General features: G+C 66.9%; 56 protein-coding genes and 1 tRNA gene (2 of these 57 running past the window's edge). 28 read left to right on the plus strand and 29 right to left on the minus strand.

What is annotated here, in order from left to right:
- Nucleotides 1-457: the end of an SGNH/GDSL hydrolase family protein gene (locus G4223_RS16170; RefSeq protein WP_163681886.1), read on the plus strand. The gene continues 902 nt to the left of window position 1, outside the view; 457 of the gene's 1,359 nt are visible here — the last part of the coding sequence; its start codon lies off the left edge, out of view; it ends in the stop codon at nucleotides 455-457.
- A 13-nt stretch (nucleotides 458-470) separates the two neighbouring features.
- Here G4223_RS16170 and G4223_RS16175 read toward each other — a convergent pair whose 3' ends face one another.
- Complete coding sequence (locus tag G4223_RS16175) at nucleotides 471-812, minus strand: hypothetical protein (protein WP_163681887.1); 342 nt, start codon at nucleotides 810-812, stop codon at nucleotides 471-473.
- Nucleotides 813-1,095: 283 nt separating this feature from the next.
- On the opposite strand from G4223_RS16175, the gene G4223_RS16180 reads away from it, so the two are divergent.
- Complete coding sequence (locus tag G4223_RS16180) at nucleotides 1,096-2,106, plus strand: TerC family protein (RefSeq protein WP_163681888.1); 1,011 nt, start codon at nucleotides 1,096-1,098, stop codon at nucleotides 2,104-2,106.
- Nucleotides 2,107-2,172: 66 nt separating this feature from the next.
- Here the strand turns inward: G4223_RS16180 and G4223_RS16185 are convergent.
- Nucleotides 2,173-2,247: transfer RNA gene (locus G4223_RS16185), tRNA-Gly, on the minus strand.
- Between the two features lie 204 nt (nucleotides 2,248-2,451).
- Between G4223_RS16185 and trxA the strand changes: the two genes are divergently transcribed.
- From trxA to G4223_RS16205, 4 genes are read left to right on the plus strand one after another with little or no spacing between them, the layout of a single operon-like run.
- Complete coding sequence (trxA, locus tag G4223_RS16190) at nucleotides 2,452-3,387, plus strand: thioredoxin (RefSeq protein WP_163681889.1); 936 nt, start codon at nucleotides 2,452-2,454, stop codon at nucleotides 3,385-3,387.
- On the plus strand, nucleotides 3,387-4,034 hold the full coding sequence (locus tag G4223_RS16195) for an LON peptidase substrate-binding domain-containing protein (RefSeq protein ID WP_163681890.1): 648 nt from the start codon (nucleotides 3,387-3,389) through the stop codon (nucleotides 4,032-4,034). The genes trxA and G4223_RS16195 overlap by 1 nt, the downstream gene beginning before the upstream one ends.
- Before the next feature lie 11 nt (nucleotides 4,035-4,045).
- Nucleotides 4,046-4,243 (plus strand): Trm112 family protein, encoded by a 198-nt coding sequence (locus tag G4223_RS16200; protein ID WP_163681892.1) that lies wholly within the window; start codon nucleotides 4,046-4,048, stop codon nucleotides 4,241-4,243.
- Nucleotides 4,240-4,674 (plus strand): gamma-butyrobetaine hydroxylase-like domain-containing protein, encoded by a 435-nt coding sequence (locus G4223_RS16205; RefSeq protein WP_163681894.1) that lies wholly within the window; start codon nucleotides 4,240-4,242, stop codon nucleotides 4,672-4,674. The genes G4223_RS16200 and G4223_RS16205 overlap by 4 nt, the downstream gene beginning before the upstream one ends.
- Here G4223_RS16205 and G4223_RS16210 read toward each other — a convergent pair whose 3' ends face one another.
- Nucleotides 4,675-5,934 (minus strand): UbiH/UbiF/VisC/COQ6 family ubiquinone biosynthesis hydroxylase, encoded by a 1,260-nt coding sequence (locus G4223_RS16210; RefSeq protein WP_163681897.1) that lies wholly within the window; start codon nucleotides 5,932-5,934, stop codon nucleotides 4,675-4,677.
- Between the two features lie 312 nt (nucleotides 5,935-6,246).
- Between G4223_RS16210 and G4223_RS16215 the strand changes: the two genes are divergently transcribed.
- The 6 genes from G4223_RS16215 to xth all read left to right on the plus strand — a co-directional run bounded on the left by G4223_RS16215 (nucleotide 6,247) and on the right by xth (nucleotide 13,859).
- Complete coding sequence (locus tag G4223_RS16215; protein ID WP_163681898.1) at nucleotides 6,247-6,585, plus strand: P-II family nitrogen regulator; 339 nt, start codon at nucleotides 6,247-6,249, stop codon at nucleotides 6,583-6,585.
- Between the two features lie 334 nt (nucleotides 6,586-6,919).
- Nucleotides 6,920-8,260: an ammonium transporter gene (locus tag G4223_RS16220; protein ID WP_163681900.1), complete on the plus strand. Its 1,341-nt coding sequence runs from the start codon at nucleotides 6,920-6,922 to the stop codon at nucleotides 8,258-8,260.
- Nucleotides 8,261-8,419: 159 nt separating this feature from the next.
- Nucleotides 8,420-9,583, plus strand: coding sequence for an aminotransferase class I/II-fold pyridoxal phosphate-dependent enzyme (locus tag G4223_RS16225; protein ID WP_338086899.1), 1,164 nt, complete (start codon nucleotides 8,420-8,422; stop codon nucleotides 9,581-9,583).
- 13 nt (nucleotides 9,584-9,596) lie between these two features.
- Nucleotides 9,597-12,035 carry a DNA translocase FtsK gene (locus G4223_RS16230; protein WP_163681902.1) on the plus strand — a complete coding sequence of 813 codons (2,439 nt, stop codon included), beginning with the start codon at nucleotides 9,597-9,599 and terminating at the stop codon, nucleotides 12,033-12,035.
- Nucleotides 12,036-12,150: 115 nt separating this feature from the next.
- Complete coding sequence (locus G4223_RS16235; RefSeq protein ID WP_163681904.1) at nucleotides 12,151-12,819, plus strand: LolA family protein; 669 nt, start codon at nucleotides 12,151-12,153, stop codon at nucleotides 12,817-12,819.
- A 251-nt stretch (nucleotides 12,820-13,070) separates the two neighbouring features.
- Entirely contained in the window at nucleotides 13,071-13,859 is a 789-nt protein-coding gene (gene xth, locus G4223_RS16240; protein ID WP_163681906.1) for an exodeoxyribonuclease III, read from the plus strand.
- A gap of 176 nt (nucleotides 13,860-14,035) precedes the next feature.
- On the opposite strand, the gene G4223_RS16245 is transcribed toward xth, so the two are convergent.
- From G4223_RS16245 to G4223_RS16270, 6 genes are all read right to left on the minus strand, one after another.
- Nucleotides 14,036-14,686 (minus strand): hypothetical protein, encoded by a 651-nt coding sequence (locus G4223_RS16245; protein ID WP_163681908.1) that lies wholly within the window; start codon nucleotides 14,684-14,686, stop codon nucleotides 14,036-14,038.
- Nucleotides 14,687-14,783: 97 nt separating this feature from the next.
- The gene (locus tag G4223_RS16250; RefSeq protein ID WP_163681910.1) at nucleotides 14,784-16,310 is read right to left on the minus strand and encodes a YifB family Mg chelatase-like AAA ATPase; all 1,527 of its coding nucleotides are present in this window, start codon (nucleotides 16,308-16,310) and stop codon (nucleotides 14,784-14,786) included.
- A complete protein-coding gene (locus tag G4223_RS16255; protein ID WP_163681912.1) occupies nucleotides 16,307-17,146 on the minus strand; it encodes a hypothetical protein in 840 nt (279 codons plus the stop codon). The genes G4223_RS16250 and G4223_RS16255 overlap by 4 nt, the downstream gene beginning before the upstream one ends.
- Nucleotides 17,147-17,225: 79 nt before the next feature.
- Nucleotides 17,226-17,549: a hypothetical protein gene (locus G4223_RS16260; protein WP_163681913.1), complete on the minus strand. Its 324-nt coding sequence runs from the start codon at nucleotides 17,547-17,549 to the stop codon at nucleotides 17,226-17,228.
- A gap of 66 nt (nucleotides 17,550-17,615) precedes the next feature.
- Nucleotides 17,616-18,056, minus strand: a complete 441-nt coding sequence (locus tag G4223_RS16265) for a hypothetical protein (protein WP_163681915.1) — start codon at nucleotides 18,054-18,056, stop codon at nucleotides 17,616-17,618.
- Nucleotides 18,057-18,149: 93 nt separating this feature from the next.
- Nucleotides 18,150-19,031 carry a hypothetical protein gene (locus G4223_RS16270; RefSeq protein ID WP_163681917.1) on the minus strand — a complete coding sequence of 294 codons (882 nt, stop codon included), beginning with the start codon at nucleotides 19,029-19,031 and terminating at the stop codon, nucleotides 18,150-18,152.
- A gap of 173 nt (nucleotides 19,032-19,204) precedes the next feature.
- On the opposite strand from G4223_RS16270, the gene G4223_RS16275 reads away from it, so the two are divergent.
- On the plus strand, nucleotides 19,205-19,573 hold the full coding sequence (locus G4223_RS16275) for a hypothetical protein (protein ID WP_163681918.1): 369 nt from the start codon (nucleotides 19,205-19,207) through the stop codon (nucleotides 19,571-19,573).
- Nucleotides 19,574-19,912: 339 nt separating this feature from the next.
- Here the strand turns inward: G4223_RS16275 and gshB are convergent, their stop codons facing one another.
- The 4 genes from gshB to rsmI all read right to left on the minus strand — a co-directional run bounded on the left by gshB (nucleotide 19,913) and on the right by rsmI (nucleotide 22,901).
- Nucleotides 19,913-20,878 (minus strand): glutathione synthase, encoded by a 966-nt coding sequence (gene gshB, locus G4223_RS16280; protein WP_163681920.1) that lies wholly within the window; start codon nucleotides 20,876-20,878, stop codon nucleotides 19,913-19,915.
- 41 nt (nucleotides 20,879-20,919) lie between these two features.
- Nucleotides 20,920-21,531, minus strand: coding sequence for a BON domain-containing protein (locus G4223_RS16285; RefSeq protein WP_241004165.1), 612 nt, complete (start codon nucleotides 21,529-21,531; stop codon nucleotides 20,920-20,922).
- 63 nt (nucleotides 21,532-21,594) lie between these two features.
- Complete coding sequence (locus G4223_RS16290; protein ID WP_163681922.1) at nucleotides 21,595-21,960, minus strand: YraN family protein; 366 nt, start codon at nucleotides 21,958-21,960, stop codon at nucleotides 21,595-21,597.
- Nucleotides 21,957-22,901 carry a 16S rRNA (cytidine(1402)-2'-O)-methyltransferase gene (gene rsmI / locus G4223_RS16295; RefSeq protein WP_163681924.1) on the minus strand — a complete coding sequence of 315 codons (945 nt, stop codon included), beginning with the start codon at nucleotides 22,899-22,901 and terminating at the stop codon, nucleotides 21,957-21,959. The genes G4223_RS16290 and rsmI overlap by 4 nt, the downstream gene beginning before the upstream one ends.
- Before the next feature lie 53 nt (nucleotides 22,902-22,954).
- Between rsmI and G4223_RS16300 the strand changes: the two genes are divergently transcribed.
- Nucleotides 22,955-24,202: a penicillin-binding protein activator gene (locus G4223_RS16300; RefSeq protein WP_163681926.1), complete on the plus strand. Its 1,248-nt coding sequence runs from the start codon at nucleotides 22,955-22,957 to the stop codon at nucleotides 24,200-24,202.
- 136 nt (nucleotides 24,203-24,338) lie between these two features.
- Here the strand turns inward: G4223_RS16300 and hemW are convergent, their stop codons facing one another.
- Genes hemW through rph form a run of 3 tightly spaced genes read right to left on the minus strand, consistent with a single transcriptional unit; the run spans nucleotide 24,339 to nucleotide 26,793 of the window.
- Nucleotides 24,339-25,493 (minus strand): radical SAM family heme chaperone HemW, encoded by a 1,155-nt coding sequence (gene hemW / locus G4223_RS16305; RefSeq protein WP_338086901.1) that lies wholly within the window; start codon nucleotides 25,491-25,493, stop codon nucleotides 24,339-24,341.
- On the minus strand, nucleotides 25,478-26,077 hold the full coding sequence (rdgB, locus tag G4223_RS16310) for an RdgB/HAM1 family non-canonical purine NTP pyrophosphatase (protein WP_163681928.1): 600 nt from the start codon (nucleotides 26,075-26,077) through the stop codon (nucleotides 25,478-25,480). The genes hemW and rdgB overlap by 16 nt, the downstream gene beginning before the upstream one ends.
- Nucleotides 26,074-26,793: a ribonuclease PH gene (rph, locus tag G4223_RS16315; RefSeq protein WP_163681930.1), complete on the minus strand. Its 720-nt coding sequence runs from the start codon at nucleotides 26,791-26,793 to the stop codon at nucleotides 26,074-26,076. The genes rdgB and rph overlap by 4 nt, the downstream gene beginning before the upstream one ends.
- Nucleotides 26,794-26,959: 166 nt before the next feature.
- Here rph and hrcA point away from each other — a divergent pair, with 166 nt between their 5' ends.
- The gene (gene hrcA, locus G4223_RS16320) at nucleotides 26,960-28,015 is read left to right on the plus strand and encodes a heat-inducible transcriptional repressor HrcA (protein WP_163681932.1); all 1,056 of its coding nucleotides are present in this window, start codon (nucleotides 26,960-26,962) and stop codon (nucleotides 28,013-28,015) included.
- Nucleotides 28,016-28,040: 25 nt separating this feature from the next.
- A complete protein-coding gene (gene grpE, locus G4223_RS16325; RefSeq protein WP_163681934.1) occupies nucleotides 28,041-28,628 on the plus strand; it encodes a nucleotide exchange factor GrpE in 588 nt (195 codons plus the stop codon).
- A gap of 46 nt (nucleotides 28,629-28,674) precedes the next feature.
- Here the strand turns inward: grpE and nth are convergent, their stop codons facing one another.
- Nucleotides 28,675-29,307, minus strand: coding sequence for an endonuclease III (nth, locus tag G4223_RS16330; protein WP_163681936.1), 633 nt, complete (start codon nucleotides 29,305-29,307; stop codon nucleotides 28,675-28,677).
- Nucleotides 29,308-29,430: 123 nt separating this feature from the next.
- Between nth and G4223_RS16335 the strand changes: the two genes are divergently transcribed.
- A complete protein-coding gene (locus G4223_RS16335; RefSeq protein ID WP_163681938.1) occupies nucleotides 29,431-30,564 on the plus strand; it encodes a hypothetical protein in 1,134 nt (377 codons plus the stop codon).
- Here the strand turns inward: G4223_RS16335 and G4223_RS16340 are convergent.
- The gene (locus G4223_RS16340; protein WP_163681940.1) at nucleotides 30,545-31,438 is read right to left on the minus strand and encodes a DUF1848 domain-containing protein; all 894 of its coding nucleotides are present in this window, start codon (nucleotides 31,436-31,438) and stop codon (nucleotides 30,545-30,547) included. The genes G4223_RS16335 and G4223_RS16340 overlap by 20 nt on opposite strands.
- A gap of 12 nt (nucleotides 31,439-31,450) precedes the next feature.
- Nucleotides 31,451-32,575, minus strand: a complete 1,125-nt coding sequence (locus tag G4223_RS16345; protein ID WP_163681942.1) for a DUF721 domain-containing protein — start codon at nucleotides 32,573-32,575, stop codon at nucleotides 31,451-31,453.
- A 218-nt stretch (nucleotides 32,576-32,793) separates the two neighbouring features.
- Here G4223_RS16345 and dnaK point away from each other — a divergent pair, with 218 nt between their 5' ends.
- The 5 genes from dnaK (at nucleotide 32,794) to dapB (ending at nucleotide 37,360) form a co-directional block, all read left to right on the plus strand.
- Entirely contained in the window at nucleotides 32,794-34,704 is a 1,911-nt protein-coding gene (gene dnaK, locus G4223_RS16350; RefSeq protein ID WP_163681944.1) for a molecular chaperone DnaK, read from the plus strand.
- 97 nt (nucleotides 34,705-34,801) lie between these two features.
- A complete protein-coding gene (gene dnaJ, locus G4223_RS16355; protein ID WP_163681946.1) occupies nucleotides 34,802-35,953 on the plus strand; it encodes a molecular chaperone DnaJ in 1,152 nt (383 codons plus the stop codon).
- 63 nt (nucleotides 35,954-36,016) lie between these two features.
- Nucleotides 36,017-36,262: a type II toxin-antitoxin system CcdA family antitoxin gene (locus G4223_RS16360; protein ID WP_163681948.1), complete on the plus strand. Its 246-nt coding sequence runs from the start codon at nucleotides 36,017-36,019 to the stop codon at nucleotides 36,260-36,262.
- Nucleotides 36,262-36,564 carry a CcdB family protein gene (locus G4223_RS16365; protein WP_163681950.1) on the plus strand — a complete coding sequence of 101 codons (303 nt, stop codon included), beginning with the start codon at nucleotides 36,262-36,264 and terminating at the stop codon, nucleotides 36,562-36,564. Before G4223_RS16360 ends, G4223_RS16365 begins: the two co-directional genes overlap by 1 nt.
- Nucleotides 36,565-36,580: 16 nt before the next feature.
- Nucleotides 36,581-37,360, plus strand: a complete 780-nt coding sequence (gene dapB / locus G4223_RS16370; protein WP_163681952.1) for a 4-hydroxy-tetrahydrodipicolinate reductase — start codon at nucleotides 36,581-36,583, stop codon at nucleotides 37,358-37,360.
- Between the two features lie 46 nt (nucleotides 37,361-37,406).
- Here dapB and cobM read toward each other — a convergent pair whose 3' ends face one another.
- From cobM to G4223_RS16400, 6 genes are all read right to left on the minus strand, one after another.
- Nucleotides 37,407-38,165, minus strand: a complete 759-nt coding sequence (cobM, locus tag G4223_RS16375; protein WP_163681954.1) for a precorrin-4 C(11)-methyltransferase — start codon at nucleotides 38,163-38,165, stop codon at nucleotides 37,407-37,409.
- Nucleotides 38,166-38,188: 23 nt separating this feature from the next.
- The gene (gene cobJ / locus G4223_RS16380; RefSeq protein WP_163681956.1) at nucleotides 38,189-39,976 is read right to left on the minus strand and encodes a precorrin-3B C(17)-methyltransferase; all 1,788 of its coding nucleotides are present in this window, start codon (nucleotides 39,974-39,976) and stop codon (nucleotides 38,189-38,191) included.
- On the minus strand, nucleotides 39,973-40,653 hold the full coding sequence (gene cobI / locus G4223_RS16385) for a precorrin-2 C(20)-methyltransferase (protein ID WP_163681958.1): 681 nt from the start codon (nucleotides 40,651-40,653) through the stop codon (nucleotides 39,973-39,975). The genes cobJ and cobI overlap by 4 nt, the downstream gene beginning before the upstream one ends.
- Nucleotides 40,650-41,840, minus strand: coding sequence for a precorrin-6y C5,15-methyltransferase (decarboxylating) subunit CbiE (gene cbiE, locus G4223_RS16390; RefSeq protein WP_163681960.1), 1,191 nt, complete (start codon nucleotides 41,838-41,840; stop codon nucleotides 40,650-40,652). The genes cobI and cbiE overlap by 4 nt, the downstream gene beginning before the upstream one ends.
- Before the next feature lie 106 nt (nucleotides 41,841-41,946).
- On the minus strand, nucleotides 41,947-43,473 hold the full coding sequence (locus G4223_RS20480) for a precorrin-8X methylmutase (RefSeq protein ID WP_338086902.1): 1,527 nt from the start codon (nucleotides 43,471-43,473) through the stop codon (nucleotides 41,947-41,949).
- Nucleotides 43,474-43,479: 6 nt separating this feature from the next.
- The gene (locus tag G4223_RS16400; protein ID WP_163681962.1) at nucleotides 43,480-44,481 is read right to left on the minus strand and encodes a sirohydrochlorin chelatase; all 1,002 of its coding nucleotides are present in this window, start codon (nucleotides 44,479-44,481) and stop codon (nucleotides 43,480-43,482) included.
- Nucleotides 44,482-44,607: 126 nt separating this feature from the next.
- Here G4223_RS16400 and cbiB point away from each other — a divergent pair, with 126 nt between their 5' ends.
- The gene (gene cbiB, locus G4223_RS16405) at nucleotides 44,608-45,603 is read left to right on the plus strand and encodes an adenosylcobinamide-phosphate synthase CbiB (protein WP_163681964.1); all 996 of its coding nucleotides are present in this window, start codon (nucleotides 44,608-44,610) and stop codon (nucleotides 45,601-45,603) included.
- A 90-nt stretch (nucleotides 45,604-45,693) separates the two neighbouring features.
- Nucleotides 45,694-47,406 carry a sensor histidine kinase gene (locus tag G4223_RS16410; RefSeq protein ID WP_163681966.1) on the plus strand — a complete coding sequence of 571 codons (1,713 nt, stop codon included), beginning with the start codon at nucleotides 45,694-45,696 and terminating at the stop codon, nucleotides 47,404-47,406.
- Here the strand turns inward: G4223_RS16410 and G4223_RS16415 are convergent.
- From G4223_RS16415 to cobO, 3 genes are read right to left on the minus strand one after another with little or no spacing between them, the layout of a single operon-like run.
- Nucleotides 47,384-48,844: a cobyric acid synthase gene (locus G4223_RS16415; protein ID WP_163682052.1), complete on the minus strand. Its 1,461-nt coding sequence runs from the start codon at nucleotides 48,842-48,844 to the stop codon at nucleotides 47,384-47,386. The genes G4223_RS16410 and G4223_RS16415 overlap by 23 nt on opposite strands.
- A 19-nt stretch (nucleotides 48,845-48,863) precedes the next feature.
- Nucleotides 48,864-49,562 carry a lipid-binding SYLF domain-containing protein gene (locus G4223_RS16420; RefSeq protein WP_163681968.1) on the minus strand — a complete coding sequence of 233 codons (699 nt, stop codon included), beginning with the start codon at nucleotides 49,560-49,562 and terminating at the stop codon, nucleotides 48,864-48,866.
- A gap of 3 nt (nucleotides 49,563-49,565) precedes the next feature.
- Nucleotides 49,566-50,168, minus strand: coding sequence for a cob(I)yrinic acid a,c-diamide adenosyltransferase (cobO, locus tag G4223_RS16425; RefSeq protein WP_163681970.1), 603 nt, complete (start codon nucleotides 50,166-50,168; stop codon nucleotides 49,566-49,568).
- A gap of 33 nt (nucleotides 50,169-50,201) precedes the next feature.
- On the opposite strand from cobO, the gene G4223_RS16430 reads away from it, so the two are divergent.
- A complete protein-coding gene (locus tag G4223_RS16430; RefSeq protein WP_163681971.1) occupies nucleotides 50,202-51,308 on the plus strand; it encodes a hypothetical protein in 1,107 nt (368 codons plus the stop codon).
- Nucleotides 51,309-51,442: 134 nt separating this feature from the next.
- Here G4223_RS16430 and gluQRS read toward each other — a convergent pair whose 3' ends face one another.
- Nucleotides 51,443-52,285 carry a tRNA glutamyl-Q(34) synthetase GluQRS gene (gluQRS, locus tag G4223_RS16435; RefSeq protein WP_163681973.1) on the minus strand — a complete coding sequence of 281 codons (843 nt, stop codon included), beginning with the start codon at nucleotides 52,283-52,285 and terminating at the stop codon, nucleotides 51,443-51,445.
- Nucleotides 52,286-52,335: 50 nt separating this feature from the next.
- On the opposite strand from gluQRS, the gene G4223_RS16440 reads away from it, so the two are divergent.
- From G4223_RS16440 to G4223_RS16450, 3 genes are all read left to right on the plus strand, one after another.
- Entirely contained in the window at nucleotides 52,336-53,004 is a 669-nt protein-coding gene (locus G4223_RS16440) for an alpha/beta hydrolase (RefSeq protein ID WP_163681975.1), read from the plus strand.
- A gap of 97 nt (nucleotides 53,005-53,101) precedes the next feature.
- Nucleotides 53,102-53,653 (plus strand): HNH endonuclease, encoded by a 552-nt coding sequence (locus tag G4223_RS16445; RefSeq protein WP_338086903.1) that lies wholly within the window; start codon nucleotides 53,102-53,104, stop codon nucleotides 53,651-53,653.
- A gap of 112 nt (nucleotides 53,654-53,765) precedes the next feature.
- Nucleotides 53,766-54,210, plus strand: the start of a protein-coding gene (locus G4223_RS16450; protein ID WP_163681977.1) for an AmpG family muropeptide MFS transporter. The gene runs 848 nt beyond the window's last position; only the first 445 of its 1,293 coding nucleotides appear in the window; it begins with the start codon at nucleotides 53,766-53,768; its stop codon lies beyond the right edge, outside the window.

Consider the following 54,210-nt stretch of genomic DNA (forward strand, 5'->3'; position numbering starts at 1 on the left):
CGAGCAGCGTGAAACCGTGCTGCGCATGGCCGAACGGGTGAATTCCCAGGAAGGCTCGATGCAAAGCCTGTACAAGGCCAGGATGGAAATCGCCGCCCCACATTGGCAGCTTTTCGCCGCCCTGGTCCGTGCCGCCAAGGCTGAAGCGGGGCGGGGCGGAGCCAAGCTGTTGCTGTCCACCGATGTGGACGAGGGCCGCTGGACGCGGGAAATGTTCTGGCACAACGTCGAGCCCAGCTCCGAGGCCAAGCAGCGCTATTTCGCCCTTAACGACGATCTGCGCCGTCTGGCCGCCGAAACCGATGTCGGCTTCGTCGAGCCGCTGTTGCCGGCGCCGCGAGCCCGCAACGACGCCCATCCCACGGTTGCCGGCAACGCCGCCATCGCCGAAAACATCCTGACGGCGTTGAAGACCCAAGGGTTGCTGCCAGTGGAATTGGTGCCAGTGGGGAAATAATCCCTCCGGCGGTTCAGGCCCGCAGGTTTTCCGGTGATTCGAACCCCAGTTCGCGGGCTTCGGCGTCGAACGCTTCGCGATAAAGCGGATAGGCGGCGGTCTTGGTCATGGTTTCGCCGGTCATGGAATTGGTATAGGGGCCGCGCACCAAAAGCGGATGGGCCGCCTTGTTGGGGCAACGGTCGCCTTCGGCGATCAACGCCTTGATCTGGGCCGACAATCCGGCGGCGTGACAGGCGTCCAGATCGGCCTCGCGTTGCATTTCCTCGATTTCCGCCCGCAATTCCGCATTTTCGTCACGCAGGCGTTCAAGCTCGGCGCGCAGTTCGGTCAGTTCGAATTCAGTGGCGGTCATGCAATCGGCTCCTGCGAAAAGCTGGTCCCACAAAAATACGGGCGAAAAACGAACGGCCGGGCATGACGCCCGGCCTCGTGTCGTTCATTCGCCCGTACCACGGGAAACAGGAAAGAAGGTCTTGGTCCTTTATTCCTGAGACCCACCATACGCCGCCCGACCCTGGCCGTCAAACATCCCGCGAACTGATAATTTTTTCTGATCAAAAGCATCCGATGGCTGGATTTCCAGCCTTTCACCGGCGGGCCTATTGTCAGAGTATCCATTTTCGACCGGGTGCCTCATGGATTGGATCGTCGATTTCCTGATGACGCCGTTTCTGGGAAAGGCTGTTTGGGCTTGGCTGGTGTTCCTGGGGCTGGTGGGCTTCCTGATGGTGCTGGACCTGGGCGTCCTGCACCGCCCCGACCCGGTCACCGGCCGCCGCCGCGAGATCGAGGTGGGCGAAAGCCTGGTGCTCAGTGCCGGATACATGACGGTCGGCGTCGCTTTCGGCGGCTGGGTCTGGCACGTCATGGGGCGCGAGGCCGGCATCACCTATCTGACCGGCTTCGTGGTGGAAAAAAGCCTGGCGCTCGACAACATCTTCGTCATCTCGCTGATCTTCACCGCCTTGGCGGTGCCGCGCATGCACCAGCACCGGGTACTGTTCTGGGGCATCCTGGGGGTGATCGTGCTGAGGGGGCTGATGATCGGTTTCGGCACCGCGCTGGTGGACCGCTTCCATTGGATCTTGTGGCTGTTCGGTGCCTTCCTGGCGATCACCGGGATCAAGATGTTGCTGACGCGGGGCGGCGACGATGCCCCCGACGTGGCCGCCAATCCGGTTTTGTGTTTCCTGCGCCGGCACATGCGGGTGACCGAGCATTTGCATGGCGACCGCTTCATGGTGCGCCAGCCCGACGCGCAGGGACGCCTGCGCTGGTGGGCGACGCCCTTGCTGCTCAGTCTGGTGGTGGTGGAACTTGCCGACATCGTTTTCGCGGTGGACAGCGTGCCGGCGGTCCTGGCCATCACCACCGACCCTTACATCGTCTACACCTCGAACATCTTCGCCATTCTGGGGCTGCGGGCGCTGTATTTCGCCCTGGCCGCCATGATGCACCGTTTCGTCTATCTCAAGGTGGCGCTGGCGCTGATCCTGGTGTTCATCGGCGGCAAGATCTTCTGGGCGCAATGGGTCGGCAAGCCCGACCCGGCCATCGGCCTTGGCGTCACCATAGCCTTGATCGCTGGCGGTATCGGCGCCTCCTTGTGGCGTACCCGCAAGCTGGCGGCGAATGGGGAAAACTGAGAATGGGGCTGGAAAACGAAAAAGCCGCCAAACGGCGGCTTTTCTTTCGGCTCTCCGAAGAGAGATTGGAGCGGGCGAAGGGATTCGAACCCTCGACCCCAACCTTGGCAAGGTTGTGCTCTACCCCTGAGCTACGCCCGCTTCCTGGCGTGTTCTCCGTGGCTTGGCGCCGTGGAGGACCGGATAAATACGGGAAAGGATGGGGGGGCGCAAGCCCTTTTTTTCACTTTCGCGCATTTTGTCCCGGCGGATCGGCGCGGCTTGTGGCGGATGGGCTTTGGCCCTTGCCAGCCGCATTATCCCGGTCCATCTATTGCGGGTCGAACTTCATCGGGAACGGATGACATGGACCTGATCTTTGGTTCCGGGGCCAAGCCCGCCGCTGCTGGCACCCCTGCCGGCGACCTTGTCAAGGACGGCTCGGCCGCCACTTTCGCCGCCGACGTGATCGAAGCGTCGCTCAAGGGCCCGGTGATCGTCGATTTCTGGGCTACCTGGTGCGGCCCGTGCAAACAGCTTGGCCCGATGCTGGAAAAGCTGGTGCGTGAAATGCGCGGCGCGGTGCGCATGGTGAAGATCGACGTGGACAAGGAACAGGCCCTGGCCGCGCAATTGCGCATCCAGTCGGTGCCCACCGTCTACGCCTTCAAGGATGGCCGCCCGGTCGACGGCTTCACCGGCGCCCAGCCGGAAAGCCAGTTGCGGGCCTTCCTGCAACGCCTGACCAGCGGCGGTGGTGCCGGTGCCCAGCCCAGCCTGGACGACATCATCGTCGAGGCCAAGCAATTGCTGGCCGACGGCGATGCCGAGACCGCCGCCGCCGCTTTCCAGCAGGTGCTGGCCGAGGACCCGGCCAACGCCGCGGCCATGGCCGGGCTGTTGCGCTCGCTGTTGGTCCTGGGCGACGCCGAGACCGTGCGCCAGATGTTGCCGCACCTGTCCCCCGAGATGCTGAAGAACGCCGAGATCGCCGCGGTCAAGACGGCGCTCGACCTGCAAGAGGCCGCAGCCGCCAGCGCCGGCCAAAGCGCCGATTTGCGGCGCCGCTTGGCCGCCGACGCCGACGACCATCAGGCGCGACTGGATCTGGCCTTGGCCTATTACGGTGCCGGAGAGGCGGAAGCGGCGGTGGACGAATTGCTGGAGCTGTTCCGGCGTGACCGCGCCTGGAACGACGAAGCGGCCCGCAAACAGCTTCTCAAGCTGTTCGAGGCCCTTGGTCCCACCCATCCGCTGACGGTGTCGAGCCGGCGGCGGCTGTCGGCCTTGCTGTTTTCGTGATGACCGGCGCCGAGCTGCCGCGCGTCGTTCCGGTGTTCGCCATCTCGGGCGCCCTGTTGCTGCCCGGCGCGCGGCTGCCGCTGACGGTGTTCGAGCCGCGCTATCTGGCGCTGATGGATGATTGCCTGGGGGCCGGACGGCTGTTCGCCCTGGTCCAGCCATCGGCGCCGGACGTCGTCACCGGCGGTGCGGTGGACGGCCTTCATGCCGTCGGCACCCTGGCCCGCGTCACCGCCTTTGGCGAGACCGGCGACGGCCGTTACGTGGTCACCGCCTTGGGGATAACCCGTTTCCGTCTGGCCGGCGAGGTCGAGGGGCGTTCGGGCTATCGCCGGGTGGTGGCCGAGTATGGACCTTACGTGGCCGATCTGGCGCCGTCCGCGCCGACATCGGGCGTCGATCGCCACCGTTTGAGGGCGGCGGTGGGGGGCTATCTCGGCCGTCAGGGCGTGGCGCTTGATCTGGCCAAGCTGGATGGCGCCAGCGATGCCGAGATGGTTTCCGCCCTGGCCATGGCCGCGCCGCTCAGTCCCGCGGAAAAGCAGGTGTTGCTCGAAGCCTTGGATGTGGCCGAGCGCGCCGACATGATGATCGCCATGTTCGAAATGGCGCTGTTGACCGAAACCAGCTCCGGCTTGCTGCATTAGGAGGGATTCCCATGACCGACCGTGTTCCCGGCATCGATACCAAGCTGTTGGAAATCCTGCGCGCGCCGGGCACCCACGCGCCGCTTCGTTATGACTCGGATCATAACGAACTGGTGGACGACCAGGCTGGCCTGGCCTATCCCATCCGTGACGGCATTCCGATCATGCTGCCCGACGAGGCGCGGCAGGTGGGTGGGGACAAGGCGTGAGCCAGTCCGAAGGCCGCCCGGTTCCGGTCGAGATCAAGGTCCGCAAGGCGGAAAAGCGTCTTGACGTCAGCTTCGACGACGGCGCCGCCTTTTCGCTCAGCGCCGAATTGCTGCGGGTGGAAAGTCCTTCGGCCGAGGTCCAGGGTCATGGCCCCGGCCAGAAGACCCTGGTGGCCGGACGCCAGCACGTGGCCATCATCGGTGCCGAGCCGGTGGGGAATTACGCCATCAAGCTGGTGTTCGACGACCTGCACGACAGCGGCATCTACACCTGGGACTACCTGTATTGGCTGGGCCTGAACCAGGACCGGGTGTGGGCGGATTATCTGGCGGCCCTGACGGCGGCGGGCAAGCACCGCGACCCGGCCCTCAATCCCCCCGATCCGCCCAAGCACTTGTGCGGGGGCGACCATGGCGGCGGGTGTGGCTGATTAAAGTCTTTCGCCCCGCATCAGCCGGGGCAGGTCGCCGACCACCCCCATGGCGTGCTTCATGAAGAAACGCTTGGTGTCGGGCATGGCCTGGACCGCGGCCAACCCAAGGTCGCGGGCCAGTTTCAGCGGGCCGAAATCGTTGCTGAACAGCCGTACCAGGACGTCGGTCAGCCCCAACATCAACATGTTGTCGAACCGCCGCCAGCGTTGATAGCGCTCCAGCACCTGGGGACTTCCGACATCCAGGCCCAGACGGCGGGCGTCGACCATCACCTCGACCAGGGCGGCGACGTCGCGGACGCCCATGTTCATGCCTTGACCGGCCACCGGATGCATGCCGTGCGCGGCGTCGCCGACCAGGGCCAGACGGCGGTCGATGGCGCGGTCGGCGATCTGAAGGGTCAGCGGGTAATGGAAGCGCGGCCCATCCAGCGCGATGTCGCCCAGGATGTCGCCGAAGCGGGTGCGCAATTCGTCAAGGAAGCCGGGATCGTCCTGGTTCACGATGGCGTCGGCAAGATGCAGCCGTTCCGTCCACACGATCGAGGAACGGTGGGGATGTTCCGCGCTGCCGCGCATGGGCAGGATGGCGAACGGCCCGCTGGGCAGGAAGTGTTCGTGCGCCACGCCGTCATGGGGCTTTTCGTGCGCCACCGTGCAGACGATGCCCGATTGATGGTAGTCGAAGCGCCGGATGCCGATGCCGGCGCCCTTGCGGGTGGGCGACGGCCGTCCGTCGGCGGCGATCACCAGATCGGTCCGCAACTCCCGGCCGTCGGCCAGGGTGACGGTGGCGCCGACGGCGCCACGGTCCACCGCCTGTGCCCGCGCCGGCGCCAGGACATGGGCCTTGGGCAATTGCGCCAACCGTTGGTAAAGACCGCGCCGGATGGTGGTGTTCTCGACGATCCAGCCGAAGGGCTGGTCGCCCAGGGCGGTGTGGTCGTAATGCAGGAACAGCGGCGATGCGCCGTCGGTGACGCGGATTTCCAGGATCGGCTGGGCCTCGTCGGCCATGAAGGTCCAGGCGCCGGCCCCCTCGAACACCCGTTGCGCCGACAGCGCCACGGCGATGGAACGGCCATCGGTTCCCGGCTGGGCCAACCTGGCCGGATCGCTTGCCTCGACCAGGGCGACCTCGAGACCGGCGCCGGCCAGACAACAGGCGGTCAGCGCGCCGGCCGGGCCGCCGCCGATGATGACGGCGTCGAAACGGGAGGGAAAGGGCGATGTCGGGATGTCTTCGGTGTCGGCCATGTTCAAGATGTGCCATTCTGAGGCCGCCGACGCAAGGGCTCCGACCAAAAGCCCAGCACGCCACGGAAACAGGCAATGCGTGCACGACTCCGCTTATGTTTTAAGCAATGCCGTCGCCGGATCGGGTGGTTGAAGCGCAGGAAACGGCGACCAAGGGCGGAAAGGGCGTTTCGGCACGGCTCTTGAAAGAGAAGCCATACGCGGAGGATCGCAAGGGAGTTTGCGACCAGATCAACCGGCGGATGTCCGATCGTGCCTGACCTCGGGTCAGACGCGCGCCGAGGCACCGCCCATAATTCATGGGGACCACAGATGAAGCTGATCATGGCCATCATCAAGCCCTTCAAGCTGGACGAGGTGCGCGAGGCGCTGACTCCGCTGGGCGTCCAAGGCCTGACCGTGAGCGAGGTCAAGGGTTTCGGCCGGCAAAAGGGACAGACCGAGATTTATCGCGGTGCCGAATACGTCGTGAACTTCCTGCCCAAGGTGAAGATCGAGGTGGTGGTCAACGACGACATCGCCGACCGTGTCATCGAGGCGATCCAAACCTCCGCCCGGACCGGCAAGATCGGCGACGGCAAGCTGTTCATGCTCGACGTCGCCCAGGTCTATCGCATCCGTACGGGCGAAACCAACGCCGACGCGCTGTAGACCGAAAGAGGTTCGGCGATCCGCCGTTTTCGAAGGGGGCTCCACACTTCACATTTCCCCCTCCATGTTTTTGCGTCTGGGCCCGGGATTTCCCGGGCCTTTTTTTGTCTGTCGCCGGCATCCATGCCTTGAATCGCGGCAGTCGTCATAGGGGCTGCTTATTTTTGCATCATTGCTTCGGCGGTATCTCAGGCGGAGTGCGTGCTTTGCCGCCACGGTCCGGTTGGCACGCTTCTTGTTTAGGAAGGGGTGTGCCGGCCCAGGTGTCCTTATCCTCCCAAAAGGCCCTGGGTCCGGCCTCAGGTCAAATGTCCGAGCCGTTCGGGGGTTACCCATGATCCATCATCGTCTCAAGAGCTTCGCCGCCGCCGCGCTTCCGGCCGCCGCGACCATGCTGGCCGCTTCGGCCGCCTGGGCTCAGGAAGCCGCCGAGGCGGCGCCCGCCGCGCCGGCGATCGACACCGGCAACACCGCCTGGATGCTGGTCTCCACCGCCCTGGTGCTGATGATGACCATCCCCGGTCTGGCCCTGTTCTATGGCGGCATGGTGCGCAAGAAGAACGTGCTGGGCGTGATGATGCAAAGCTTCGCCATCGCCGCGCTGGCTTCGGTCCTGTGGATGGTGATCGGCTATTCCCTGGCCTTCACCGGCACCAGCCCCTATATCGGCGGCCTTGACCGCCTGTTCCTGGACGGCATCGGCAAGGAAACCCTGTCCGGGACCATCCCGGAATCGGTCTTCGCCATGTTCCAGATGACCTTCTTCATCATTACCCCGGCCCTGATCACCGGCGCCTTCGCCGATCGCATGAAGTTCTCGGCCATGCTGGTGTTCATGACGTTGTGGATGCTGTTGGTCTATGCCCCGATCTGCCATTGGGTGTGGTCGCTCGATGCCAACGGTGCCGCGCTCGGCTTCCTGGGGGCCATGGGCGCGCTCGACTTCGCCGGCGGTACGGTGGTGCACATCAACGCCGGTGTCGCCGGTCTGGTGGCGTGTCTGGTGATCGGTCCACGCAAGGGCTTCGGCACCGACAACATGGCGCCGCACAACCTGACCCTGTCGGTGGTCGGCGCCTCGCTGTTGTGGGTGGGCTGGTTCGGCTTCAACGCCGGTTCGGCGGTGGCCGCCGACGGCCGTGCCGGCATGGCCATGCTGGTGACCCAGATCGCCGCCGCCGCCGCCGCCCTGTCGTGGATGTTCGCCGAATGGATCCTGCGCAAGAAGCCGTCGATCCTGGGCATCGTCTCGGGCGCCGTCGCCGGTCTGGTGGCCATCACCCCGGCCGCCGGCTTCGTCGATCCCAAGGGCGCGTTGATCATCGGCCTGGTGTCCGGCGTGGTCTGCTTCTGGGGCGCCACCACCCTCAAGCACGCGCTCAAGTATGACGACTCGCTCGACGCCTTCGGCGTGCACGGCATCGGCGGCGTGATCGGCGCCATCCTGACCGGCGTGTTCGCGGTCGAAGGCATCGGCGGTACCGCCGGTCTTCTGGAAGGCAATGCCGGCCAGGTGCTGACCCAATTCTATGCGGTGGCGATCACCGTCGCCTACACCGCCATCGTCAGCTTCATCCTGCTCAAGCTGGTGGATCTGGTGATGGGCTTGCGGGTGTCGGCCGAAGAGGAGCGCGAAGGCCTGGACCTCGCGCTGCATGGAGAGACCGTTCACTGATTGAAATCCCTCCGGCACGGGGGATAAGCGGGAAGGGGGCACGGCCGCGAGGTCGTGTCCCCTTTCTTTTTGTACGGCCCAGCGGGCGCACATCTTCCTTGGGCCTGTCCCCGCAAATCGGGTAGAACATCTGGCGATCAAAGCTTGCCGGGGACCAAGGTGAACGACCGTCTCAACCTTTTGACCGATTATCCTTTCCAGCGCCTGACCGACCTTTTGGGCGGACCGGCGACGCCGGAAAGCGTCGTCATGTCCATTGGCGAGCCCCAGCACGCGCCGCCGGCCCTGGTGGCGCGCATCCTGGCCGACAAGGCCGGGCTGTGGGGCAAGTATCCGCCGGCCAACGGGTCCCCGGATTTCCGTCAGGCGGTGGCGCAATGGCTGACCCGGCGTTTCAAGCTGCCCGAGGGCATGGTCGATGCCGAGCGCATGGTGCTGCCGGTGGCCGGCACCCGTGAAGCGCTCTATCTGATCGCCCAGACGGTGGTGAATCCGGTCGAGGGCGGGGAAAAGCCGCTGGTGCTGCTGCCCAACCCGTTCTATCAGGTCTATGTGGGCGCGGCGATCATGGCCGGTGCCGAGCCGGTGTTCGTTCCCGGGGCCGCGGGTCCCGCCTCGCAGCCCGATTTCTCGACCCTGCCCGAGGAAATCCTGGCCCGCACCCAGTTGGCCTATCTGTGCAGTCCGGCCAATCCGCAAGGATCGGTGGCCGATCTCGAACTGCTCAAGCGCACGGTGTCGCTGGCCCGCAAATACGGTTTCGTGCTGGCCATGGACGAATGTTATTCGGAAATCTGGGACAAGGTGGAACCGGCCGGCGCGCTTGAAGCCTGTGCCGCCCTGGGCGGATCGGTGGACAACGTTCTGGTGTTCCATTCGCTGTCCAAACGTTCCAGCGCGCCGGGCCTGCGTTCGGGCTTCGTCGCCGGCGATCCCAAGGTCATGGCCGCGTTCGGCCGGGTGCGTTCCTATGGCGGCGCCGCGACGCCCCTGCCCATTGTCGCCGTCGCCGCCGCCTTGTGGCGTGACGAAACCCATGTCGAGGAAAACCGCGCCCTTTACCGGACCAAGATGGATATGGCCGAACGCCTGTTGGGCGGTCGTCCCGGTTTCGCCCGTCCCCAAGGCGGCTTTTTCCTGTGGCTGGACGTGGGCGACGGCGAGAACGCGGCGGTGGAATTGTGGCGACAGGCCAAGATCCGCGTCCTGCCCGGCAAATATCTGGCTCGCGACGGCGTGGGCGACCGTTATGTCCGTATCGCCCTGGTCCACGACCTGGAACAGACCGAACAGGCGCTGACCCGCATCAAGGAAATCCTTTAAGGAAAGGGGAGACATGGCCCTCGCCCGCAAAGCCGCACCCCGCCCCCGTTTCCTGCCGCAAGGCGCCGCCGACGCCATGCGGCGGTTCCTGGTGCGTCTGGGCGGCATCGTGCTGGCGGCGGCGGTGCTGGTGGCGGCGGTGGCCCTGGCGACCGTCGATCCCGGCGACCCTTCGTTCAACGCCGCCGTTTCCGGGCCGGTCAACAATGCGCTGGGGACGTTCGGCGCTACCCTGGCCGATCTTTTGTGCCAGTTCTTCGGCCTGAGCGCCATTCTCGGGTTGCTGGCGACGGCGATCTGGGGCGGATCGTTGGCGGTGCGGGCGTATCCGCCCCGGCTGTGGGGATTGCGGGTGGCGCTGTTGCCGCTGTCGGTGCTGGCGCTGTCGGTGGCCTTTTCCGCGCTGCCGCTTCACACCGCCAGCCTGAGCGCCGGTGCCGGTGGCGCCTTGGGTTCGGTGACGGCCAAGGCCCTGGCCGGTCTGCTGCCGCCCGACCTTGGTTGGATCGTGTGGTTGGGCGCGGCGGTGCTCGGGCTTGGGGGGTGGGTGTTCTCGCTGGGTCTGTCGCCCTCGGACTGGGCTGGGCTGAGCCGTGCCGGGCGCCGCTCCATCGAGGTGGCGGTGGCCACCGGTCAGGCGGCGGGGGCGTTGCGCCAGCGCATGGGCGATACCCCGGTATTCCGCCGCGCCGCGGTGATGGGGGCCGGCGAGGTACGGATCAGCACCCCGTCTCGTCGCCCGCCGGAAGCTTCCGCCGAAATGGACGAGGACGACGACGAACCCTCGCCCTTTTCTCCCGATCCCATCCCGGATGACGACGACGAAGCGGCCCAAACGCCGCCGCCCGGCGCGTTGGTGCAGCCCAAGCGGCCGCCGCCGGCTGCCGGCAAGCGCGAAAAGGCGGCACGCCAAGGCACCTTGGACCTGGGCGAACCGCAAGGGATCGGCTACGAGCTGCCGCCCCTGACCCTTTTGGCGCCGCCACCCGACCAGAACCGCACCCAATTCAGCCAGGACGCCCTGACCCAGAACGCCCGCATGCTGGAAAACGTGCTCGAGGATTTCGGCGTCAACGGCAAGGTGGTGAAGGTCCGCCCCGGCCCGGTGGTGACCCTTTACGAACTGGAACCGGCGCCGGGCACCAAGACCAGCCGGGTCATCGGTCTGGCCGACGACATCGCGCGCTCCATGAGCGCCCTGTCCGTGCGCATCGCCACCATTCCCGGCCGTTCGGTCATCGGCATCGAATTGCCCAACAGCCGGCGCGAGGTGGTCTACCTGCGCGAGCTTCTGGCCTCGGAAGCCTTCGAGAAGGCGCCGGCCAAGCTGACCTTGGTGCTGGGCAAGGATATCGGCGGCGCCCCGGTGATGGTCGATCTGGCGCGCATGCCGCACCTTCTGATCGCCGGCACCACCGGCTCGGGCAAGTCGGTGGCGGTCAACACCATGATCCTGTCGTTGCTGTATCGTCTGACGCCCGACGAATGCCGGCTGATCATGATCGACCCCAAGATGCTGGAACTGTCGGTCTATGACGGCATTCCCCATCTGTTGGCCCCGGTGGTCACCGAGCCGGGCAAGGCGGTGGTGGCCCTGAAATGGGCGGTGCGCGAGATGGAAGACCGCTACCGCGCCATGAGCCAGCTTGGGGTGCGCAATATCGCCGGCTACAACCAGCGTCTGCTCGAAGCGCGCGATCGCGGCGAACAGCTGACCCGCACGGTTCAGACCGGTTTCGATCCCGACACCGGTAAACCGGTCTATGAGGATCAGCTGCTGGAGCTGACGCCGCTGCCGTTCATCGTGGTCATCGTCGACGAGATGGCCGACCTGATGCTGGTGGCCGGCAAGGACATCGAGGCGGCGGTGCAGCGTCTGGCCCAGATGGCCCGCGCCGCCGGCATCCATCTGATCATGGCGACCCAGCGTCCGTCGGTGGACGTCATCACCGGCACCATCAAGGCCAATTTCCCCACCCGTATCTCGTTCCAGGTCACCAGCAAGATCGACAGCCGAACCATCCTGGGCGAACAGGGCGCCGAACAATTGCTGGGTCAGGGCGACATGCTGTACATGGCGGCCGGCGGCCGCATCACCCGCGTTCATGGCCCCTTCGTGTCCGACCAGGAAGTGGAGAAGGTGGTCGAACACCTGCGTTACCAGGGCGAACCCAATTACGTCGAGGCGGTGACCGAGGAAGAGGAGATGATGGATTCCATGGCCGGCGGTGCCGGTGGTGGTTCATCCGGCGACGACCTTTACGACCAGGCGGTGGCCCTGGTGGCGCGCGAGGGCAAGGCCTCGACCAGCTTCATCCAGCGCCAGCTCCAGATCGGCTACAACCGCGCGGCCCGGCTGATGGAGCGCATGGAGAACGAAGGTGTGGTCGGCAAGGCCAACCATGTGGGCAAGCGCGAGGTTCTGGTACGCCGCACCAACGAGGATTATTGACCGATACCGATTTTCGCCACGATTGACGGGTACTCCCCGCAAACCGGTTCCGTGAGTCGGAAATTCGCGGAACCGGTGTAATTTCCTGTTTCTACCGAACCCCAAGAGGTCGTTCATGCCGTCCCTGTCCCGCCGCCGCCTGCTTGCCGCCGTTTCCGGCGCCGTCCTGGCCGGCGCCCTGCCGCTTGCGGCGCTGGCCGCGCCCAAACGCGCCGCCGCGATCTTGTCCGAGCGCGACAAGGCCGACGTGGCGCGGGCCGAGGATTACCTGAACGCCATCACCACGCTGAAGGCGCGATTCCTGCAAACCGCCGAGAACGGCGCCCAGGCCGAAGGCACCGCCTATCTGTCGCGGCCGGGCAGGATGCGGCTTCAGTACGATCCGCCCAATCCCATGCTGGTGGTGGCCGACGGCACCTTTCTGATCGTCCATGACCAGGAACTGGGGGAACCCAGCTATATCCCCCTGGGCTCGACCCCGGCCGGGGTGCTGGTGCGCGAGAACGTGCGCCTGACCGGCGGCGACGTCAGCGTGACGCGGGTGGTGCGGCTGCCCGGCGTGCTCAACGTCAGTCTGGTGGAGGCCGAGGAACCCGAGGCCGGCGAACTGACCCTGGTGTTCTCGGAAAGTCCGTTCGCGTTGCGGCAATGGCGGGTCAAGGACGCCCAGGGGGCGGTCACCTCGGTCTCGCTGTTCGAGGCGCAAACCGGGATCAAGCTCGATCCCAAGCTGTTCGAGTTCAAGAACCCCAATTTCGACAAGCCGCACCTGCGCGAGGGGTGATTCATACTTTTGTGTAGTGGCGGCGGGATGCACGCCACCCCATGTAGGAATCAGAACGGCCGGATCGCGTGGTTCCCGCCATGCTCCCGGCCGGTGGGGTGGTCTCCCCTGCCGACCCCACGCTCTGCACCAGAGCACGGGCGCCCGGTTTTCCCCCCTGACCGGGCGCCCATTTTCGTCGTGCTCTCCGTCCTGCGTGTGCTAAGACGGCGCCGTCCTGCGTCAAGGGCCTGCATCAAGGGGTGGTCGCCGTGCGTCTTGTCACCTGGAACATCAATTCCGTCCGTCTGCGTTTCGGCCTGTTGGCCCAGGTGGTGGAACGGCTGCGGCCCGACGTGATCTGCCTTCAGGAAACCAAGGTCGTCGATGAGCTGTTTCCCGCCGACGATTGCCGCGCCTTGGGCTTTCCCCATCTCGCCTTTCACGGCATGAAGGGCTACAACGGCGTCGCCATCCTGTCCAAGCGGCCGTTGACGGCGGTAGCCAGGCCGTTGCGATGCGACAAGGCCGATTGCCGCCATCTGGTCGCCGAGGTGGACGGGATCGAGGTGCAATGCCTGTACATCCCCGCCGGCGGCGACGTGCCCGATCCGGCGGTCAACGACAAGTTCGCCCACAAGCTGGATTTCGTGCGCGAACTGACCACGCTTTACGCCACCCAATACACGGCCGACCGTCCGGTGATCCTGGCCGGCGATTTCAACATCGCCCCCCTGGAAACCGACGTGTGGTCGCACAAGCAATTGCTGGGGGTGGTCAGCCATACCCCGGTCGAGGTCGAGCTGTTGACCAGGATGCAGGCGTCGGTGCCGTTCATCGATGCCGTGCGGCACATCATTCCGCCAGAGGAACGTTTGTTCAGCTGGTGGAGCTATCGCTCGCCCGACTGGACCAGGAACGACCGCGGCCGCCGGCTGGACCATGTGTGGGTGACGCCGACGCTGCAAGATCGCCTGAAGGGGGCCGAGGTGCTGCGCGACGCCCGCGCCTGGACCCAGCCGTCCGACCACGTGCCGGTTCTGGTGGATATCGCCGATTGATGCCAAGTCCCGGTGTCGGGCTTGTCGAGATTTGATATCAGGCCGGTTCCGCGAATTTCCGATTCGCGGAACCGGTTTGCGCCCATTGCGGGCGCGGCCAAGTGGCCGGAGGGCCACGCCCGGCGAGGGACAAAAAGAAATTTCCGACCAAAGGTCGGGAATTTCTGAAACGAGTATCAGGCCGCCGACAGGCCGCGATGGGTTTCCAGCAACAGGTTACGCACCTGCTCGATCCGTTCCGGCGGCAAGGGCGGCTGTCCGGCCACCGGCCGCGACAACAGGCCGTTCCACAGCCGGGTGCCCTCTTGGGTGCACAGGGTGTGGACCAGGATGCGTAAGGCCCGATGCAACAGCCGCAGCGTGCGCGGGTCGGAGTAGAAATGGTCCCAGGTCAGGTTGTTGCCGTAAACCACCAGCAACGCCTGGATGATGGCCCGGCAATCCTGGTCGATGGGGGCATGGTCGTCGGCCAGGGCGCGTTCGACGAACACGAAATAATTGACCAGATAGGGGCGGGGAAACACCGCGGTGTCGCCGGCCAACAGGCTTTCGAAGGGCCGCACCATCAAGCGCTGGAACGGGTTGGAGCGCGCCCCCACATTGCCCTTGGGCCGGCTGTGAACGATTTGGCATCGTTCCTGCTGCACCTTGAAGGCGCCATCCAGCGACATGGTGCCGCGCCCGATCAGCGCCAGGATGCGTTCGGCGTCGGCCAGCCGCAACATGCCGTTCTTGTCGGCGTGCTCGCGCAGCAGCGCCGTCGCCACGTCAAGGACGACGTTGGAAATGGCATGGCAGGCACGGCCGGATGAACAGGCGCTGGTCATGGAACGGAACTGTGCGCAATTCACTGTCCCGTGTGCAACGGGCGTTCACCCGAGAAGGCCGCACATAACCGTAAGATATAATCTATCAAGCCATAAATTATAGCGAACGGCCGGGCATGATCCGGCGATAACCCAAGGCTTCGGCCACATGAAGGCGGTTGATCGTGTCGCTGTGGTCAAGGTCGGCCAGGGTGCGCGCCACCCGCAACACCCGGTGATAGCCGCGCCCCGACAGCCGCATGCGTTCGGCGGCCTCGCTCAGCAGGGTCTGGCCCTGGGCGTCGGGGGTGGCGATCTCGTCCAGCAACTGGCCGTCGGCCTCGGCGTTGCAGCGGATGTTCCGCTCCGGGCACAGGCGGGCGAAGCGTTCCAACTGACGGGTGCGGGCGGCGGCGACGCGGGCCGCCACCTCGGCCGAGCCCTCGGCCGGCGGCGGCAACGACAAATCGGCGGGAGACACCGCCGGCACGTCCACATGCAGGTCGATGCGGTCGAACATCGGGCCGCTGATCTTGGACTGGTAGTCGGCGCCGCATTTCGGCGCCTTGGTGCAGGCCAGCGCCGGGTCGCCCAGATAGCCGCAGCGGCACGGGTTCATCGCCGCCACCAATTGCACGCGGGCGGGATAGGTGACGTGGGCGTTGGCTCGCGCCACGCTGGCTCGGCCGGTTTCCAGCGGCTGACGCAACGCCTCCAGGGCGCCGCGCTGGAATTCCGGCAGTTCGTCCAGGAACAGCACGCCAAGATGGGCCAGCGAGATCTCGCCCGGCCGGGCGCGCTGCCCGCCGCCCACCAAGGACGGTGTGGAAGCGGAATGATGGGGGTCGCGGAACGGCCGGCGGCTGAGCAGACGGCCCTCGGCCAGTTGCCCGGCCACCGAATGGATCATGCTGACTTCCAACGCCTCGGCCGGCGACAGCGACGGCAACAGGCCGGGCAGGCGGGCCGCCAGCATGGATTTGCCCGATCCCGGCGGGCCGATCATCAGCAGGTTGTGACCGCCGGCCGCCGCCACTTCCAGCGCCCGCTTGGCGCTTTCCTGGCCTTTGATGTCCTTGAGGTCCAGGGACGACGGCTCGGCCTCGGCCAGCCGGGGCTCGGGCCGGGCCAAAACCTGGGTGCCCTTGAAATGGTTGATCAACGCCAACAGATGGGGCGCCGCCAGGATTTCCAGGTCGCCGGCCCATGCCGCCTCGGACCCCTGAGCGCCCGGACAGATCAGACCCCTGTCGGCGGCGTTGGCGGCGATGGCGGCAGGCAACACCCCGGCCACCGGCGCGATCGAGCCGTCCAGCCCCAATTCGCCCAAGGACAGGTATCCCGCCACCTCGTCGGCCGGCAACACCCCCATGGCGGCCAACAGCCCCAGTGCGATGGGCAGGTCGAAATGGCTGCCTTCCTTCAACAGGTCGGCGGGGGCCAGATTGACGGTGATGCGTTTGGGCGGCAGCGCCAGCCCCAGGGAATTGAAGGCGGCGCGCACCCGCTCGCGGCTTTCCGCCACCGCCTTGTCGGGCAGGCCGACGATGGTGAAGCCGACGAAGCCGCTGGAAATCTGCACTTGAACGTCGATGTCCAGGCAGTCGATGCCGGCAAAGGCGATGGTGGGGGCGTGGGCGGTCATTCTGGTGCCTTCGAGGTGAAATAAGCGCGGAGTTCTTCCGCGACCATTGGGTCCTCCGTGAGGATGCGGGCAAAATTTCGGTTGGTCTGGTTGGCTCTCTTTTCGAGATGTTCATGCATATGATATGCAGAACTGTTCCTTATTTTATTCTTATCTAAGAATGCAAACTTTATCTCTGAATTGATTCGCGGAGAAACCGGGGTTGCGGCGGCTTCACCAAGATGAATTGACATGGCATCATCTTTTAAGCGCTGACGCACCTCTGAAGAAAGAACATGGCGACCAGATTCGTATTGAGAGCGGGTTCCCCTGAACGGTTGTGAAAGTGACTGTTCCAATATGTAGCTTACCCAATATGCGTCTTCGTCATCCTGTTGCGTTTCATAGCGACCTGACGTGGCGATGTGCAGATAGGCGGCGCCTTTGATAACGCCAAGTTCGGCACTTCTCTTGACTAAACGCCGGCCCTCATCGCCGCGAATTTCAGCACCATAAATACTCATGGCAAGAGGTTCGCCGGCGGCGACAGCTTTGCGCAGCAATTCGTTCGCCTGATCACTTCTATTTATTTGTGTGTTGAGCGGAAGGGCCAGTGCCAAAGCGGTTTGTGCCGGGGCCCAATCTTTTCCTGCCGGGTCTTGGCATTCTTCAACAATTTGGTGGTTGCGATTGGGCAGAATCTGACCCAGGTGATGGGCTCGCATGCATCTGTAGTTCGGACCGTCCAGCCACGATTGAGGCACGGTTCCCAGACTGGTCCCCTGACTTTCATTCGCCGTTTGGCACCCGGCAATCGCAAGACTGAACAGCAAAAGCGCATGTCGAGCATTCAGCATCTAAATTTTCCGTGGACCTGAGGTGGGCACGCACTCGATGCCGGCGAAGGCGATGGTGGGGGCGTGGGCGGTCATGGCCTCAGGGGTGGTCGGAGGATGGGCGGGGCAGGGACAGGGGGGCCGCGCTCTGCGGCGGGGCGCCGGCCAGTTCTTCCGCCCGCAGACGGGCCAGTTGCTGCCGCAGCTCGGCCTTGCGGACTTCTCCTTTCAGCCATTCCTCTTCCGACAGCAGGTGGGCGGCCTTGGCGATGACATAGAGGTTGAAGGCCCCCAACGCCGCTCCGGCGACCGTGAGCAAGGCGGCTTGGCCGTTGCGGCTGAGCGCCACCACGGAAACCAGCAGCCACAAGGCGGTGACGATACCGTTGCCCCACAGGGCGGTCAGGCGAATCCAGCGCGGCATGGTACGCTCCGTCATATTTTTCGAGAGGATAGCCGGGGCGACCACAACCAACAAGACGCGACGGTATCACTCCAGGTCGGCGCAGCGTTGCAGGGCCGACAAATCCTCGGCCGACCACGGCGGCGGCAACTCATCCTGCGGGCACAGGCGATAGGGAATTTCCTGGTCGGCGATGGCGACCACGAATTCATGGTCGTTGGCGATGCGGTACAACCGGGTGTCGCGGCTGACATAGCCGCTGTCGCGGCAGGTCTGGCCGACCTGCGTCTCCAGCATTCTGGCGCCCTTGGCCGGTTTGACGACAGCGACGTCCTCGGCCTTGCACTGGGCGCCGAACGCCTTGCCGGTGAACAGGGTCAGCGTCGCCTTCGAAGCACGGTCGCAGGACACGTCGGCGCGGACGTAAAAGCCGCGGCGCAACGGCACGATGTCCTTGGCCGTCGCCGGCATCGGCGCGGCCAGCGTCACCACAAGGGCCAGGACAGCCCCGGTCGTGCGCAGTTTCATCTCCGTCTTCCCCCAATGGACGGTGAACAGAGCGGATGCTCGACCAAAAGAACAGGTTTCGACAAGCCCTGGCGGCGGAAAGTTGGAGAGAATCTATCTCGTCAGCCAGGGCGACTTGGCCATATGGGCGCGGACGGCGCGTTCGACCTCGGGATCGTCGGCCAGGATTCGCGCCAGTCCCCGGTTCAGCGGGTTGCTTTGGCGCGGGTCGAGCACGCGCAGGAAAACCACGGGCTTACCGTCGCGGTCCTTGAGCGGTGCGCGTTCGCTTACCGCGTCCTCGACGTCGAAGGTGATGCCGGGCGCCACGGGCGTGGCCGCCGCCGGTCCCATGCGCACGGAACGGGCGTCGGCGGCCAGACGCTGGCGGGTCGTCGTCGGCAGTTGCTCGGGTCCACTTTCGAACCGTTGCCGGATCGAATCGCCCCGGACCACGCCGGCCAACTCGATCAGATAGCTGGCCCAATAGGCGTCCTCGCGTTGGCTTTCGGTGGTGATGGGGGCACCGCCGTTGGTCGCCATCCAGGTGGCGCCGTGCAAAATACCTTGTTCGGCGGCCCGACGGACCAGCCGGCGCCCTTCCTCGCCGCCCAACAGCCCGCCATAGGTGCTGAGGGCGACCGTCTCGCCGGCCATGGCGGCGGCACGCAGGGCGGCGAAGGCGTCGTCCGGCGTCAAGGCCCCCGCCGGCAGGGGGGAACCGCCGACGGCCGCCGACAGGCTTGCCAGCGCCAGCGCGGTCTGTGCCGGCGCCCATTCCGCCGCCGCCGGAGACCGGCAGGCGGCGATCACGGCACCGTAATCCTGGGTCAGGGTTTGGTGCATGTGAAAGGCCTTGAGGCAGCGGTAATGATCCGGGGTCAGCCAGTCGGCCGGCAATTTCCCCCTTTCCGCCGCCCCGCGCCAGTGGTCGTCGGTGGTGCGGCAGCCGGCCAGGGCGGCCACGCAGAGGGCCAGGACGGTCAGAATCTTCATGTCCGTTTTCCCTGATGGAAAGTGGAATGGCCGGATATTCGATCGAAAGCATGTTTGCGGGCAAGGACAAGAACGACAACAATCAAGGGAACTCACAGATTTTGGTTGTCCCCCCTGGCCTGCTGGCGGAGGGATCGTTACGGAGTGCTGGCGGCATGGTGAAAGGATTGCTGATGCTGATGGTCGCGAGCGAAACCCTCTATTTGTCGAACCATGCCTGGATGGTCTCGGTCGGTCGTGATCGTTGGAGTATCTTTGACGGATTGGTGGCGGTGGCCTTGGGACTGGCGGTTTTGCTGGCCTGTTTCGCTTTGGGTTGGATTTGTCCGGTGGTTTTGGCGGTGGTTGCCGCAGGTCATGGCGCCGTGCGGGCATGGGGGCCGGCACGCCTTCGCGAACGCTTTTTCGCCAACCATATTTTTTGGCGCTCGCGGGCCAGGCTGAGTGCCGCCCTGATCGTGGTGGGGTGGTTGGTGTTGCGTCTGGGGGTGCCGCGTCCGGCGCTGGACCCGGTGCTCGCCGACATTTTGTTACCGTTCTGAACGCACAGGGACGATGGGGCTGACAAGGCACACAAAAGCGTCGCGGTTCTCCCGGTATGAAGATGGCGGCTCACCCGTCATGGTGTTTCGCCACAAATAGCGAAAATTTTATGTTTTAATTATCGCGCATCATAGAAACATGCCGTGGATAATGTAGAAATATGGAATTGCGTCGGCGACGATGTTTCATCGTCGCAACAGGCCAGAGCCACTAACTTCGGTGGAAGTTGTCAAACTAACGTCAATCGTAGTTGAAGCGGGGCGGCGTTGCTCGGAAAAAGAAAAAGGAGACGGTGGAAAGCCGTCCCCTTGTAAGAAATATTGTTTGGAAACAGCGTGTTACGCTGTCGGCACCCGCTCGAAGGCGGCGCGGCGCAATTCGATGGCGTCCCAAATCTGGGCCTCGATGCAGACGTCGTCGAAGCGGTCGATTTCCTGGATACCGGTGGGCGAGGTGACGTTGATCTCGGTAAGATAGTTGCCGATGACGTCGATGCCGACGAACACCAGGCCCCGCTCGCGCAAGGTCGGGCCGATGGCGTCGCAGATTTCGCGGTCGCGCGCCGTCAGCTTGGCCTTCATGGCTTGGCCGCCCACATGCATGTTGGACCGTGCCTCGCCGCTGGCCGGGACGCGGTTGACGGCGCCGGCCGCCTTGCCGTCCACCAGGATGATACGCTTGTCGCCCAGCCGCACCTCGGGCAGATAGGCCTGAACGATCACCGGCTCGCGGTAAAGCTGGGTGAACAATTCCAAAAGCGAGTTCAGGTTCTCGTCGTCGGGGGTGACGTGAAACACCCCGGCGCCGCCGTTGCCGAACAGCGGCTTAAGCACGATGTCCTTGTATTCCTTGCGGAATTCCAGAACCTGCTGGCGGTCGGCGGTGATCAGGGTCGGCGGCATCAAGCCTTCGAAATGGGTCACCAACAGCTTTTCCGGGGCGTTGCGCACATGAACCGGATCATTCACCACCAGGGTCTTGGGGTGGATGTGTTCCAACAGATGGGTGGCGGTGATATAGGCCATGTCGAAGGGCGGGTCCTGGCGCATCAGCACCACGTCCATGGTGGCCAGATCGACCAGCTGTTCGTCGCCCAAGGTGAAATGGTTGCCCGGTTCGCGCCGGACCGCCAACGGCCGCACGCGGGCGAACACCCGGCCGTTCTTCAGCGCCAGGGCGCTGGGCAGATAATGAAACAGCGCGTGGCCCCGGCGCTGGCCCTCGAGGGCCAGGGCGAAGGTGGAATCGGCGTTGATGTTGACGGTCTCGATGGGGTCCATCTGGATGGCGACGGCAAGGCTCACCGCGATTCTCCTTCGGCCGGGGGCGGGTGGGGGGATGGGGCTCAGGAACCGTTGCGGCGCGGGTCGTTCTTCAGCCGCACGTAATTGACCACGCCGCGCACGCCGGAAATGTCGCGGGCATAGGCCAGCACCCGTTCCAACTCGGCGTCGCTTTGGGCGATACCCATCAGATAGATCACCGCCTCGTTGACGTCGACGGTGTAGTTGATGTTGCGGATTTCCTTGTCGAACAAAAGGGCCGTCTTCATCTTCTGCGAGATGGCGACATCGCGGGCGTAATCGCCGAAACCCGAATCGCCGCTGTCGATCTTGATCTCGTTGATCACCTCGCGCACGCCGGCCGGTTGCCAGGCCAGCCGCACCGCCTCGACGCGGGCATCGGGGGTGGGTACCGTTCCGGTCAACAGCACGCGGCCTTCCTTGATGGTCAAGGTGACCTGACGGTACATGTCGACATCTTTCTGGAACCACAGGTGGTTGATCTCGGCGCGGATCTTCACGTCGTCGACCGCGCCTTCCAGGCCGCGTTCCTCGGAAGCGGCGGTGGCGGTGGTGGCGCCGGCGCCGATCACCATGCCGGCACAGCCCGACAGCAATCCGGCGACGGCAAGAACGAAGGCGGTGGTGACGGCGGGTCGAAGCATCTTAGCCATGGGATCCTCGGGTTCGAACGCGGGATGGGCGCCCTTGACTGTAGCGGCGGCACCGTGGGTGCCTCAAGCTTCCATGCGCCATGCGTCGGAAATGTGGCGAGGAAACCGCCCCGGCGCCACCAACACCACGTCGAAGCGCACGGCGCACCCGGCCAAGTCGCTTCGGCCGGCCAGGAACGCCTGGGCGGCACGGCGATAGCGCTCCTGTTGACTGGGGGTGATGGCGGCGGCGGCATTTTCCAGGCTGGCCCGCGCCTTGACCTCGACCAGGGCCAGCACCGCCCCGCGCCGGACGATCAGGTCCACCTCGCCCGCCCCGCGCCCGCGCCCGATGGCGAAGCCGCGGGCCAGTACCCGGTATCCCTTGAGCCGCAACAGCCATGCCGCCAGCGTCTCGGCGCGGCGGCCGCGCTTCGCCCGCCGGTTCATTCGGTCTGGCCGGCGGTCTGGCCGGCGCGGGCCAGCTTCAAGGCCCGGGCATAGATCTCGCGGCGGGGGTGGCCGGTTTCGGCGGCGATCAGGGCGGCGGCGTCCTTGACGCTGGCCCCGGCGGCCATCTCGGCCAAAAGCCGGGTGTCCATGTCCTCGGGCGAGACGTCGGCATCGGCGTCGGGCGGACCGACCACCACCACCACCTCGCCCTTGGGCGGTGCGTCGGCATAGCGGTTGGCCAGGGCGAACAAGGTGTCGCGCGCCACCTCTTCGTGCAGCTTGGTCAGTTCGCGGGCCACCGCCGCCGGCCGGTTGCCCAACACCGCCTCCATGTCGGCCAGCGACTCGCCCAGGCGGTTGGGTGATTCGAAGAACACCAGCGTCGCCGGCACCATTGCCAGTTCGCGCAACGCCTGACGGCGGGCATGCGCCTTGTTGGGCAGGAAGCCGGCGAACAGGAAACGGTCGTTGGGCAAGCCCGACAATTGCAGCGCGGTCAGCGGCGCCGAGGCGCCGGGCAGGGCGGTGACCGGGATGTCTTCGGCGACACAGGCCCGCACCAGCCGATAACCGGGATCGGACACCAAAGGCGTGCCGGCGTCGGACACCAGCGCCACCACCGCCCCGTCCTTGAGCCGGGCGAGCAGTCGCGGCCGGGCCTGTTCGGCATTGTGCTCGTGATAGGGGACCAGCGGCCGGTCCAGGCCCAGCCGGGTCATCAGCTTGCCGGTGACCCGGCTGTCCTCGCACGCCACCAGATCGGCGGCGGCCAGTACCTCGACCGCGCGATAGGTGATGTCGCCCATGTTGCCGATGGGGGTGGCGACCAGATAAAGACCCGGCGCCGGTTTACTTCCCCGGCGGGGCAGTCTACCCTCGGGGCCTTCGTTTCCCCGTTCGTTGGAGGCTTCCGGTGCGTCTTGTCGCGGCCTTGCCATTGATCGCTGCCTTGTTGGTAAGCGGATGTCAGCAAGCAGACTTACCACCGTGGATGGCCGGAACCAAGCCGGCACCGGTGTCACAAGAGGTTCGGCCCCAGGTGGTGCCGCCGGCTCCCCTGCCCGCCGCGCCCCAGGTGCCGGTGACCGTCGAACCGGTGGCGCCGGCTTTCGGCGGCGGCGCCATGTCGGCCTATGGCACCCGTCTGGCCGACAAGGACGAGGTGCGGGCCGCGTTGCTGGTGCCGCTGTCGGGGCCGCAGGCCGGGTTGGGCCAGGCCATGTCCAACGCCGCGCAGCTGGCGTTGTTCGAGGTGGCCGACGAACGCTTCAACCTGATTCCGTTGGACACCAAGGGCACCGCCGAAGGCGCCGCCGCCGCCGCCCAGCAGGCGGTGGCCCAGGGCGCCGACATCGTGCTCGGTCCGCTGTTCTCGCCCGAGGTCAAGGCGGTGGCGCCGCTGGCGCGCGAACATGGCCTGCCGGTGCTGGCCTTCACCACCGACCGCACCGTTCTCGGCGACGGCGTCTATACTTTGGGCTTCCTGCCGGGATCACAGGTCAACCGCGTGATCGGCTATGCCCGAGCTCAGGGCAAGGAACGCTTCGCCCTGTTGGCGCGTTCCGACGATTACGGCCGTGCCGTCGCCGACGCCTTCCGCGCCGCCGTGCCGGCCCAGGGCGGCCGGGTGGTCAAGGTGGAATATTACGACCCTCATGCCGCCGATCTGACCAGCGCGGTGCGGCGCCTCACCGATGCCGACCAGCGCGGCCGGGGCAAGGGCAACGAAACCAACCAGGCCACCGGCCCGGTGCCGTTCGACGCGGTGCTGATTCCCGACGACGGTTCGCGGCTGCGGCAACTGGCGTCGCTGGTCACCTATTTCGACGCCGACCCGGCCAAGGTGGCGTTCCTGGGCACCTTGCTGTGGGACGACCCGCGCCTGTCCAACGAACCGTCGCTGCAAGGCGGCGTCTATCCGGCGGCGCCGGCCGCCGCGCACCAGGATTTCGAGGCGCGCTATGGCCGGGCCTTTGGCGCCCTGCCCGGCCGCGTCGGCGGCATCGCCTCGATCGCCTATGACGCCACGGCGCTGGCGGCCATCCTGGCGCGCCAGGCCATGGGCGACTATTCCCCGCAATCGCTGACCAATCCGGTGGGCTTCGCCGGCGTTGACGGGGTGTTCCGGCTGTCGCCCGACGGCACCTCGGAACGGGCCTTGGCGGTGCGTCAGATCACCGCCTCGGGCCCGCGCGAGATCAGCCCGGCCCCTAATTCCTTCGTGACGCCGGGGATGTAATACTAACGGCCATCAGTGTTGATTTGTCTCTGTTGGCTTGCCGCCATTGCGGCGGTGGCCAAGCGGCTGGAAGCCGCGCCCGGCGAGGGCGAGTACAGCGGTCAGTTTTATATTGACCGCTGGTACAAAGGGACCTTCAGGTCAGGATTTCCGCCGTCAGGGCGTTCAGGACCAGCATGCCGGCCGGGGTCGCCTTGATCCCGGCCGCGCTTTTTTCCAGGAAGCCGCCGGTCACCATGCGGGCCACGCCGCCGGCATCCAGCACATCCCACAGGGATTGGCCGGAAACCGCGGCGAAGGTTTCGGCGGCGATGCCGTCCACCAGCCGCAGCCCCATCATCACCAGTTCCTCGGCCCGGATGGCGGGGTCCAGTTCCTCGGCTTCCTGGGTGGCGTGGCCGTTTTCCTCGACCCGTTTCAGCCAGATGTCGGCGGCGCGGTGTTGGCGGGTGGCGGTGTTGTTCAGCCGGCCATGGGCGCCGGGGCCGATTCCCACATAGTCGCCCCCCAGCCAATAGGTCAGGTTGTGGCGGCATTCGGCACCCGGCCGGGCGTGGTTCGACACCTCATAGGCCGGCAGGCCGGCGGCGGCGGTCAGGTCGCGGGTGATCTCGAACATCTCGGCCTGCTGGTCCTCGGGCGGCAGGACGAAATCGCCGCGGGCGTGGGCCGGGGCGAAGGCGGTGCCGTCCTCGATGGTCAGCTGGTACATGGACAGGTGGTCGCCGGCCAGGGTCAGGGCGCGGCCAAGTTCGTCGCGCCAGCTTTCCGGCGTCTGACCGGGGCGGGCGTAGATCAGGTCGAAGGAAAAGCGCCCGAACACCTTTGCCGCCAGCTCCAGGGCGGCCAACGCCTCGGCCGCGTCGTGGCGGCGCCCCAGGAAACGCAGGTCGGTGTCGTTCAATGCCTGCACCCCCAGCGACAGCCGGTTGATGCCGGCGGCGCGGAAGTCGCGGAAGCGCCCGGCCTCGACGGTCGAGGGGTTGGCCTCCAGCGTCACCTCAAGGTCGGCGGCCGTCGGCCACAGCGCCGCCACCCGCTCGACCAGGGCGGCGGCGGTGGCCGGGTCCATCAGGCTGGGGGTGCCGCCACCGAAGAAGATGCTTGTGACCTCGGTCATAGGCTTGCGGGCGGCGAAATGACCCAGTTCACGCAACAGCGCGGCCCGCCAGCGCGGCTGGTCGATGCTGGCCGCCGCGTGGCTGTTGAAGTCGCAATAGGGGCACTTCGACAGGCAGAACGGCCAGTGGATGTAAATGCCGAAGCCGGGACTTCTCAGCGTTGGAAGCACGCCGCCACCAATTTGTGGAAGGCGTCGGCGCGGTGGCTCATCTCGTGCTTTTTCGCCGGTTCCATCTCGCCGAAGGTGACGGTGTGGCCCTGGGGCTGGAACATGGGGTCGTAGCCGAAGCCCTGGGCGCCGCGCGGCGGCCACACCATCTCGCCCTCGACCACGCCCTCGAAGGTCTCGCACACGCCGTCGGGCCAGGCCAGGGCCAGGGCGCAGACGAAGCGGCCGCGCCGGTCCGGGCTGTCGCCCATGCGGTCGTTGACCAGGGCCATGGCGGCGGCGAAGTCCTTGCCCGGTCCCGCCCAGCGGGCGGAATAGATGCCGGGGTCGCCACCCAGGCAATCGACCGCCAGACCGGAATCGTCGGCCAGCGCCGGCAGGTTCGCGGCCTTGGCGGCGGCATGGGCCTTGAGTTCGGCGTTGGCGACGAAGGTGGTTCCCGTTTCCTCGGGTTCGTCCAGGCCAAGCGCGCCGGCCGACACCACCTCGACCCCGAAGGGCGCCAGAAGCTCGCCGATCTCGCGCACCTTGCCGGAATTGTGGCTGGCGATGACCAGCCGGCCGTCGCTGAACTTGCGGCTCATTCCAGCCCCAACGCCTTCTTTTGCGCGGTCACCAATTCGGCCACGCCCTTTTCCGCCAATTGCAGCAGGGTCTGGAACTGGTCGCGGGTGAAGGGACGTTCCTCGGCGGTGCCCTGAACCTCGACGATGCCGCCCAGACCGGTCAGCACGAAGTTGGAATCGGCCTGGGCCGACGAATCCTCGGCGTAGTCCAGGTCCAGAACCGCCTGACCCTCGTAGATGCCGCAGGACACGGCGGCGAGGTGGTCGATCAGCGGGACGGCGCTCAGCTTGCCGGCCTCGACCAGTTTCTGGAACGCCAGATGCAGCGCCACGTAGGCGCCGGTGATCGAGGCGGTGCGGGTGCCGCCATCGGCCTGGAGCACGTCGCAATCGACCTTGATCTGCATCTCGCCCATGGCGGCAAGGTCGGTGACGGCGCGCAAGGAGCGGCCGATCAGCCGCTGGATTTCCTGGGTGCGGCCCGATTGCTTGCCCTTTGCGGCTTCACGATCCGTGCGCGAATGGGTCGAACGCGGCAGCATGCCGTATTCGGCGGTGACCCAGCCCTTGCCGGAATTGCGCAGAAAGGACGGCACCCTTTCCTCGACGGACGCGGTGCACAGGACGTGGGTGTCGCCGAAACGCGCCAGGCACGAGCCCTCGGCGTATTTGGCGAAGCCCGGTTCCAGGGAAATGGCGCGAAGCTGGTCGAAGGCGCGGCCGGAAGGTCTCATGACGGCGGGTCTCTGTCTGCGTGGGAAATCGGGGCGAACCCTAGCCTTTTGCGTGATCCGCGTCCACTCTCCTGCCTGGCCTCTTTCCCGGTTTTCCGCCCCCGAGTTGACGACCCCGCCCCCGCTCACTAGATTCCGTCGCGCGGATTGATTGGAACCAAAGCCCATGCTTCGCGGACGAAGCCCCGTCATCACCGAGCTGAACGAGCGCTCGCGCGAGATATTCCGACATATCGTCGAGGAATACGTGCACACGGGCGAACCCATCGGCTCGCGCACGCTGTCGCGACGGCTGCCGCTGCATCTGTCGCCGGCCACCATCCGCAACGTCATGGCCGATCTCGAGGATCTGGGGTTGCTTTACGCGCCGCACACCTCGGCCGGGCGGTTGCCGACGGCACAAGGCATGCGCATGTTCGTCAACGGTCTTTTGGAAGTGGGCGGCCTGCCCGAGGGCGAGCGGTCAGCCATCGACGCCCAATGCCGGGCGGCGGGCAAAAGCATGGAACAGGCCCTGGCCGAGGCCATCACCACCCTTTCCGGCCTGTCGCGCTGTGCCGGCATGGTGCTGGCGCCGCGCATGCAGCGCCGGCTCAAGCATATCGAATTCGTCTGGCTGGGCCGCGGCCGTGCCCTGGTGGTGCTGGTGACCGAGGACGGCATGGTGGAAAACCGCCTGCTCGAACTGCCCGAAAGCGTCGAGCCGTCCATGCTGGTCGAGGCCACCAACTTCCTTAATCACCGTCTGAGCGGCCGCACCCTGGACGAGGTGCGCGAGGACGTCACCGGCGAGTTGGAACAACAGCGCAATCTGCTCGACGCCCTGACCACGCGGGTGGTCGAGGCCGGGCTGGCCACCTGGTCGGGCGACGCCGGCCACAGTCCGCTGATCGTGCGCGGCCAGAGCCACCTGCTCGAGGACGTGACGGCGGTCGAGGATCTGGAACGCATCCGCACCCTGTTCGACGCGCTGGAAACCTCGGAACAGTTCCTGCGCCTGCTCGAGGCGACCAACACCGCCGAGGGCGTGCAAATCTTCATCGGCGCCGAAAACGAATTGTTCGGCGTCACCGGCTGTTCGATGATCGTCGCCCCCTATCGCGACTCGCGTGAGCAGATCATCGGCGCCATCGGTGTGATCGGCCCGCAGCGGCTGAATTTCGCCCGCATCATCCCCATGGTGGATTACACCGCCAAGGTGGTCGGGCGGCTGATCGGTTAACCCAAAGACGGAAGAAAGAGAGTCCATGAGCCAGGAACCCCAGAACGAGCAGACGCCCGAGAGCCCGGCCCCCGACGCCGAGGATGTGGCGGTCGCTTCGTCGGACGCTCGCATCGCCGAGCTGGAGGCCGAGGTCGCCAAGCTGAAGAACGAGATTCTGTACGCCAAGGCGGAAACCGACAACGTGCGCCGCCGCCTGGAACAGCAGGCCGAGGACCGCGCCAAATACTCGATCTCGGCCATTGCCAAGGACGTGCTGTCGGTGGCCGACAACCTGCGCCGGGCGTTGGATTCGGTGCCGCCGGCCGCGCGCGAGGGCAACGACATGGCTAACACCCTGACGGTCGGCGTCGAGATGACCGAGCGTGAGCTGCTTGCCACCTTCGAACGCTACGGTATCCGGGCGGTGCCGGCCCACGGCACCCGCTTCGACCCCAACCTGCATCAGGCGATGATGGAGGTCGAGGACACCACCCAGCCGGAAGGCACGGTGGTCATGGTCATGCAACAGGGTTACCAGATTCACGACCGTCTGTTGCGCCCGGCCCTGGTCGGCGTGTCCAAGGGCGGTCCCAAGACCCCGCCCGGCGAACAGGTCGACACCAAGGCGTGAAGACCATGTCCCCGGTGACCGTGATCCGGTCACCGGGGACATGGCATCACGGCGTCTTGTCGGGGAAGGCGCACAGATCGCTGACCACGCATTCCCCGCATTTCGGCTTGCGTGCCGTGCAGGTGTAGCGGCCATGCAGGATCAGGTAATGGTGGGCGTCGCGGCCCCAGCGCGCCGGCGTCGCCGCCAAGAGCCCCTGTTCCACCTCGAGCGGGGTCTTGCCCGGCGCCAGACCGGTGCGGTTGCCGACCCGGAAGCAATGGGTATCGACGGCGATGGTCGGCTCGCCGAAGGCGACGTTCAGCACCACGTTGGCGGTCTTGCGCCCGACGCCGGGCAACGCCTCGAGCGCGGCACGGTCGCGCGGCACCTCGCCCCCATGGTCGCGCACCAGGATTTCCGACAAGGCGACGACGTTCTTGGCCTTGGTCTTGTAAAGGCCGATGGTGCGGATCGCCTCGCGCAGGCTCTCCTCGCCCAGTTCCAGCATCTGGGCGGGCGTGGTGACACGGGCGAACAATGGCCCGGTCGCCTTGTTGACGCCGACGTCGGTGGCCTGGGCCGACAGCACCACCGCCACCAGCAAGGTATAGGGGTTGACGTATTCCAACTCGCTTTTCGGGTTGGGCATGCGGGCGGCAAGACGGGCGTAGAATGCGTCGACCTGGGCGGGAGTCATGGCGGGCCTTGGGGTTGCGGGCAACCGGGGCATGATGCCCAGGGCGTCCCGCCCCGGCAAGCGGGCCGTTGCCGGGGTGGTCCCGGCCTGCGATACTGCCTGCGCGATCCCCGGAGGAGAACGATGCGCGGGTTGGGTGCGGTTCTGGCAACCTTGGGTGTGTTGTTCCTGTCGCCCGTCTGGGCTGGGGAATGCGCTCCCGATCGCGTCGTCGCGGCCTATGCCGAGGCCCAGACGGCCCAGGCCCAGGGCCGCACCGAACAGGCCGAGGCGACATGGAGAGCCCTGGCGGCGGAAGGCTTCGCCCCCGCCCAGCGGCGTCTGGGGGAAATGTTACGCCAACGTTCCGATTCCAAGGCAGAGGCCTATTGGTGGTTCCTGCTGGCGCTGCAACGCGGCGACCGGCTGGCCCGCGATCCCATGTCGGCGCTGGGTTCCGAGATCAGCATGGGTGCTCGCGTCAGCGATCGACGCCGGGTCGAGGAATGGGTGCCGACGTCGTCTGCCTGTACCCGCGCCTTCCTCGACCGTTTGGGCAGGGGCCAGCCCAGCGTCCGCGCCTTCACCGCGTCGTTCTCGGTCGAGGGCAACATGGGGCGGCCCCACGACCAGGTGACGGTCGAGGCCGGGCATTATCTGGCCTCCCTGGTCCGGGAACAGCCCGATCTGGTGCCCTATCTCACCGCGTTGCCGGCGATCCGGGTCGAGAACCTGCCGACGGTGGCTGCGGTCGACCATGGGCTTGACGACCAATGCCCGGCGCTGGTGCTGGATGGCGGCGTCCTGGCCCCCGGCGGCGACCGCAACCGTCCGGCGGTGACGGCGGCCATCCGCGACGCGGTGCACCGTTGCGTCGATCCGCCGCCGGTGTTGAAGGTCGAATATCGCGGCCGCCAATTGTTCCTGCGCTCCTATGACCAGAACGACACCAACCTGGATCTGCTGCGACAGGCGTTGGATCTGGCGGAAAAGCTGCCGCCCGACTTGCGGGCCTTGGCCATGGTGCCGCAACGGGTGGTGGTCGAACCGTTGCGGCCCGGCGAGGTGCGCTACGCCGTCGCCCTGTTGATGGTCAGCGGCGAGGTCCGCTTTTCACGCGTGCGCGGCGGCACCGAACTGGCCGACGTGGTGGCCGGGCTGGTCGGCGCCGGGGCGGTGCTGGACGGCCGCAGGAAAGGTCAGGACATCATCCGGGTCGAGGCGGAACAAGTGGCCAAACGTGCCCGCGAATACCTGCTCAAGATGGCGTCACCATGAATTCGCCTTGGGAATCGTGGGCGGCGAAGCGCCGCTTGGCAAGTTGGGGCGACCCCACCGCGTAGCAATAGCCGCAACCGTGCGGGCAGGTGTCGTAAGCCCCGATGTCGCGGCTTTCATGACACAGGCAACCAGGACGGTTGCCCTTGACCCTGGCGGCGACGGACCGCGTCAACCCCCAGCCGGCGGCGACATCGCTCAGACGTCCGGCATCGACACAGGCGGCGGCGCGGGCGCCATCGGGAACCAGATGCGGCTGGGTGCACAGCGACAGCACCATGCCGTGGGCCGCCGCGATGGCCGCCAGTTCGGCGGCCAGAATGCGCTTGGCGTCGTCGTCCGGGTCGAACCAGCGAAAGCCGTGGGCGCGGGCGCCGGAATCCAGGTTGCGTGCCGTCTTTTTGTAGATCTGGGCGAACGAGATCACCACCTCGTCCACCGTTCCACTCAGCCGCTTCGCCAGCCGGGTGAAGGTGGCGCGGTGAAAATCGGGCGGCGTCAGGTCGCTGGCGACGATCGGATCGTAACGCCACACCACGGCACGCGACCCGAAACGGTCGGCCAGGGCGCGGATGTCGTCCACCGCCCGTTCGGGATCGACCACGCTGCGTTCCAGGGCGCGGGGGGCGCCGGTGACGGTGTATTGGATAAGGAACGGAATGCCCGCGTCCCGCACCATGTCCAGCGCGTCCCGAAACGGTTGGGCGTTGCGGGTCCAGAACACGAATCCATCGACGCCGTCGCGCAACGCCACCACCGAGGGCGGCCCGCCGTAGGGGTTGGCCACGCGGGCGAAGCCGGCCCGGAACCGGTTCACGAACCAATCGCCATAAAACGCCGGAATGTCGGTGCGGTAACTGGCCGAGACGATCATCCGCCCCGCTCCTCAGCCCTCTGCGGGCTCGTCGAGCCCGTCGTCGCCAAGATCGTCGTCGAAGCCGTCGTCATGGTCCGAGGCGCCGTCCACAGCCGGGTCGGGCTCGATCCAGCCCAGTTCCAGCGCGCAGGCACGGACGGCGCGGACACTGGGATAACGGGGGGGGAAGCGCTCAAGGTGCCGGTGCACCCCCTGGGCGTCGGAAAATATCCAGGCGTCCAGGCTCTGGTTGACGATCCAGTCGCGCACCACCCGGTCCAACAGCGGCGCCTGTCCGCGCAATGGCGGGAAATATTCGTAAGCTCCGGCGCGGCGGCTGATTTCCACCAGGGCCTTGTGGTGCTTGAGGATGGTCAGTGCCTCGGCCGGCAGGTTGCGCATCTGCTCGGGCGTCACGTCCTCTTCGCGGAAATACCAGAAATGCGGCCGCTGGCGCCCGGCATCGGCCAATTGCGCCGCCGCGTCCGACCAGCCGTAACAGATCGTCGCGCGATATTCGTTGCGTCCCAACCGCCGCAACAGGATCAGGTCGGCGGCGTCGGGCTGAAGCTCCAGCGGCACCACCGCGCCCAGACGGGGACGCCACGACGAATCCGGCCGTGGCGGCGGCGGCGCGGGCGGCGGCGCGGGCGGGCGCGGCGTGGCGATGGCACGACCCAAGGCGGCCAGCGCCTCGCGCAGTCCGGGATCCGCGACCCGCTCGACCGTTTCGGCCACGCGGGCGACATCCTCGGCCGTCGGCGGACGCGGTGGCGGCGGTGTGAAGCGTTGGGGCAGCGGCCCGATCTTGATGCGCAACTCGGCGACCGCGTTATAGCCGAAGAAGGTGTTGACGTTCTTGATGATCAAGGGTGCCAGATGCTGCACCTCGGGCGCCCAGGCCGACGCCGCCACCTTGAGGTGGAGAATGCCGTTGCTGCGTTCCCAGCCGCCGCCCGGCGCACGCGGAAAGACGATGCGGGCCGGCATGGTGTTGCGGGCCAGGGCGGCACCGACGATGACCGGCCATTGGGTCAAAATCTGGGCGCTGACGAATCCCCGCCGCCCGCCCAGACGGCGGATCAGCCGGTCGGTCTGGGTGGTCACCGGACGAAGCGAGGACGGTTGGCGGTCGGATGCGGGACGTCGTGCCATGGCGCTGATCGGATAGGGGGGCGGTCCTACCCTAGCGGTTATCGCCGCCCGCCGCAAATATCGGGCGCGTGCCGCAGTTGCAGCCACCCAACCCCACCCTATATAACGCCGGTGAGACGCGGACAAAGCGTCGCCCGTTTTTCCCGAAGGGGGTTTTGGCGGTTGCCGCCCTGCCCTGACAGGACCGCCGGAACCGGCCGCATTGACAAGAGGAAGACATGAGCAAAGTCATTGGCATCGACCTGGGCACCACCAATTCCTGCGTGGCCGTGATGGAGGGCAAGGCCGCCCGCGTCATCGAGAACGCTGAAGGCATGCGGACCACGCCGTCCATGGTCGCCTTCGCCGATTCCGGCGAGCGTCTGGTCGGCCAGCCGGCCAAGCGTCAGGCGGTGACCAATCCGACCAACACCTTGTTCGCCATCAAGCGCCTGATCGGCCGCCGCTTCGACGATCCGATCACCAAGAAGGACGCCAATCTGGTGCCCTATCACATCGTCAACGGCGAGAACGGCGATGCCTGGGTGGACGCCGGCGGCAAGAAGCAGAGCCCCAGCCAGATCTCGGCTTACATCCTGACCAAGATGAAGGAAACCGCCGAGGCTTACCTGGGCGAGGCCGTGACCCAGGCGGTGATCACCGTCCCGGCCTATTTCAACGACGCCCAGCGTCAGGCCACCAAGGACGCCGGCCGCATCGCCGGCCTTGAGGTGTTGCGCATCATCAACGAGCCGACCGCGGCCGCCCTGGCCTATGGCATGGAAAAGAAGGGCGCCGGCACCATCGTCGTTTACGATCTGGGCGGCGGCACCTTCGACGTGTCGGTGCTGGAGATCGGCGACGGCGTGTTCGAGGTGAAGTCCACCAACGGCGACACCTTCCTGGGCGGCGAGGATTTCGACGCCCGGATCATCGATTATCTGGCCGACGAGTTCAAAAAGGAGCAGGGCATCGACCTGCGCGGCGACCGTCTGGCCCTTCAGCGCCTCAAGGAGGCCGCCGAAAAGGCCAAGATCGAGCTGTCGTCCTCGATGCAGACCGAGGTCAACCTGCCGTTCATCACCGCCGACGCCGCGGGTCCCAAGCACCTGAACATCAAGCTGACGCGGGCCAAGCTGGAAGCCCTGGTCGAGGATCTGGTGGCGCGCACCATCGAGCCGTGCAAGGCCGCGCTCAAGGATGCCGGCATCAAGGCCAGCGAGATCGACGAGGTCATCCTGGTCGGCGGCATGACCCGCATGCCCAAGATCCAGGAAGTGGTGAAGGAATTCTTTGGCCGCGAGCCGCACAAGGGCGTCAACCCCGACGAGGTGGTGGCCATCGGCGCCGCCATCCAGGGCGGCGTGCTCAAGGGCGAGGTCAAGGACGTCCTGCTGCTCGACGTCACCCCGCTCAGCTTGGGCATCGAGACCCTGGGCGGCGTGTTCACCCGTCTGATCGACCGCAACACCACCATCCCGACCCGCAAGTCCCAGGTCTTCTCGACCGCCGAGGACAACCAGACCGCGGTGACCATCCGCGTGTTCCAGGGCGAGCGCGAGATGGCCGCCGACAACAAGATGCTGGGCCAGTTCGACCTGATGGGCCTTCCGTCGGCCCCGCGCGGCGTGCCGCAGATCGAGGTGACCTTCGACATCGACGCCAACGGCATCGTCAACGTGAGCGCCAAGGACAAGGCTACCGGCAAGGAACAGCAGATCCGCATCCAGGCCTCGGGCGGTCTCAACGATTCCGACATCGAACGCATGGTCAAGGAAGCCGAGGCCCACGCCGCCGACGACAAGAAGCGCAAGGAAACGGTCGAGGCCCGCAACCACGCCGACAGCCTGGTTCATTCCACCGAAAAGAGCCTGAAGGAATTCGGCGACAAGGTGGACGGCGCGCTCAAGGCCGACGTCGAGCGTGACGTCGCCACCCTCAAGGCGGTGATGGATGGTGACAACCCCGACGAGATCAAGGCCAAGACCGAGGCGTTGATGCAGTCGTCCATGAAGCTGGGCGAAGCCATGTACAAGGCCCAGGAAGCGGCCGGCGGTGCCGAGGCCAGTGCCGGCGCGGCCTCCGACCAGGACGGCAGCGTGGTCGACGCCGACTTCGAGGAAGTGGACGGCGACAAGAAGGGCAAGTAAACCCGACTTGGCGCGTTGAAATGGGCAGGCCGCCCCGGCAAGCTTCCGCTTCCGGGGCGGTCGGCCATCGACCACCACCCGACCAGCGAAAGACCGCATGAGCAAGCGCGACTACTACGAGGTTCTGGGCTGCGACCGCAACGCCTCGGCCGACGAACTGAAGAAGGCCTACCGCAAGCTGGCCATGCAGTATCACCCGGACCGCAACCCGGATGATCCCGGCGCCGCCGACAAGTTCAAGGAATTGAACGAGGCCTATGACTGCCTGAAGGACGAACAGAAGCGTGCCGCCTATGATCGCTTCGGCCATGCCGCCTTCGAGGGCGGCGGACGCGGCGGCGGCGGCTTCGCCGATTTCGGTTTCGGTGGCGGCGGCGGCGGCTTCTCGGACCTGTTCGAGGAGATGTTCGGCGACATGATGGGCGGCGGCCGGCGTGGCCAAGGCTCGGGTCGCGGCGCTGACCTGCGCTTCAACATGGAAATCACCCTGGAGGAGGCGTTCGCCGGCAAGGCCGCGACCATCACCGTCCCCTCCTCGGCCCAATGCGACGCCTGCCACGGCACCGGCGGTAAGGACGGCAGCCAGCCGGCCACCTGTCCCACCTGCCACGGCCATGGCAAGGTCCGCGCGCAACAGGGCTTCTTCACCATCGAACGCACCTGCCCCACCTGCCAGGGCATGGGCAAGGTGATCAAGGACCCGTGCAAGGTGTGCGGCGGCCAGGGCCGGGTGCGCAAGGACAAGACCCTTCAGGTCCAGGTGCCGGCCGGCGTCGAGGATGGAACCCGCATCCGTCTGTCCGGCGAGGGCGAGGCCGGCATGCGCGGCGCGCCGCCCGGCGACCTTTACATCTTCCTGAGCCTGGTCCAGCACCGTCTGTTCCAACGCGACGGCGCCAACATCTATTGCCGGGTGCCGATTCCCATGGTGACGGCGACGCTGGGCGGCACCATCGAGGTGCCGACCATCGAGGGCAAGCTGTCCAAGGTCACCATTCCCCCCGGCACCCAGACCGGCAACCAGTTCCGCCTGAAAGGCAAGGGCATGAGTGTGCTGCGGTCCACCGCGCGTGGCGACATGTTCATCCAGGCGGTGGTCGAGACCCCGGTCAACCTGAGCAAACGCCAGGAAGAGCTGTTGCGCGAGTTCGAATCGGCCGGCGACAACGCCGACGGCAAGCACAACAGCCCGGAAAGCCGCAGCTTCTTCGACAAGGTCAAGGAACTGTGGAAGGATTTGACCGAGTAGCACCCTCTTGCACCCTCACACATCATGCGCATATGATTTGCGCATGATGTGTGAGGTATGCGCATGAACGCCGTCTTCGATCCCAAATCGCCCAAGAAGGCCTGCAACGTCAGCGTCAACGAGGACCTGTTGCGTCAGGCCAAGGCGTTGGGGATCAACATTTCCCAAACCCTGGAAGCCGGATTGGAAGCCCGCGTGCGCGAGGCCAAGGCCCGTGCGTGGGCCGAGGAGAACAAGGACGCCATCGAAAGCCAGAACCGCTGGGTCGAAAAGAACGGGTTGTGGAGCGACGGGATCAGGATGTTCTGATGCGCCAGTTCGACGTCTTTCGTTCGGCCCATCCCGGCGGACCCTTGCTGGTGGTGTTGCAGGCGGACGAACTCAGCCATTTCAACGTGGTGGCCAGCGCCCCGCTTTATCCCGTCGCCCAATGGGAAAAGCCGACGCGCCATCTTCAGCCCGTGGTGACGGTGGCGGGTGAGTCGATGATTCTCGCCACCAACCATCTTGCCGCCGTTCCCCGTACCATTTTGGGTGAATACGTGGCCTCCTTGGCCGAGTATCGCACCGACATCATCGCCGCCCTGGACTTTCTGTTCACCGGCGTCTGAACCTGGAGAAGCAACAATGAAGATCGGAATCGTCGGATGCGGCGGCCGCATGGGCCAAATGCTGGTCAAGGCGGTGGAAGCGGCGCAAGGCGCGGTTCTGGCCGGCGGCACCGAACGCCCCGGCAGCTCCCTGGTCGGCGGCACCACCGGCACCACCGGCGCGCCGGTCCATGACAACGCCGTCGCCCTGTTCGCCGCCGCCGACGCGGTGATCGACTTCACCGCTCCGGCCGCCACCGTTGCCCATGCCGCCCTGGCCGCCGAAACCGGCACCGTTCTGGTGGTCGGCACCACCGGCCTGTCCAAGGAAGACGAGGCCATGCTGGTCGAGGCCGCGAAGAAGGTGGCGGTGGTCTATGCCCCTAATTTCAGCGTCGGCGTCAACCTGTTGATGGCCCTGACCGAGCGTGCCGCCGCCATCCTGGGGGATGATTACGACATCGAAATCGTCGAGATGCACCACCGCCGCAAGGTGGACGCGCCATCGGGCACCGCGTTGGGCCTGGGCCGCGCCGCCGCCAAGGGCCGCGCCGTCGAGCTTGAGCAGGTGTGGTGCAAATCCCGCGACGGCCATACCGGAGCGCGGCCCAAGGGTGAGATCGGCTTCGCCACCCTGCGCGGCGGCGATGTCATCGGCGACCATACGGTGATGTTCGCCGCCGAGGAAGAACGGGTCGAACTGACCCACAAGGCCTCGACCCGCGCGGTGTTCGCCAAGGGCGCGGTGCGCGCGGCGCTGTGGGCCCAGGGCCAAAAGCCCGGCCTTTATTCCATGCGCGACGTTCTCGGGCTGTAATACCGGCAGCAATCCTGCTGGCCGGTTCCTGTTCCTGTTCCTGTTCTTATTTCCCCGGCCGCAAGACATGGGTGTGGTCGGCGGCGTAAAGCCGCGAATCGGTGAAGTCGGCGCCGTCCAGCACATGTCCCACCAGGATCAGCGCGGTGCGGGTGAAGCCCGCCGCCTTGACCTTGTCGCGGATGGTCGCCAGCGTGCCGTGCACGAAGGCCTGGTCCGGCCACGATACCCGATAGGCCACCACCACCGGACAATCGGCGCCGTAATGAGGGACCAGCTCGTCCACCACCTTCTTCAGGTTGTTGACCGACAAATGAACGGCCAGCGTCGCCTTGCTACGGCCGATGGTGTCCAGGTCCTGGCCCTCGGGCATGGCGCTGGAGCGCATGGCGGTGCGGGTGATGGTGATGGTCTGGCTGATGTCGGGCAGGGTCAGTTCGGTGGACAGGGCCGCCGCCGCCGCCGCGAAGGCCGGTACGCCGGGCGTCACGTCGTAGGCGATGCCCAAGGCGTCGAGACGGCGCATCTGTTCGGCGGTGGCGCCATAGATGCTGGGATCGCCGGAATGGACGCGGGCCACGTCGTGGCCTTGGGCGTGGGCGGCCTCGATCTCGGCGACGATTTCGTCCAGGTTCATGGACGCGGTGTCGAGCACGCGTGCCCCTTGCGGCGCTTCGGCGACAATCTCGGCCGGCACCAGGGACCCGGCATACAGGCACACCGGGCAGGTACGGATCAGGTTCAGGCCGCGCACGGTGATCAGGTCGGGGGCGCCGGGGCCGGCGCCGATGAAATGGACGGTCATGGAGGTTTCCCGTTTCGAGATCGTTACGTCAGCTTCTTGGCGTAGCCGCGCGGGGTGTAGACCCGTGTGGCGCCGCCCAGGCGCAGGCGGCGGCTTTCCGAACTGCCGACCATCACCAGGGTCAGCATGTCGGCGTGGTCGGGGGTCAACTCGCCCAACGACACCACGCGCACGCTTTCCTCGGGCCGGCCCAACTGGCGGGCCAGGATCACCGGCGTCTCGGCCGGGCGGCCGGTCAGCAGGATGTCGCGGGCGCGGGCCAACTGATCGCGGCGGCGCTGCGACACCGGATTGTAGAAACAGACCACGAAATCGGCCTCGGCCGCCGCCTTCAGGCGTTTCTCGATGGTTTCCCACGGCGTCAGAAGGTCCGACAGCGAAATGGTGCAGAAATCGTGGTTGACCGGGGCGCCGGCCCGCGCGGCGGCGGCCTGAAGCGCCGACACGCCGGGGATCACCTGGACGTCGGTGCGCAGCCATTCCACCTTGCTCTCGCGCTCGATCAGCTCGAACACCAGGGTCGCCAGGGCGTAGATGCCGGCGTCGCCGGAACACACCAGCGAAACGACCTTGCCTTGGCCGGCCAGATCAAGGGCCATGCGGGCGCGGTCGGCTTCGGCGCCCAAATTGCTTTGGTGGCGGGCCTTGCCGGCCGTCGCCTCGCCCAACAGGTCGAGATAAAGGCCGTATCCCACCAGATCCGAGCTGGCGGCGATGGCGGCGCTGGCCTCGGGGGTGCGCATGGCGGCGGTGCCGGGGCCGATGCCGACCACGAACAGCTTGCCGCGCGCCCGTCCGACTTGCGCCGGGTCGATGCCTTGGGGGGCGCGGGCGATGGCCACGGTGGCGCGCTTGTTCTTGACCTTGGGCACCACCAATTCGCTGTCGGGACCGGCGGCGGCCAGGGCGGCGCCTTCCGAGACGCCGGGACAACCGGTTTCCTTCAATACGATATCGGAAGGATTTTTGAGGCGCGGTGCTTGTTGGTTCAACTCGGCGGCGGTGAAGAACCGTGCCGGCACGCCCAAGGATGCGGCCAGGGCGTGCACCGCCCCTTCGTCCATCTTGAGGTCGATGCTGGCGACACAGGCGATGGCGCCGGGGGCCAGGGCCTCGGATTCCAGGGTGTCGCGCACCAATCGCGCCAAGTCCTCGGGCGGGCAATCGCGTTCGCAGCCGACGCCCAGGGCCAGCACCGGCGGATTCAGCAGCAGCTCGGCCTCGTCCGCCGTCACCTGATGGTCGGTGATCCGCACCGCCGGTTCGGCCTCTTCGGCGAAAGGCAGGTGCTTCAGCCAGCCGGCCTCTCCGGCCTCGACCTCAAGACGCACCGGTTCGCCGGCCAGGAAGGCGGCGGCCACCGGCTTGGCCGCCTCGGGATTGGCGACGTGCCAGCCGGGCGGCGGTTCGTCCAGCGCCACCCCCAGCTTGAGGTCGCCGGCGGTGGTGATGGCGGCGTGGCTCTCCAGGGCGGCGGCCAGCCGGCGCGACAGCTCGTTGGCGCCGTGATGGCCACCCAACAGCGGCACCACGGACGAACCGTCGGGGGCCACCGCCAGCACCGGCGGCTCGGCCTGCTTGTCCACCAGCACGGGACCGACGGCGCGGATCAGGATGCCGGCGGCGCACACGCCGATCACCGGTGTTCCGGCCTTGAACAGGGCGGCAATGTGGGCCTTGGCGTCGGAGAACACCTCTTCCGCCCCCTCGACCCGGCCGGCAAGGCCATGCAGGCGGGCCTCGGGCAGCGCCGCCGTGATGCGGCGGGCGACAGGCAGGGCGGCGGGGGTGACGACGACGACGGCGATCATGATTGCACCAGGATCAAGGAGAAATAGGGAGCCTCGGCCGCGTCGGCCAAGGGAATCAGACGTTGCCGGGCCTGGGTGGCGCGCTCGACCACCAGGGCCTTGTCCGACAGGTTCAGCCGGTCCAGCACGCGGCGCACCTTGGGCAGGTGGCGGCCGACCTTCATGATCACCGCCGATTGGGCGGCGGCCAACAGCCGTTCGATCTCGGCCTCGGAACGGGTCGCCGGAATGATGGCGACGCCGTCCTCGAGCGTCGACAACGGTCTGAGCGCCACCGCCGAGGCGGCCATGGGCGAGGCGATGCCGGGCACCACCTCGACGGCGAAGCGGTCGCGCAGCCGGGTCAGCAGATAGATGAAGCTGCCGAAAAACAGCGGGTCGCCCTCGCATAGCACCGCCACGTCGCGTCCGGCCTCCAGATGGCCGGAGATCGTTTCGGCAGCGGCATCATAGGCTGAATCGGTGTCGTCGCGTTCGGGCCGGAACGACAGACGGATGGCGATCTCGGTCCTGGTCCCGGTGACGTGCGGCGCGGCGATGGTGCGCGCCAGCCCCTCGCCTTCCAGCGGCGCCGGCCAGGCCAGCACCGGGCAGGATTGGATCAGCCGCACCGCCTTGAGGGTCAGCAGTTCGGGATCGCCGGGGCCGACGCCGACGCCGTAAAGGGTTCCGCTCATCCCTTCCTCCCCACGAACTGGGTCACCGGCATGGCCGGATGCCAGGTGTGGAAGCCGCCGACCGGGGCCAGCCGCGACACCGAAAGCCGGGTCATCTGGCCGCCGAAACGGCCGTGCAGGGCGATCAGCGCCGCCTCGCCCTCGGTGGTGACGGCGTTGGCGACCAGCCGGCCGCCGGGGCGCAGAGCCGCCCAACAGGCGTCAAGAACGCCGGGCGCCGAAACGCCGCCGCCGACGAAAACGGCGTCGGGATCGGAATAGGGCAAGGCATCGGGGGCCTTGCCCCGCACCACCTCCAGCCCCGGCACGCCCAGGGTGGCGGCATTGGCGGCGATGCGGGCGCAGCGTTCGGGACGCGGTTCGATGGCGACGGCCCTGCCCCCCGCCCGCATCCATTCGATGGCCACCGAGCCGCAGCCGGCGCCGACGTCCCACAGCAATTCCCCCGGCAACGGGGCCAGCGTCGCCAGCGTCACCGCGCGGATTTCCTGTTTGGTCAACTGGCCGTCATGGTCGAAGGCGTCGTCGGGAAGGCCGGGTAGCGCCGCCAACAGCCGGGCGCCCCGCCTCGGCCGGCATTCGATGGCGATGGTGTTGAGGTCGGCGGCCTCCCCTTCCCAGGCTTCGGCGACGGAATCGCGGATGCGTTCGTCCGCGCCGCCCAGATGTTCCAAGACCACCAGCCGTGACGGGCCGTAACCGGCTTTTTCCAGCAACCGCGCGACAGCCGCCGGGCTTTGGCCGTCCTCGCTCAGCACCAGAAGGCGGCGGCCGGGGGCAAGATGCAGGTTCAGTGTTTCCAGCGGCCGGCCATGGATGGTCAGGCACAGGCAATCCTGAAGCGGCCAGCCCATGGCGGCGGCGGCCAGACTGAACGAACCGGGATGGGGCAGCACCCGCATCTCGCCCGGCGAAAGCCAGCGGGTCAAGGTGGCGCCGATTCCGAACCACATGGGATCGCCCGAGGCCAGGACGGCCACGTTGCGCCCACGTAATGAATCCATCAGGTCGCGGGCCTTGGCGAACGGGCTGGGCCATTCGTGCTTTTCGGCGTGGCCCTGTACCAGAGTCAGGTGGCGGGCGCCGCCGACCACCACCTCGGCGGTGTCGAGCAGGGTTCGGGCGGCGGGGCTGAGGCCGGTTACCCCGTCGTCGCCGATGCCGATGACGGAAAGCCAGGGGGTCATGACAGGCCTTTCAGGCGCCGGGCGCGGGCCATCCGGCCCGCTTGGCTCGCGCTCGCATCAGCTCGCGGGCCCTCAACGGGCCAGTCCCTCGCTCCGCTCACTCCAGTCATTCCAATCCCCCCGCCAGGGCGTTGACCGCCGCGGCCGCCATGGCCGAACCACCGCGCCGGCCGCGCAGGGCGATGAACGGCAAACCCGACTGGATCAGCGCTTCCTTGCTTTCGGCGGCGCCGACGAAACCGACGGCGAAGCCCAGCACCAGGGCCGGGCGCGGCGCCCCCTCCTCCATCAGTTCCAGCAGATGGAACAGCGCGGTCGGGGCGTTGCCGATGGCCACCACCGCCCCTTCCAGGTGCGGGCGCCACAATTCCACCGCCATGGCCGAACGGGTGGTGCCCAGGCTTTTCGCCGCCTCGGCCACGCTGGGATCGTTCAATGTACAGATCACCCGGTTGGCGCGCGGCAGCTTGCGGCCGATGATGCCGTGCGCGACCATTTCGGCATCGACCAGAATCGGCGCGCCATCGGCCAGCGCCTTGATCCCGGCTTCGGCGGCGCCGTCGCTCCAGGACAGGTCGTCAACCACGTCGGTCATGCCGCAGGCGTGGGTGATCCGCACCACCACGTCACGCAGCGCCTCGGGCAGGGTTTCCAGCTCCACCTCGTCGCGGATGGTGCTGAAGGACTGGGCGTAGATGGCCGCCGGGTCCTTGACCCAATCGTGGATGTCCACCCGGTCGGGACCGGTCACCCCCAGGATCCAGCCTTCCTCGGTTTCCACGATTTCACGCTCCTCGACGCTCAGGGTCGGGTCGCCGGCGAACAGCGCACCCAGCCGGCCGTCGTCGTCAAGCCGGGCGTAATGGCGGGCCAGCGCGGTCACCTGGGCCTTGTCCTTGATCTCGCCCGCAGTCGCGGCCACCGGCAACAGGCCGGGATAAACCTCGGCCAGGACGACGCGCCAGTCGGAACTTTTCGACAGGGTCTTGAGTCCGGTCTCGAACGGCCATACCCGCGTCACCTCGGCCAGCCAGGGATGGCGGCGCAACGCCTCGAGGCGCGGCAGGCCGGTCAGGGTCTGGCTGCCGACGCTGCCGGCATAGGCGATCTGCCATACCGGTTTGGTGTTGCTGGCGCGCTGTTCGGTCAGCCGCCGTTCGGCAAGGCCGGCGGTGTCGGCCTTGGTGGCGGAAAGATGCGCGGTCTCAAGCGCTGCCGGCCGCCCCCAGAACGGCGCGGCGCGGCCCGATACCTGACGGTTCAACAGGTCGGCCACGGCGAAACGGTTGTTGGCGTTGTCGGCGCCGTCTTTTATTTCGGAGGCGATCCGACGCCACACGCCGCGCCAGTCCTTGGCGCCAAGCCGCGAGGCGAAACCGGCGGGAAAGCCGAAAGTGAAGTCGAACCCGCACAGCACCGTCAGGCCGCGCGCCGCCAGGTCGCTCAACAGGTCGGCCAATTGCGTCTCGGCCTCGGCCCGTGTCGGCGGGTTGGCGGTGGCGCGTTCCACCAACCCGCCGGGACCGCGCTCCACACAGGTCCACCAGATGCTGTCGCGACCGTGCTTGGGGCGCGCCTCGGCGCTCCAGTCCACCATCACATAGGCGTCGAAAACCGGCCCGGCGGTCAGCATGGAGGCTCAGCCTTCGTGCTTGTGGCCGTCGTCGCGCCCATGGTCGTGGTCATGGCTGTGCCCATGACCGTGGTGGTGGTGATGACCGTGGTCGTGGTGATGGTGGTCATGGCCATGGTCATGGTCGGCGTCGGTGCCGATACCGCGCACATGGTGATGGTGGCCGGCCTGGACCGCGCCCACCGATGCCTCGTGCCCGACCACCTGGGTCCGGTACTTGCACAAGGTGCAGTTCATGTGGGTCTCGCCCCTCAGGATCTCCTCGACCCGTTCGACGAAGCTGTCGATGACCAGGGGATGGTCGTTGAGATAGGGGGCGTTGATGAACTCGATGTCCGGGTTGGCGGCCGCCGCCTCGTTCGCCCAGTCGTAGATGCGCTTGACCAGGATGCCGGTGAACAGGAAGTACGGAAAGACGATGACCCGCTTGTAGCCCAGCTTGGTCACCCGTTCGAGGGCTTGGTTGACCAGCGGATAGGCGACGCCGGAATAGGCGACCTCGGTCCAGCCGAAGCCCATGCCTTCCCACAGCATGCGCGCCACCTTGGACACGTTGGAATTGGCGTCGGGATCGTTGGTGCCGCGTCCCACCACCAACAGTATGGTGTCGGCGCGGGTCACGCCCGGCTTGCCCTTGGCCTCGGCCTCCTCGATGCGGGCGCGCGATGCCGCCAACAGCTTGGGATCGACCGCCAGCTCGCGGCCGAAAGTGATGGACATGCCGGGGTTTTCGGCGGCGAAGGTGTTGATTTCCCACGGCAGGTCGTTCTTGACGTGGCCGGCGGCGAACAACATGCCGGGCACCGCCAGCACGCGGGTCACGCCCTGGGCCTTCAGCGCCTCGAGACCATCGCGGATGATGGGGCGTGCGAATTCCAGATAGCCGCTTTCCACCGCGTATTGCGGCAGACGTTCGCGCAGGTGGCGGGCCAGCGAGGCGAATTCGGTGGTGGCTTCGACGTCGCGGCTGCCGTGGCCGCAGATCATGACACCGGTTTTCTCAGTCATCGCGTGGTCCTTGCCTTCGTGCGGTTGCCGGCTGGGCCTTGCCTCCGGCCGGAAATCAGGGCACGGACTATAGGAAAAGCGCGGCGGGGTTGCCACCTTAAATCTCCGGGCGCTAAAGTCCGCCCCATGTTCCCGCTCGGCACCCAATTCGGCACCGCCCCAGACGCGCTTCTGATGCTGTTCATGGCCCTGGCCGTGGACGCGCTGTTCGGCGAGATGGGCCCGCTTTTCCGCCTGCTGCCCCATCCGGTGATGATCCTGGGGCGGCTGGTGGGCGCGCTCGACAAGCGCCTGAACAAGCCGACCCTGCCGGAAGGCGACCGCAAGACCCGCGGCGTGGTGCTGGTGGTGCTGATGGTGCTGGTGGCCCTGACGGTGGGGGGCGTCATCGCCTTCGTCGCCCGCGCCGTGCCGCATCTATGGCTGCTCGAGGTGTTCGCCGCCGCCACCTTGGTGGCGCAGCGCGCCTTGTTCGACCATGTGGACGACGTCGCCCGCGCCCTGCAAAACAACGGGCTCGAGGCCGGACGCTACGCCGTGTCGCGCATTGTCGGCCGCGACCCGCAAAGCCTGGACGAACACGGTGTTTCCCGTGCCGCCATCGAAAGTCTGGCCGAGAATTTTTCCGACGCGGTGGTGGCTCCGGTGTTCTGGTACGTGGTGCTGGGCCTGCCGGGGCTGGTGCTTTACAAGACGGTCAACACGCTGGACAGCATGGTCGGCTACCGCAACGACAAGTACCGGGCCTTCGGCTGGGCCTCGGCCCGGCTTGACGACGTCATGAACCTGATTCCGGCGCGGCTGGCCGGGCTGATCATCGCGGTTTCGGCGCTGTTCTCGGCGCGGGGCAACCCGTGGCGTGCCCTGGTGACCATGCTGCGTGACGCCCGCCACCATAAAAGCCCCAATTCCGGCTGGCCCGAGGCGGCCATGGCCGGTGCCCTGGGTCTGGCCCTGGGCGGGCCGCGCAAATATCCCGGCTTGGTGGTGGACGAAAAATGGATCGGTTCCGGGCGGGCGCGGGCCACCTTCGCCGACATCGACCGCGCCTTGCACTTGTTCTCCGCCGCCTGTCTGGTCGATGCCGGGCTGGTGGTGCTGGTGCTGTGGCTTCAGGCGTAAAACCCTTCCTTCCTTGGGGGTGATTGACCTTTTCCCGTTATCGTCCGAATAATACATTTGGGCTAATATGGACGTGGCGGAAGGTGGCGGATGGTTGCGCCGCAGGGTCGTGGGCTGGTGTGGCGGTACAAGGGGCGCATCGTCGCCCTGGTGCTGGCGGTGGTGCTGGGCGCCAATTGGGCGTGGCAGACCACCGAACGCCGTGCCCAGGCCCTGGCCGAGGGCGACCGGCTGGTCGGGTCGCTGACCCGGTCCCTGGAATACCACGTCACCTCGTCGCTCAGATCGGTGTCCAGCCTGTTGGACGAGGCGGTCAACCGCATCGATCCGGCGCAATGGCCGCAGCCCCATCTCGAGAGTTGGTTCCATGCCCGTCTGGCCGGCTATCCCGAGGTGCGGGCCATGCTGGTGGTGGACGCCGAAGGCAACCGCAAGGGCGAGGTCATCCTGCCCAACGGCCGCCCGCCGTTGGAACCGTCTCCCGAGAATATGGCCGGCCGCGATTTCTTCCAGAAACTGAAGGCCGATCCGCATGGCACCGCCATGGTGATCGGCACCCCCATCCTGCGCGGTCCGGGCGAAGGCTGCGTGCCGCTGGCCCGCGCCGTCCTGGATGCCGAGGGCGGGTTCGCCGGCATCGTGGTGGTCGGCCTCGACAGCGCGTCGTTGCGGGCCAAGCTGGAAACCGTGGCGATCGAGGACGCCGGCGGCACCGCCTTGTTCCGGTCGGACGCCACCTTTCTCGCCCGCACGCCGGGGCACGAGCGCTGGCTGGGCAAGGTGATGCCCGACAGTCCGGTGTTCCGTGAGCTGATCCCCCAGGCTTCCAGCGGCGTGGGCCATTTCATCGGTCGGGCCGACGGCAACGACAAGATCGTCGCCTACCGCACTTTCGCCGATTATCCGCTGGTGGCGGTGATCGGCGTGACCGAGAACACCGTGCTGCATGACTGGCGCGAGCAATTGTTCAAGGAAGGTATCGCCAATGCCGTGGTGCTGGTGGCGCTGCTGGTGCTGGCCACCCTTTACGACTGGCGGGCCGAGGTCAGCCGGCGGCTGATGGCGGAATTGGAACAAAGCCACCGCGAGCTTGCGCATCAGGTCGAGGAACGCACCGCCTATCTTGCCGCTTCCAACGCCGAACTGGCGCAGTTCACCTTCATCGCCTCGCACGATCTTCAAGAGCCGTTGCGCTCGGTCTCGAGCTTCCTGCAATTGTTGGAACGGCGCTACAAGGGGCAATTGGGGCCGGACGCCGACGAATACATCGCCTTCGCCGTCAACGGCGCCAAGCGCATGTCCACCTTGCTCAACGACGTTCTCGCCTATTCCCAGATCGGCAGCCCCAACCTGTTGCCGGGGCGCTGCGACACCAACGCCTTGGCGCGCGAGGCGCTGGCCAGCCTGGGCGACCTGGCCGGGGGCGAGGTGCGGATCGGCGAGTTGCCGGCGGTGGTGGCGGTGCCGTCACAGCTTTATTGCCTGTTCCAGAATTTGTTGGGCAACGCCCTCAAATACCGCAGCCAGGAACGCCCGGCGGTGGTGGCGGTCGGTGCCAGTGTCGTCGAGGACGGCTGGGTGCGGCTGGCGGTGACCGACAACGGTGTCGGCATCGACCCCCAGTATCACGAGCGCATATTCAAGATCTTCCAGCGCCTGCACCGGCGCGAGGATTTCGCCGGCACCGGGGTCGGGCTGGCGCTGTGCAAGAAGATCGTCGAATCGGCCGGTGGCCGGCTGTGGGTGGAATCGCGCCCCGGCGAGGGCAGCACCTTCTACTTCACCTTGCCGGCGGCCGACTGAGCGCCAACAGCCGGTCCAGGTCGATGGCCGCCTCGAGATGGTCGGCAAGACGGTCCAGCACGTCGTCCACCAGGGCCTCATAGGCCAATCCGCCGTCACGGCCGGGGCGCAACCCGGCCAGGAAGGCCGCGCGGAAACCGTCGGCGGCGAACAGGCCGTGCAGGTAACAACCCTGGACGCGGCCATCGGGTGAACGGGCTCCGTCCGCCTGTCCGGCCAGGGTCAGCAGCGGCCGGGCGCAATCGGGGCCCGTGGTGCGGCCCATGTGCATCTCGTAGCCCTTGACCGCGTGGCCGTGGCAATCGTGGCCGTTCACCTCGACCAGCACCTTGTCGCCGGCCATCACCGTTTCCACGTCGAGCAATCCCAGGCCCGGCGCCATGCCGCCGGCCGGTCCCTCGACCCCTTGCGGGTCGGCGACGGACCGGCCCAGCATCTGATAGCCGGCACAGATGCCCAGCACCCGGCCGCCGCGCCGGACATGGGCCAGGATGTCCACGTCCCAGCCCTGTTGGCGCAGGAAGGTCAAATCGGCGATGGTCGCCTTTGACCCCGGCAAGATGATCAGGTCGGCATCGGCCGGCAATGGTTGCCCTGGCGGAACGATCGACAGGCGCAGGTCGGCCTCGGCGGCCAGCGGGTCGAAATCGTCGAAATTGGCGATGCGCGACACCTGCGGCACCACCACGTGCAGCACCTCGCCTTCGGTCCTGGCCGTGGCGCGGCCCAGCGAGGCGGCGTCCTCGGCCGGCAGGCGTCCGGCCTCGGCGAACCACGGCACCACGCCCAGACAGGGCAAGCCGCCGGTGTGGGCGGCCATGATGTCGATGGCCGGGGTGAACAAGGCGGGATCGCCGCGGAACTTGTTGATCAGGTATCCGGCCAGCCGGGCGCGTTCGTTGTCCGGCAACAGCGCCCAGGTGCCGACCACGCTGGCCAGGACGCCGCCGCGGTCGATGTCGCCGACCAGCACCACCGGCACGTCGGCGGCTTCGGCGAAGCCCATGTTGGCGATGTCGGCGGCGCGCAGGTTGACCTCGGCGGCGCTGCCGGCGCCTTCGACCAGGATCAGGTCGGCGCCTTGGCCCAGCCGGTCGAAGCTTTCCAGGACGCGCGGCAACAGGCTGGGCTTGAGCCGGTAATAATCGCGGGCGGCGGCGTTTGTCAGCACCTTGCCCTGCACCACCACCTGCGAGCCGACATCCGATTGCGGCTTCAGCAACACCGGGTTCATGTCGGCCACCGGGGCCAGACCGCAGGCGCGGGCCTGCAACGCCTGGGCGCGGCCGATCTCGCCGCCGTCGATGGTGACGGCGGCGTTGTTGGACATGTTCTGCGGCTTGAACGGACGCACGGCCAAGCCCCGCCGGGTATAGGCGCGGCAAAGCCCGGCCACCAGCAACGACTTGCCGACGTCCGAGCCGGTGCCCTGGAACATCAGGGCGCGGGGGCGGGTTTCAGCGGGCAAGCAGGTCTCTCAGACGGTTGGATTGCGGGGCGTCGAGCCGCCGCGCGATCAGGATGTCCTCGGGGCTCGGGTTGCCGCCGTAATAGGCGGCGTTCCACGAATGACGCGGCAGGATGCCCGACCCTTCCAGCGTGGCGCCGCCATAGGCGCCCACCGCCTTGGAAAAGGCGTAGATGTCGGCGCCGACGTTCAGCGTGGTCGCCGCCTCGGCGCCGGCGCCCAGATGGGCCAACGCCACCCCGGCGTCGGCGCCGGCCTTGAAGCGGTTGTCCATGATGGCGCGCAAGCCGCCGTCGGTCATGATGACGAACATGGTTTCCGCGTCCTGGACACCGATTTGCAGTCCGACCGAGCCCGACGCCACCGAATAGAAGGCCGGTCCCGACCATTGGCCGTCCCGGTCGCGGGTCAACAGGATGCCGGTGCCGTATTCGGCGCCCAGGAAAAAGCCGCCCTTGACCAGATCGGGCACGATCAGCACCGCCCGTGCGCCGGGCAAAAGGCGGGCGATGTGGGGTTCCATGTTGGGATCGCGGCGCAGCCGCTCCACCGTGGCCTCGGCCCGGCCGATCATGCGGGTCTGGTCGGTGACCACCTGTTGGGCGTGGGCCAAGGGGGTGTCCAGGGGGGCGGCCAGCAAGGCCACAATCAGGGCCACGGTCTGGAGAACGGCGGACAAAGGACGCATGGGCTAGAACTCCACGCCCGGCTGGGCCTTGATGCCTTCGCGGAAGGGATGCTTGAGCATGGTCATCTCGGTCGCCAGGTCGGCGGCCTCGATCACCTGGGGCAGGGCGTTGCGGCCGGTCATCACCACGTGCTGGCCCTCGGGGCGTTCGGCCAGCGCCGCCGCCACCTCGTCCCACGACAGGTAGTCGTAGCGCAGCGCCACGTTGATCTCGTCCAGGATGACCATGCGGGTGTCGGCATCGGCCAGCATGGCCCGCGCCGCCTCCCAGGCGCGCTGGGCGGCCAGGATGTCGCGCTCGCGGTCCTGGGTCTCCCAGGTGAAGCCCTCGCCCATGGCCTTGAAGGTGACGCCCGGCAGGCTTTCCAGGATCCGGCGCTCGGCGGTGTCCCAGGCACCCTTGATGAACTGGACCACGCCGACCTTGAATCCGTGGCCGACGCAGCGCAGCGCCATGCCGAAGGCGGCGGTGGACTTGCCCTTGCCGGGGCCGGTGTGGACGATCAGCAAGCCCTTCTCGCCGACCTTCTTCGCCATCAGCTTGTCGCGGCTGGCCTTTTTCTTGGCCATCTTGTCCTTGTGGCGTTGCAAGGCGTCTTCGGTCATAACGCTACTTCCGGTGCAAGAGGGGTTTCGACGATGCGTATGTTCGCGGTGGTGATAACCGCTCTCATGATGCTTGCCGCAACCGGCGCCTCGGCGCAAGGGCCACGCGCCCTGTCCGAATGGATGTTGTCGGGAAACGGCTCGGCGGTGGCGGTGGGACATGTGGGCGCCGACGCCGTGGCGGTGGCGGTGAAAGGTCCCAAGGGACCCAGGCTGGTGCAGCTCGATTCCCGTCTGCGACCGGTGGACGACTTCACCCTGCCCGGTTCCGATTCGTGGGCGCGGGCCTTGGCGACGCCGCCCGGCGCGGTGGCCCTGGTGGCCGGTCCGGCCGAGCCGGCGGGGTTCGAGCGCGGCATCGCCGTGTGGCGGTGGCAGGTGGGACCCGATGGCCGCCTGATGCAGGATTGGCTGCGCCGCTTTCGCCGCACCGCGCTTGACGACGGCTGGGGGGCGGTGGCGCTTGACGACGGCGGGCTGGTGGTGGCCGGCCGCACCGGCCGCGAGGGCGCATGGATCCTGCGGCTGGACGCGGCGGGCGATCCGGCATGGCGGCGGCTGGCGCCGCCGGTGGCCGCCGATGGCGTGTTCGAAGCCCGTGCCGTGGGGGTGGCCGCCGACGGCGACGTTCTGGTGGCGGCCTATGGCGCGGTTTCGCCGCTGGAGCCGGGGGGGGTGTGGGTGCTGCGCTTCGACGGCGCCGGCAATGACCGTTCGCAACTGGTGATCGACGAAGCCGAGGACGAGCATCCCGAAACCCTGGCCGCTTTCGCCGATGGCGGCATGGTGGTGGCCGGCTGGTCGCTGGCGGTGGCCGAGGGGGTGCGTGCGCCCATGGCCGAGCGCCAAGCCTGGCTGGTGCGTATCGGCGCCGATGGCCGCATCGCCTGGGACCGGCGCTGGCCGGGCGGTGTCGGGGCGGTTACCGCGGTGGCGGCGCTGGAGGACGGCGGCGTCCTGGTGGCCGGTCAGGTGGCGGGGGGCGCCGTTCTGACCCGTCTTGGTTCCGATGGCGGAACGGTTTGGGAATGGCGCCGCCAGGGGGCCGTGCTCAACGGCCTTGCCCTGTTGCCCGACGGCCGGGCCGTGGCGGCGGGCGAACGGCGCGGCCGGCCGTGGGGCGTGCGTTTCGAGTATTAGGGTGCCGAGCGTTGAATCCGACGCTCGGCATGACCTGCGGCCGTTGAGGCCGCGGCCAAGCGTGCGGAGGCACGCGCCCGGCGAGGGCTGAATGTAAAATGGACCATCGGGCGTCAGGTTTGACGTCCGATGGTCTAAAAGCCGGCCATGGCGCGCACCTCGGCGGCGCTGTGGCCCGCCTCGCGCAACGCCTGAAGGGTCAGGCTGCGGTCGCGTTTGGCGAAGCGTTTGCCGCTGTCGTCGGTCAACAGCCGGTGATGGTGGTAGTCGGGCGTCGGCAGTTCCAGCAACGCCTGCAACAGCCGATGGACGTGGCTGGCGGCGAACAGGTCCACGCCCCGTGTGACCAGGGTCACATCCTGAAGGGCGTCGTCCACCGTCACCGCCAGGTGGTAGCTGGTGGGCGTGTCCTTGCGGGCCAGCACCACGTCGCCGAAGATTTCCGGCGCCGCCACCTGCGGACCGGCGGCATGGTCCAGCCAGCGCAGGGGACCCGCCTGTCTTATGGCCTGGGTCATGTCGAGCCTGAGGGCGTGGGGTTCGCCGGCGGCCATGCGGTCGGCCCGTTCGGCCGGGTCCAGGCGGCGGCACAGGCCGGGATAAAGCACGCCGTCGGGTCCGTGCGGGGCATGGCCCGACCGCGCCACCTCGTCGGCGATGTCCTTGCGGGTGCAGAAACAGGGATAGAGCAGGTTCCGGGCCGCGAGCCGGGCCAGGGCCGCGCGGTAATCGTCGAAATGTTCGGACTGGCGGCGTACCGGCCGTTCCCACTCCAGCCTCAGCCATCCCAGGTCCTCTTCGATGCCGGCGACGAATTCGTCGCGGCAGCGGCCGGAGTCGATGTCCTCGATCCGCAGCAGGAAACGCCCCGCCTTTCCCGCCTGGGCGGCGGCGAACAGGGCGGAATGGGCGTGGCCCAGATGCAGCCGCCCGGTGGGGCTGGGCGCGAAGCGGGTGACGAAGGGGGGTTGGTCCATGGCCGTTACCATACCATAATCACTCTATCGACCCCAGCCGGAGACCTACCATGACCGCTCTGCTTTCCGGCCCCGAGGCGTTGCCGCTGTCGGGGGACTCCGCCCGTCAACTGGTGGTGCTGTTGCATGGCGTCGGCGCCGACGGCGCCGACTTGGCCGAACTGGTTCCCTATCTGGCGCCCGCCTTGCCGGACGCGGCGTTTTTGTCCCCCGACGGGCCGGAACCTTACGACATGGCGCCGTTCGGCCGGCAATGGTTCTCGCTGGCCGACCGCTCCGGCCCGGCCTTGGCCCAGGGCGTGCGACAGGCCGCCACGGTGCTTGACGCCTATCTCGACCAGCAATTGGCCCGTTTCGGCCTGACCGAGGCGGAATGCGCGGTGATCGGCTTTTCCCAAGGCACCATGACCGCGTTGCAGGTGGCGCCGCGCCGCGAACGGCCCCTGGCGGCGGTGGTGGGTTTTTCCGGCGCCCTGGTGGCGGCCGAGACACTGGCCGCCGAATTGCGGTCCCGTCCCAGGGTGCTGCTGATCCACGGCGACGCCGACGAGGTGGTCAACCCGGCCTGCCTGGCCCAGGCCGAACAGGCCCTGACGGCGGTGGGCATTCCGGTGCTGGCGGAAAGCCGGCCGGGACTGGGCCATTCCATCGACGGCCCCGGCCTGTCCCTGGCCATCGGCGTGTTGCGTCAGGTGTTCGGTCTGGAAGAGGATGGCTGAACAGCTTTTCCCGTAACCGTAACAGGGGCGGTATGGATTTGACCGCTCGGATACAGTATGTTGGGCCAGCCCTCGCCGAGAGGAGGTGCCGGTCGCCGTGGAAGCCTATCCCGCCCTGGTTCTGAACGCCGATTTCCGGCCGCTCAGCTATCTGCCCCTGTCCCTGTGGTCCTGGCAGGAGGCGGTCAAGGCAGCGGTTGCCGGGCGGGTCAACATTGTCTCGGAATACGACCGGGTGATCCATTCGCCGTCCTGGCAGATGCGGCTTCCCAGTGTCATTTCGCTTAAGGAATATATCCCGGCGGGGCGGAAGCCGGCCTTCACCCGCTTCAACGTGTTCCTGCGCGACCATTTCGCCTGTCAATATTGCGGCCGGTCGTTGCCGGTGCACGATCTGACCTTCGACCACGTCATTCCGCGCGCCATGGGCGGGCGCACCAACTGGACCAACGTGGTCGCCGCCTGCGGTCCGTGCAATCTGGTCAAGGGTTGCCGGCTGCCGCGTCAGGCCGGCATGCGCCTGCTGCGCTGGCCGGTCGAGCCGTCGAGCTTCGAACTGCACGAAGCGGGGCGGGCCTTCCCACCCAACTACCTGCACCATTCCTGGCGCGATTTCCTTTATTGGGATTCCGAACTGGAGCAGTTTTAGCCCGTTAACCCTTTTTCCGCTAAACTGCCGGTTCCCTTCCGTCAGGACATCCGACCATGTCGCCACGCCGTTCCCGTTCCGCGTTCCAGGTCCCGACCCGCCACGGTGCGGCATGAGCGGGCGTTGGCGCGCCGCCTGGGCGGTCTATGGCGACCGGCGCATCCTGTCCATCTTCCTGTTCGGCTTTTCCAGCGGGTTGCCGCTGCTCCTGACCAAAAGCGGCTCGACGCTGGGGGCGTGGCTGACCGACGCCCATGTGGATCTGGCGTCCATCACCATGCTGGCCTGGGCCGGCATGCCCTATTCGCTGAAATTTTTGTGGGCGCCGTTTCTCGACCGGCTGAGCCCGCCCTTGGGCTTCGCCCGGCTGGGCCAGCGGCGCGGCTGGATGCTGCTGCTCCAGATCGTGTTGGCCGCGTCGATCGTGTTCCTGGCGATGGTTCCGGCGGACGATACCTGGATGATGGGGCTGGGCGTTTTGCTGGTGGCGTTCTGTTCCGCCAGCCAGGACGTGGTGGTCGATGCCTATCGCGTCGATATCCTGGTTGCCGACAAAC

Source organism: Magnetospirillum aberrantis SpK, assembly GCF_011022235.1.
GTDB lineage: Bacteria > Pseudomonadota > Alphaproteobacteria > Rhodospirillales > Magnetospirillaceae > Magnetospirillum > Magnetospirillum aberrantis.

What these genes read in the sequence shown, in the direction of transcription:
- G4223_RS16285 (WP_241004165.1), bottom strand. Translation starts at nt 21,531, where the DNA reads ATGGCTAAGATGCTTCGACCCGCCGTCACCACCGCCTTCGTTCTTGCC.
- dnaK (WP_163681944.1), top strand. Translation starts at nt 32,794, where the DNA reads ATGAGCAAAGTCATTGGCATCGACCTGGGCACCACCAATTCCTGCGTG.
- trxA (WP_163681889.1), top strand. Translation starts at nt 2,452, where the DNA reads ATGGACCTGATCTTTGGTTCCGGGGCCAAGCCCGCCGCTGCTGGCACC.
- grpE (WP_163681934.1), top strand. Translation starts at nt 28,041, where the DNA reads ATGAGCCAGGAACCCCAGAACGAGCAGACGCCCGAGAGCCCGGCCCCC.
- nth (WP_163681936.1), bottom strand. Translation starts at nt 29,307, where the DNA reads ATGACTCCCGCCCAGGTCGACGCATTCTACGCCCGTCTTGCCGCCCGC.
- G4223_RS16265 (WP_163681915.1), bottom strand. Translation starts at nt 18,056, where the DNA reads ATGAAACTGCGCACGACCGGGGCTGTCCTGGCCCTTGTGGTGACGCTG.
- G4223_RS16215 (WP_163681898.1), top strand. Translation starts at nt 6,247, where the DNA reads ATGAAGCTGATCATGGCCATCATCAAGCCCTTCAAGCTGGACGAGGTG.
- G4223_RS16360 (WP_163681948.1), top strand. Translation starts at nt 36,017, where the DNA reads ATGAACGCCGTCTTCGATCCCAAATCGCCCAAGAAGGCCTGCAACGTC.
- G4223_RS16415 (WP_163682052.1), bottom strand. Translation starts at nt 48,844, where the DNA reads ATGTTCCAGGGCACCGGCTCGGACGTCGGCAAGTCGTTGCTGGTGGCC.
- G4223_RS16235 (WP_163681904.1), top strand. Translation starts at nt 12,151, where the DNA reads ATGCCGTCCCTGTCCCGCCGCCGCCTGCTTGCCGCCGTTTCCGGCGCC.
- G4223_RS16270 (WP_163681917.1), bottom strand. Translation starts at nt 19,031, where the DNA reads ATGAAGATTCTGACCGTCCTGGCCCTCTGCGTGGCCGCCCTGGCCGGC.
- G4223_RS16230 (WP_163681902.1), top strand. Translation starts at nt 9,597, where the DNA reads ATGGCCCTCGCCCGCAAAGCCGCACCCCGCCCCCGTTTCCTGCCGCAA.
- cobI (WP_163681958.1), bottom strand. Translation starts at nt 40,653, where the DNA reads ATGAGCGGAACCCTTTACGGCGTCGGCGTCGGCCCCGGCGATCCCGAA.
- G4223_RS16420 (WP_163681968.1), bottom strand. Translation starts at nt 49,562, where the DNA reads ATGCGTCCTTTGTCCGCCGTTCTCCAGACCGTGGCCCTGATTGTGGCC.
- G4223_RS16345 (WP_163681942.1), bottom strand. Translation starts at nt 32,575, where the DNA reads ATGGCACGACGTCCCGCATCCGACCGCCAACCGTCCTCGCTTCGTCCG.
- gluQRS (WP_163681973.1), bottom strand. Translation starts at nt 52,285, where the DNA reads ATGGACCAACCCCCCTTCGTCACCCGCTTCGCGCCCAGCCCCACCGGG.
- G4223_RS16180 (WP_163681888.1), top strand. Translation starts at nt 1,096, where the DNA reads ATGGATTGGATCGTCGATTTCCTGATGACGCCGTTTCTGGGAAAGGCT.
- G4223_RS16290 (WP_163681922.1), bottom strand. Translation starts at nt 21,960, where the DNA reads ATGAACCGGCGGGCGAAGCGCGGCCGCCGCGCCGAGACGCTGGCGGCA.
- G4223_RS16335 (WP_163681938.1), top strand. Translation starts at nt 29,431, where the DNA reads ATGCGCGGGTTGGGTGCGGTTCTGGCAACCTTGGGTGTGTTGTTCCTG.
- G4223_RS16300 (WP_163681926.1), top strand. Translation starts at nt 22,955, where the DNA reads ATGGCCGGAACCAAGCCGGCACCGGTGTCACAAGAGGTTCGGCCCCAG.
- G4223_RS16200 (WP_163681892.1), top strand. Translation starts at nt 4,046, where the DNA reads ATGACCGACCGTGTTCCCGGCATCGATACCAAGCTGTTGGAAATCCTG.
- G4223_RS16400 (WP_163681962.1), bottom strand. Translation starts at nt 44,481, where the DNA reads ATGACTGAGAAAACCGGTGTCATGATCTGCGGCCACGGCAGCCGCGAC.
- G4223_RS16410 (WP_163681966.1), top strand. Translation starts at nt 45,694, where the DNA reads ATGGTTGCGCCGCAGGGTCGTGGGCTGGTGTGGCGGTACAAGGGGCGC.
- rdgB (WP_163681928.1), bottom strand. Translation starts at nt 26,077, where the DNA reads ATGAGCCGCAAGTTCAGCGACGGCCGGCTGGTCATCGCCAGCCACAAT.
- G4223_RS16195 (WP_163681890.1), top strand. Translation starts at nt 3,387, where the DNA reads ATGACCGGCGCCGAGCTGCCGCGCGTCGTTCCGGTGTTCGCCATCTCG.
- G4223_RS16340 (WP_163681940.1), bottom strand. Translation starts at nt 31,438, where the DNA reads ATGATCGTCTCGGCCAGTTACCGCACCGACATTCCGGCGTTTTATGGC.
- dapB (WP_163681952.1), top strand. Translation starts at nt 36,581, where the DNA reads ATGAAGATCGGAATCGTCGGATGCGGCGGCCGCATGGGCCAAATGCTG.
- G4223_RS16175 (WP_163681887.1), bottom strand. Translation starts at nt 812, where the DNA reads ATGACCGCCACTGAATTCGAACTGACCGAACTGCGCGCCGAGCTTGAA.
- cobJ (WP_163681956.1), bottom strand. Translation starts at nt 39,976, where the DNA reads ATGATCGCCGTCGTCGTCGTCACCCCCGCCGCCCTGCCTGTCGCCCGC.
- cbiB (WP_163681964.1), top strand. Translation starts at nt 44,608, where the DNA reads ATGTTCCCGCTCGGCACCCAATTCGGCACCGCCCCAGACGCGCTTCTG.
- G4223_RS16430 (WP_163681971.1), top strand. Translation starts at nt 50,202, where the DNA reads ATGCGTATGTTCGCGGTGGTGATAACCGCTCTCATGATGCTTGCCGCA.
- G4223_RS16250 (WP_163681910.1), bottom strand. Translation starts at nt 16,310, where the DNA reads ATGACCGCCCACGCCCCCACCATCGCCTTTGCCGGCATCGACTGCCTG.
- G4223_RS16275 (WP_163681918.1), top strand. Translation starts at nt 19,205, where the DNA reads ATGCTGATGGTCGCGAGCGAAACCCTCTATTTGTCGAACCATGCCTGG.
- G4223_RS16245 (WP_163681908.1), bottom strand. Translation starts at nt 14,686, where the DNA reads ATGACCAGCGCCTGTTCATCCGGCCGTGCCTGCCATGCCATTTCCAAC.
- G4223_RS20480 (WP_338086902.1), bottom strand. Translation starts at nt 43,473, where the DNA reads ATGCTGACCGCCGGGCCGGTTTTCGACGCCTATGTGATGGTGGACTGG.
- rsmI (WP_163681924.1), bottom strand. Translation starts at nt 22,901, where the DNA reads ATGGCAAGGCCGCGACAAGACGCACCGGAAGCCTCCAACGAACGGGGA.
- G4223_RS16220 (WP_163681900.1), top strand. Translation starts at nt 6,920, where the DNA reads ATGATCCATCATCGTCTCAAGAGCTTCGCCGCCGCCGCGCTTCCGGCC.
- G4223_RS16210 (WP_163681897.1), bottom strand. Translation starts at nt 5,934, where the DNA reads ATGGCCGACACCGAAGACATCCCGACATCGCCCTTTCCCTCCCGTTTC.
- G4223_RS16440 (WP_163681975.1), top strand. Translation starts at nt 52,336, where the DNA reads ATGACCGCTCTGCTTTCCGGCCCCGAGGCGTTGCCGCTGTCGGGGGAC.
- G4223_RS16365 (WP_163681950.1), top strand. Translation starts at nt 36,262, where the DNA reads ATGCGCCAGTTCGACGTCTTTCGTTCGGCCCATCCCGGCGGACCCTTG.
- rph (WP_163681930.1), bottom strand. Translation starts at nt 26,793, where the DNA reads ATGAGACCTTCCGGCCGCGCCTTCGACCAGCTTCGCGCCATTTCCCTG.
- dnaJ (WP_163681946.1), top strand. Translation starts at nt 34,802, where the DNA reads ATGAGCAAGCGCGACTACTACGAGGTTCTGGGCTGCGACCGCAACGCC.
- hrcA (WP_163681932.1), top strand. Translation starts at nt 26,960, where the DNA reads ATGCTTCGCGGACGAAGCCCCGTCATCACCGAGCTGAACGAGCGCTCG.
- G4223_RS16255 (WP_163681912.1), bottom strand. Translation starts at nt 17,146, where the DNA reads ATGCTGAATGCTCGACATGCGCTTTTGCTGTTCAGTCTTGCGATTGCC.
- G4223_RS16260 (WP_163681913.1), bottom strand. Translation starts at nt 17,549, where the DNA reads ATGCCGCGCTGGATTCGCCTGACCGCCCTGTGGGGCAACGGTATCGTC.
- cbiE (WP_163681960.1), bottom strand. Translation starts at nt 41,840, where the DNA reads ATGACCCCCTGGCTTTCCGTCATCGGCATCGGCGACGACGGGGTAACC.
- cobO (WP_163681970.1), bottom strand. Translation starts at nt 50,168, where the DNA reads ATGACCGAAGACGCCTTGCAACGCCACAAGGACAAGATGGCCAAGAAA.
- cobM (WP_163681954.1), bottom strand. Translation starts at nt 38,165, where the DNA reads ATGACCGTCCATTTCATCGGCGCCGGCCCCGGCGCCCCCGACCTGATC.